Annotated in this window: 40 protein-coding genes and 2 tRNA genes; 24 read left to right on the forward strand and 18 right to left on the reverse strand. The window is 71.6% G+C overall.

The genetic code is table 11. The annotated features are described in order from the left end of the window. Window positions 1-1,035: 1,035 nt before the first annotated feature. From D450_RS0115060 to D450_RS32500, 4 genes are all read right to left on the reverse strand, one after another. Window positions 1,036-1,848, reverse strand: a complete 813-nt coding sequence (locus D450_RS0115060) for an MBL fold metallo-hydrolase (protein WP_017539490.1) — start codon at window positions 1,846-1,848, stop codon at window positions 1,036-1,038. A 13-nt stretch (window positions 1,849-1,861) separates the two neighbouring features. Beyond that, window positions 1,862-2,650, reverse strand: a complete 789-nt coding sequence (locus D450_RS0115065) for an NUDIX hydrolase (RefSeq protein ID WP_017539491.1) — start codon at window positions 2,648-2,650, stop codon at window positions 1,862-1,864. Between the two features lie 141 nt (window positions 2,651-2,791). Then, entirely contained in the window at window positions 2,792-3,253 is a 462-nt protein-coding gene (locus D450_RS0115070; RefSeq protein WP_017539492.1) for a RidA family protein, read from the reverse strand. A gap of 2 nt (window positions 3,254-3,255) precedes the next feature. Then, window positions 3,256-3,429 carry a DUF4177 domain-containing protein gene (locus D450_RS32500; RefSeq protein ID WP_017625908.1) on the reverse strand — a complete coding sequence of 58 codons (174 nt, stop codon included), beginning with the start codon at window positions 3,427-3,429 and terminating at the stop codon, window positions 3,256-3,258. A gap of 112 nt (window positions 3,430-3,541) precedes the next feature. Here D450_RS32500 and D450_RS0115080 point away from each other — a divergent pair, with 112 nt between their 5' ends. From D450_RS0115080 to D450_RS0115090, 3 genes are all read left to right on the forward strand, one after another. Then, window positions 3,542-4,513, forward strand: coding sequence for an ArsA-related P-loop ATPase (locus D450_RS0115080; protein ID WP_017539494.1), 972 nt, complete (start codon window positions 3,542-3,544; stop codon window positions 4,511-4,513). Further along, window positions 4,510-5,655 (forward strand): ArsA family ATPase, encoded by a 1,146-nt coding sequence (locus tag D450_RS0115085; protein ID WP_017539495.1) that lies wholly within the window; start codon window positions 4,510-4,512, stop codon window positions 5,653-5,655. The genes D450_RS0115080 and D450_RS0115085 overlap by 4 nt, the downstream gene beginning before the upstream one ends. Before the next feature lie 148 nt (window positions 5,656-5,803). Further along, the gene (locus tag D450_RS0115090; protein ID WP_026128568.1) at window positions 5,804-8,209 is read left to right on the forward strand and encodes a penicillin-binding protein; all 2,406 of its coding nucleotides are present in this window, start codon (window positions 5,804-5,806) and stop codon (window positions 8,207-8,209) included. Between the two features lie 75 nt (window positions 8,210-8,284). Here D450_RS0115090 and D450_RS0115095 read toward each other — a convergent pair whose 3' ends face one another. Beyond that, window positions 8,285-8,740: a GatB/YqeY domain-containing protein gene (locus tag D450_RS0115095; protein ID WP_017539496.1), complete on the reverse strand. Its 456-nt coding sequence runs from the start codon at window positions 8,738-8,740 to the stop codon at window positions 8,285-8,287. 112 nt (window positions 8,741-8,852) lie between these two features. On the opposite strand from D450_RS0115095, the gene D450_RS0115100 reads away from it, so the two are divergent. The 3 genes from D450_RS0115100 (at window position 8,853) to D450_RS0115110 (ending at window position 11,591) form a co-directional block, all read left to right on the forward strand. Next, window positions 8,853-9,746 carry a metallophosphoesterase gene (locus D450_RS0115100; protein ID WP_017539497.1) on the forward strand — a complete coding sequence of 298 codons (894 nt, stop codon included), beginning with the start codon at window positions 8,853-8,855 and terminating at the stop codon, window positions 9,744-9,746. Window positions 9,747-9,846: 100 nt separating this feature from the next. Beyond that, entirely contained in the window at window positions 9,847-10,965 is a 1,119-nt protein-coding gene (locus D450_RS0115105) for an LLM class flavin-dependent oxidoreductase (protein WP_017539498.1), read from the forward strand. Beyond that, a complete protein-coding gene (locus D450_RS0115110) occupies window positions 10,962-11,591 on the forward strand; it encodes an FMN reductase (RefSeq protein ID WP_017539499.1) in 630 nt (209 codons plus the stop codon). Before D450_RS0115105 ends, D450_RS0115110 begins: the two co-directional genes overlap by 4 nt. Window positions 11,592-11,929: 338 nt before the next feature. Here the strand turns inward: D450_RS0115110 and D450_RS0115115 are convergent, their stop codons facing one another. Together D450_RS0115115 and D450_RS0115120 are read right to left on the reverse strand one after the other, a co-directional pair. Next, complete coding sequence (locus D450_RS0115115; RefSeq protein ID WP_017539500.1) at window positions 11,930-12,643, reverse strand: Crp/Fnr family transcriptional regulator; 714 nt, start codon at window positions 12,641-12,643, stop codon at window positions 11,930-11,932. A gap of 76 nt (window positions 12,644-12,719) precedes the next feature. Next, window positions 12,720-13,046, reverse strand: coding sequence for an STAS domain-containing protein (locus D450_RS0115120; protein ID WP_017539501.1), 327 nt, complete (start codon window positions 13,044-13,046; stop codon window positions 12,720-12,722). Between the two features lie 281 nt (window positions 13,047-13,327). Between D450_RS0115120 and D450_RS0115125 the strand changes: the two genes are divergently transcribed. From D450_RS0115125 to D450_RS34720, 3 genes are read left to right on the forward strand one after another with little or no spacing between them, the layout of a single operon-like run. After that, window positions 13,328-13,975 (forward strand): GAF and ANTAR domain-containing protein, encoded by a 648-nt coding sequence (locus D450_RS0115125; RefSeq protein WP_017539502.1) that lies wholly within the window; start codon window positions 13,328-13,330, stop codon window positions 13,973-13,975. A gap of 42 nt (window positions 13,976-14,017) precedes the next feature. Continuing rightward, window positions 14,018-14,416 (forward strand): hypothetical protein, encoded by a 399-nt coding sequence (locus tag D450_RS34715; protein WP_241483167.1) that lies wholly within the window; start codon window positions 14,018-14,020, stop codon window positions 14,414-14,416. After that, a complete protein-coding gene (locus tag D450_RS34720; RefSeq protein ID WP_338037979.1) occupies window positions 14,413-14,760 on the forward strand; it encodes an ANTAR domain-containing protein in 348 nt (115 codons plus the stop codon). Before D450_RS34715 ends, D450_RS34720 begins: the two co-directional genes overlap by 4 nt. Before the next feature lie 101 nt (window positions 14,761-14,861). Here the strand turns inward: D450_RS34720 and D450_RS0115135 are convergent, their stop codons facing one another. Further along, on the reverse strand, window positions 14,862-15,587 hold the full coding sequence (locus D450_RS0115135; RefSeq protein ID WP_017539503.1) for a peptidoglycan recognition protein family protein: 726 nt from the start codon (window positions 15,585-15,587) through the stop codon (window positions 14,862-14,864). Between the two features lie 356 nt (window positions 15,588-15,943). Beyond that, window positions 15,944-17,008: a hypothetical protein gene (locus tag D450_RS0115140; protein ID WP_152520844.1), complete on the reverse strand. Its 1,065-nt coding sequence runs from the start codon at window positions 17,006-17,008 to the stop codon at window positions 15,944-15,946. A gap of 1,056 nt (window positions 17,009-18,064) precedes the next feature. Between D450_RS0115140 and D450_RS32505 the strand changes: the two genes are divergently transcribed. The 3 genes from D450_RS32505 (at window position 18,065) to D450_RS34730 (ending at window position 20,635) form a co-directional block, all read left to right on the forward strand. Continuing rightward, window positions 18,065-19,222 carry a DUF4365 domain-containing protein gene (locus D450_RS32505; RefSeq protein WP_083932649.1) on the forward strand — a complete coding sequence of 386 codons (1,158 nt, stop codon included), beginning with the start codon at window positions 18,065-18,067 and terminating at the stop codon, window positions 19,220-19,222. A gap of 241 nt (window positions 19,223-19,463) precedes the next feature. Beyond that, entirely contained in the window at window positions 19,464-19,685 is a 222-nt protein-coding gene (locus D450_RS34725; RefSeq protein WP_051063594.1) for a hypothetical protein, read from the forward strand. Between the two features lie 275 nt (window positions 19,686-19,960). Next, window positions 19,961-20,635, forward strand: a complete 675-nt coding sequence (locus D450_RS34730; RefSeq protein ID WP_241483168.1) for a tyrosine-type recombinase/integrase — start codon at window positions 19,961-19,963, stop codon at window positions 20,633-20,635. A gap of 114 nt (window positions 20,636-20,749) precedes the next feature. On the opposite strand, the gene D450_RS0115155 is transcribed toward D450_RS34730, so the two are convergent. Next, window positions 20,750-20,823, reverse strand: a tRNA-Pro gene (locus tag D450_RS0115155). A 299-nt stretch (window positions 20,824-21,122) separates the two neighbouring features. On the opposite strand from D450_RS0115155, the gene D450_RS0115160 reads away from it, so the two are divergent. From D450_RS0115160 to D450_RS0115185, 6 genes are all read left to right on the forward strand, one after another. Continuing rightward, a complete protein-coding gene (locus tag D450_RS0115160) occupies window positions 21,123-21,524 on the forward strand; it encodes a hypothetical protein (protein WP_241483169.1) in 402 nt (133 codons plus the stop codon). 114 nt (window positions 21,525-21,638) lie between these two features. Continuing rightward, window positions 21,639-22,295 carry a DUF4178 domain-containing protein gene (locus tag D450_RS0115165; RefSeq protein WP_017539507.1) on the forward strand — a complete coding sequence of 219 codons (657 nt, stop codon included), beginning with the start codon at window positions 21,639-21,641 and terminating at the stop codon, window positions 22,293-22,295. A gap of 1 nt (window position 22,296) precedes the next feature. Next, entirely contained in the window at window positions 22,297-22,863 is a 567-nt protein-coding gene (locus tag D450_RS30310; RefSeq protein WP_017539508.1) for a DUF2617 family protein, read from the forward strand. Then, the gene (locus D450_RS0115175; protein ID WP_017539509.1) at window positions 22,860-23,195 is read left to right on the forward strand and encodes a hypothetical protein; all 336 of its coding nucleotides are present in this window, start codon (window positions 22,860-22,862) and stop codon (window positions 23,193-23,195) included. The genes D450_RS30310 and D450_RS0115175 overlap by 4 nt, the downstream gene beginning before the upstream one ends. Window positions 23,196-23,271: 76 nt before the next feature. Continuing rightward, window positions 23,272-23,691, forward strand: a complete 420-nt coding sequence (locus D450_RS0115180) for a DUF350 domain-containing protein (RefSeq protein WP_017539510.1) — start codon at window positions 23,272-23,274, stop codon at window positions 23,689-23,691. After that, window positions 23,691-25,352 (forward strand): polyamine aminopropyltransferase, encoded by a 1,662-nt coding sequence (locus D450_RS0115185; protein ID WP_017539511.1) that lies wholly within the window; start codon window positions 23,691-23,693, stop codon window positions 25,350-25,352. Before D450_RS0115180 ends, D450_RS0115185 begins: the two co-directional genes overlap by 1 nt. On the opposite strand, the gene D450_RS0115190 is transcribed toward D450_RS0115185, so the two are convergent. The 3 genes from D450_RS0115190 to D450_RS0115200 all read right to left on the reverse strand — a co-directional run bounded on the left by D450_RS0115190 (window position 25,346) and on the right by D450_RS0115200 (window position 29,020). After that, window positions 25,346-28,192: an AfsR/SARP family transcriptional regulator gene (locus tag D450_RS0115190; RefSeq protein WP_017539512.1), complete on the reverse strand. Its 2,847-nt coding sequence runs from the start codon at window positions 28,190-28,192 to the stop codon at window positions 25,346-25,348. The two genes, D450_RS0115185 and D450_RS0115190, sit on opposite strands and share 7 nt — an antisense overlap. 382 nt (window positions 28,193-28,574) lie before the next feature. Then, on the reverse strand, window positions 28,575-28,760 hold the full coding sequence (locus tag D450_RS0115195) for a hypothetical protein (protein ID WP_017539513.1): 186 nt from the start codon (window positions 28,758-28,760) through the stop codon (window positions 28,575-28,577). Window positions 28,761-28,816: 56 nt separating this feature from the next. Next, window positions 28,817-29,020, reverse strand: coding sequence for a hypothetical protein (locus D450_RS0115200; protein ID WP_017539514.1), 204 nt, complete (start codon window positions 29,018-29,020; stop codon window positions 28,817-28,819). 413 nt (window positions 29,021-29,433) lie between these two features. On the opposite strand from D450_RS0115200, the gene D450_RS0115205 reads away from it, so the two are divergent. From D450_RS0115205 to D450_RS0115215, 3 genes are all read left to right on the forward strand, one after another. After that, on the forward strand, window positions 29,434-30,126 hold the full coding sequence (locus tag D450_RS0115205; protein WP_017539515.1) for a hypothetical protein: 693 nt from the start codon (window positions 29,434-29,436) through the stop codon (window positions 30,124-30,126). After that, entirely contained in the window at window positions 30,123-30,854 is a 732-nt protein-coding gene (locus D450_RS0115210; protein WP_017539516.1) for a hypothetical protein, read from the forward strand. The genes D450_RS0115205 and D450_RS0115210 overlap by 4 nt, the downstream gene beginning before the upstream one ends. Before the next feature lie 402 nt (window positions 30,855-31,256). Continuing rightward, on the forward strand, window positions 31,257-31,970 hold the full coding sequence (locus D450_RS0115215; RefSeq protein WP_017539517.1) for a hypothetical protein: 714 nt from the start codon (window positions 31,257-31,259) through the stop codon (window positions 31,968-31,970). Between the two features lie 427 nt (window positions 31,971-32,397). Here D450_RS0115215 and D450_RS0115220 read toward each other — a convergent pair whose 3' ends face one another. Beyond that, window positions 32,398-33,867, reverse strand: coding sequence for an NAD-dependent succinate-semialdehyde dehydrogenase (locus D450_RS0115220; RefSeq protein WP_017539518.1), 1,470 nt, complete (start codon window positions 33,865-33,867; stop codon window positions 32,398-32,400). Window positions 33,868-34,040: 173 nt separating this feature from the next. Here D450_RS0115220 and D450_RS0115225 point away from each other — a divergent pair, with 173 nt between their 5' ends. The 3 genes from D450_RS0115225 (at window position 34,041) to D450_RS0115240 (ending at window position 36,864) form a co-directional block, all read left to right on the forward strand. Continuing rightward, the gene (locus tag D450_RS0115225; protein ID WP_017539519.1) at window positions 34,041-35,306 is read left to right on the forward strand and encodes an aspartate aminotransferase family protein; all 1,266 of its coding nucleotides are present in this window, start codon (window positions 34,041-34,043) and stop codon (window positions 35,304-35,306) included. A 311-nt stretch (window positions 35,307-35,617) separates the two neighbouring features. Further along, window positions 35,618-36,646, forward strand: coding sequence for a pectate lyase family protein (locus D450_RS0115230; RefSeq protein ID WP_017539520.1), 1,029 nt, complete (start codon window positions 35,618-35,620; stop codon window positions 36,644-36,646). Window positions 36,647-36,791: 145 nt separating this feature from the next. Beyond that, a tRNA-Arg gene (locus tag D450_RS0115240) sits at window positions 36,792-36,864 on the forward strand. A gap of 157 nt (window positions 36,865-37,021) precedes the next feature. Here D450_RS0115240 and D450_RS0115245 read toward each other — a convergent pair. From D450_RS0115245 to D450_RS30315, 4 genes are all read right to left on the reverse strand, one after another. After that, window positions 37,022-38,779 carry an ATP-binding protein gene (locus D450_RS0115245; RefSeq protein WP_017539521.1) on the reverse strand — a complete coding sequence of 586 codons (1,758 nt, stop codon included), beginning with the start codon at window positions 38,777-38,779 and terminating at the stop codon, window positions 37,022-37,024. Between the two features lie 225 nt (window positions 38,780-39,004). Then, on the reverse strand, window positions 39,005-39,367 hold the full coding sequence (locus D450_RS32515) for a helix-turn-helix domain-containing protein (RefSeq protein WP_083932651.1): 363 nt from the start codon (window positions 39,365-39,367) through the stop codon (window positions 39,005-39,007). A 38-nt stretch (window positions 39,368-39,405) separates the two neighbouring features. Further along, the gene (locus D450_RS0115250; RefSeq protein ID WP_017539522.1) at window positions 39,406-41,379 is read right to left on the reverse strand and encodes an ABC1 kinase family protein; all 1,974 of its coding nucleotides are present in this window, start codon (window positions 41,377-41,379) and stop codon (window positions 39,406-39,408) included. 262 nt (window positions 41,380-41,641) lie between these two features. Next, window positions 41,642-41,855: MerR family transcriptional regulator (locus D450_RS30315; RefSeq protein ID WP_017539523.1), on the reverse strand; the 214-nt coding region annotated here is incomplete at its 5' end.

Raw genomic sequence — 41,855 nt, forward strand, 5'->3', positions numbered from 1 at the left:
GCCCGCACCCCCTCCGATCCGGACAGACGGGACGCCCGGCGGACCTGATCCGCCAGAGACCGCCCTGGAAGGGCCGGGTCTCCAACGAGAGTGGTGATATCGCCACGCAATTGCACATTGCGTGGCGATATCACCACTCTCGATGCCCGAGCAGCGCCTCGCGCGCCCGGTATGCCTGGGTCGTGTCCGCCGGCGTGGTGGAACCCTCCGGGCCCCGGCCGCCCCCGGGAGCACTGCCCTCCGCCCGCACCGACACCCCCGTTGATCTCGGGAAAGTCGGGGTAATACCGGCGAGTATTACCCCGACTTTCCGGAGATCAACGCCAAGGAGGGGCGCACCGGGGGCGGGGCCGCCGATCGCGCCGCAGCGGTCGCACCTCTCACAAGGACGCGGCCGAAAGCTCCACCACTCCAACGGACACGACCTGGGGAACCGCCCCGCTTCCTCGTCGCCGCCCGTTCCCCTGGCACCGAAGGGCCCCGCCGTCCGGCCGACAGGCGTGAGCGGGGCACCAGCCGTGCCGTCGCCGCCATCGCCCCGGACCACCGACCACCCGGCAGTCGGCCGGCAACACCGGGGAACCACCGCCCCGCTTCGTCGCCGCCTTCCTCCTGGCACTCCGGTGGACCACCGCCCGGCAAGCAGGCTCGAGCGGGGCACCTGCCGACCGTCGTTGCTGCTCATCGCCGGTACCACCGGGGCGCCGGCACCCGGCCGCGGCGAGTGAGCGGGGCACCGGCCGTCCCGTCGTTGCCGCCATTGCCCCGGGCCGCGAGAGGCCCGGCGGCCGACCGGCAACACCGGGGAACCGCCGCGCCTCTTCGTCGCCGCCCTCCTCCTGGCACTCCGTCGACCCGCAGCCCGGCCGGGGCCCATGAGCGGGGCACCGGCTACTCCTGCTCCGCCCGGAGGCCTCGGGAGGACAGCGCGCCCGGCACCATCGCGCACCCCGGAGTGGGAGCGGCGTGGGGCGAGGTGGGCCCGCCACGCTGGAAGGACTCCGGGCGCCGGGCTCCGGGCCCCCGGAGCCCGGTTCAGACCCCGCCCAGGTCGGCCGGGATGTCGCCGCGTTCGGCCAGGTAGCGCAGCTGGGAGCGGACCGAGGACTCGGCCGCGTCCTGCACCGAGGGGTCGATGCCGGCGTACACCCGCGCGACGATCTCCCCCGGCGTGCGGTCGCCCTTGCGCACCGCGTCGGCCACCTGCTCCATGCGCTGCTCGCGGTGGGCGATGTACTCGGCGACGGCGGCGCGCGCATCGGTGAGGATCGGGCCGTGCCCGGGCAGCAGCGCCCGCACGTTCTCCCGCTCTACCAGCTCCCGCAGCCGGTACAGGGTGTCCATGTAGGCCGACAGCCCGCCGTCGCCGTCGATGATCACCGGGGTGCCCCGCCCCAGCACGGTGTCGCCGGTCAGCAGCACCCCGTCGGCCGGCAGGTGCAGGCAGACCGAGTCGGCCGTGTGGCCCGGCGCGGCCACCACGCGCACCTCCAGGTCACCGGCCTCGATCACGGCGCCGTCGTCCAGCCCGTGCCCGCCGACGCGAAAGGCCGGGGTGACCGCGTGCACCGGGGCGCCGGTCAGCTCGGAGAAGTAGCGCGCCCCGCCGGTGTGGTCGTCGTGGTGGTGGGTGACCAACGCGCACACCACCCGCGCTCCCTGCTCCTGCACGGTGCGCGCCACACGCTCCAGGTGGCGCTCGTCGTGCGGCCCGGGGTCGACCACGACGACGTCGCGCGAGCCGGGCTCGCGCAGCATCCAGGTGTTGGTGCCGTCCAGCGTCATCGGACCCGGATTGGGGCACAGCACGCAGCCCGCACGCAGGGTCCCGGAACCGTCGATCCTCATCGCACCTCGCCCCTCATCGAACGTCGCCCCGCGGGTAGACGACCCCGTCGGGGACGACGATGCGCGGCTCACCGTCGACCTCCTCCAGCACCGGCTCGATCGGCGCGATCTCGCGCTCCGCGGCCATGACCGCCGCGACCGACCCGCACGCCTGGAGGTCCATGCAGGTCGAGACGGTCGGCGGCAGCATCGCGATCTCCCCGTCGCGCCACCTGCGCACCGCCTCGCCGGCGGCCATCCACGCCCGGCGGTCGGCCTCGCCGCCGACGTCGCGGGCCTGCTGGCCGTCGGGGATCCGCGCGGCGAAGAAGCGGGTGTCGTAGCGGCGCGGCTCAGGTGCCGGGGTGATCCACTGCGACCAGGCGGTGAGCAGGTCCGAGCGGAGCACCAGGCCGCGCCGGTCGAGCATCGCGGCGAAGGGGAGCGTGCGGTCGACCAGGGCGGCGCGGTCAGCCTCCCAGTCGTCCCCGCGGGTGTCCTGCACCACCGCGTCCGGGGAGGGCCCCGCGAGCAGCACCCCCGACTCCTCGAAGGTCTCCCGGACCGCCGCGCACACCAGGGCCCGGGCCTGCGGCTCGCCGGTGCCCAGGACGCGCGCCCAGGCGGCCGGGGGCGGCCCGGCCCAGCGCACGTCCCGGTCGGCGTCGCGCTCGTCGACCCTGCCGCCGGGGAAGGCGTAGGCGCCGGGGGCGAACGGCATGGACGGGGCCCGGCGCAGCATGTAGACCTCGACGCCGCCGGGAGCGTCGCGGACCAGCATCACCGTGGCGGCGTCGCGGGGACGCACCGGCCGTGTCGTCATGTTCGTCCTCCTCGGCGGAACGGTACCCCGCGCCCCTGCCGGGCCGCGCCCCCGGGGCGGCCGGGAGCGGACGCCCCGGAGGGGCCGCCCGCACGTCGGGCGCGGACCCCGCAGGGTCCGCGCCCGACCGGGCTGCGTCCCTCAGCCGACCTCGGCGATCATCTCCACCTCGACCGGGACGTCCAGCGGCAGCGCCGCCACGCCGACCGCGCTGCGGGCGTGCACGCCCGCCTCGCCGAAGACCTCGCCGATCAGGTCGCTGGCGCCGTTGAGCACCTTCGGCTGGCCGGTGAACGACGGGTCGCTGGCCACGAACCCGGTGATCTTGACGATCCGCCGGACCGACGCCAGCTCGCCCACCTCCGACTTGAGCGCGGCGATGGCGTTCAGCGCGCAGATGCGGGCCAGCTCGGCAGCGCGCTCGAGGGTGACCCCTGCGCCGACCTTGCCGGTGCCGGCGGGCGCGCCGTCCACCATGGGCACCTGGCCGGAGATGTAGACGTGGTCGCCGGTGCGGACCGCGGGCGTATAGGACGCCAGCGGCGCGACCACCTCAGGCAGGGCCAGGCCCAGCTCGGCCAGCCTCTCCTCGGGCGCGGCCATGCCTACTGCTTCTCCCGCTTCATGTAGGCGACCAGCTGCTGGTTGCGCGGGTCGCCGTCCACGGAGGGGCCCGGGATGACGGAGACCAGCTCCCAGCCGTCCTCGCCCCAGTTGTCCAGAATCTGCTTGGTCGCGTGCGACAGCAGCGGCACCGTCGCGTATTCCCACTTCGTCATGGGCGCAACCCTAACCGGCCGCGCGGGGGCGCACCGGCCCGGCGGTCCGCTCGGACATAGACTCGCAGGGGTGAGCGCACCTGATCAGGACCCGCCCGGGGTCCGCCTGCACGTGGTCTCCGGCAAGGGGGGCACCGGTAAGACGACCGCGGCCGGCGCGCTCGCGCTGGCCCTGGCCTCGGACGGCGGCCGGGTGCTGCTGGTGGAGGTCGAGGGGCGGCAGGGCATCGCCGAGCTGTTCGGCACCGGCCCGCTGCCCTACGCCGAGCGGAAGGTGGTCGGGGCCCGCGGCGGCGGCGAAGTGTTCGCCCTGGCGGTGGACGCCGAGGCCGCGCTGATGGAGTACCTGGAGATGTTCTACGGGATCCGCCGCGCCGGCCAGGTGCTCACCCGCTTCGGCGCGGTGGACTTCGCCACCACCATCGCCCCCGGCGTGCGCGACGTGCTGCTCACCGGCAAGGCCACCGAGGCGGTGCGGCGCCGCGAGGGCGGCCGCCGCTCGCGCGTGCAGGGGCCGCACGTCTACGACGCGGTCGTGCTGGACGCCCCGCCGACCGGGCGCATCGCCCAGTTCCTGTGCGTCAACGCCGAGGTTGCGGGGCTGGCCCGGATGGGGCCCATCCGCAACCACGCCGACAAGGCGATGGCGACCATCCGTTCCTCGGCCACAGCCGTGCACTTCGTCGCGCTGCCCGAGGAGATGCCCGCCCAGGAGGCGGCCGACGGGCTGGCCGAGATCCGCGAGGCCGGGCTGCACCCGGGGTTCGTGCTGCTCAACATGGCGCACGAGCCGCTGCTGGCGCCGGAGGCGCTGGAGGACGCCGAACGCGGGGAGGTGGACACCGACGCGTTGGCGCAGGGCCTCAAGGCGGTGCGGCTCGACGCCCCGAAGGAGACGGCGGCCGCGCTCGCCCGGGAGGTCACCGAGCACGCCCGGCGGGTGGGCGCCGAGTCGGCGGTCCGCGAGCGCCTGCGCGCGCTGGGGCCGCCGCTGCTGGAGCTGCCCTTTCTCGGCGGAGGCATCGACACCGACGCCTTGTTCAGGATCGCCGACCGGTTGACGGCTCAGGGGGTGGGACGGTGAGCGGAGGCACCGACCGGCTGGACGTGGACGCCCTGCTGTCCGACGGCGCCGTGCGCACGGTGGTGTGCTGCGGCTCGGGGGGCGTCGGCAAGACGACGACCGCGGCCGCCCTGGGGCTGCGGGCCGCCGCACTGGGACGGCAGGCGGTGGTGATCACGGTGGACCCCGCGCGCCGCCTCGCGCAGTCGATGGGCCTGAGCGAGCTGGACAACACCCCGCGCCCGGTGGAGCTGCCCGGTTCCTTCGCCGCCCCGGGCGGATCGCTGCACGCGATGATGCTCGACATGAAGCGCACCTTCGACGAGATCGTCGAGGCGCACGCCGCCCCCGAGCGGGCCCGGGAGATCCTGGCCAACCCCTTCTACCGGTCGCTGTCGTCCAGCTTCACCGGCACCCAGGAGTACATGGCCATGGAGAAGCTGGGCCAGCTCCGTGAGGACGGCGACTGGGACCTGATCATCGTGGACACCCCGCCCAGCCGGTCGGCGCTGGACTTCCTGGACGCCCCGGAGCGGCTGGGGCGGTTCCTGGACGGCCGGCTGATCCGGGTGCTGGGCGCCCCCGCCCGCACGGGCGCCTTCCGACTCCTGGGGGCCGGGGTCGGGATGCTCACCGGGATGCTGTCCAAGATCGTGGGCGCCCAGGCGCTCAAGGACGTGCAGTCGTTCGTCGCCTCTTTCGACGCGGTGTTCGGCGGCTTCCAGGAGCGGGCCGAGCGCACCTACCGGCGCCTGCAGGACCCAGGCACGGCGTTCCTGGTGGTGGCGGTGCCCGAGAGCGACGCGGTCCGCGAGGCCGCCTACTTCGTGGAGCGGCTGGCCGCCGACAGCATGCCCCTGGCCGGCATGGTGATGAACCGCACACATCGGACCCCGGTCGATGGCCTGTCCGCCGAGCAGGCCATGGCGGCCTGCACGGAGCTGGAGCGGCAGGGCGGGCACCCGCTGGCCGCGGCCGCGCTGCGGCTGCACGCGCGCGCCGCCGGCCTGCGCGATCGCGAGGCGGAGCTGCGGGGGCGGCTGTCGGCCGCGCACCCCGGGGTGCCCGTGGCCGAGGTCCCGGCCCGCACGCGGGACGTGCACGACCTGGCGGCGCTGCGTGAGGTCGGGGACGCCCTCGGCGGGGGACCCCTGACCGTATGACAGGATGTTGAACGGTCATCTTCGTCAGCCGAATCCGGCCGGTCCGTATCTCGGCCGCCACTCCGGCCGCACCGGCCATCCCCCGTCTCGCCCGGCCTCTCCGGCCGGTGGCGTACGCACGTAGTCTGTTGGGGTGGGTCAGGGGACAATGGTTCAGAGAATCGCTCAGCTGATCGGTGTCGGCGCCATCGCCGGGGTGCTGGTCGCGGCGCTCGCGCTGCCGGCCGTCGGCGGCATCGGCATCACCGCACGCAACGTCGCGACCGGCTTCATGAACATGCCGAGCGACCTGGAGACGCCGCCTCCTCCACAACGGTCCACCATCTACGACCGCGACGGCGGTGTGATCGCCGAGATCTACGACAAGAACCGGGAGCTGGTCGACCTCGACGACATGGCCCCGGTGATGCAGGACGCCCTCATCTCCATCGAGGACTCGCGCTTCTACGAGCACGGCGGCATCGACATCTCCGGGACCTTCCGGGCGGCGCTGCGCACGCTGAGCGGTTCCACCCAGGGCGGCTCCTCGGTGACCCAGCAGTACGTCAAGAACGTGCTGGTGGAGAGCGCCGACACCCAGGCCGAGCAGGAGGAGGCCACCGAGACCAGCATCGCCCGCAAGCTGCGCGAGCTGCGCTATGCGCTGGCCATCGAGAAGCGGATGAGCAAGGACGAGATCCTGGAGGGCTACCTCAACATCGCCTACTTCGGCGACGGGGCCTACGGGGTCGAGTCGGCGGCCCAGCACTTCTTCGGCAAGCCCGCCTCGGAGCTGGAGCTGGCCGAGGCCGCCACCCTGGCCGGAGCGGTCCGCTACCCCTACCTGTACAACATGCGGCTCAACACCGACGACGCCCAGGACCGGCGGGACGTGGTGCTCGACCGGATGGTGGAGGTCGGCAAGGTCACCGCCGAGGAGGCCGAGGAGGCCAAGGCGATCGACCTGGAGGACGAGCTGGACGTGTCCAACCCCTCCAACGGGTGCGTCCCCAGCGACCAGCCCTTCTTCTGCGACTACGTGGTGCAGGAGATCGAGAAGAGCGACCGGTTCGGCGAGAACGAGACCGAGCGCGCCCGCTGGCTGCGCACCGCCGGCCTGGAGATCCACACCACCCTGGACGCCGACATGCAGGAGGCGGCCCAGGACGCGGTCGACAAATGGGTGCCGCGCAAGAACGAGTCCAAGAAGGTGGCCGCCGAGATCCTGATCGAGCCGGGTTCGGGCGAGATCCGGTCCATGGCGCAGAGCCGGGACTACGGCCCAGACGAGTCCCAGCTCGGCATGACCTCGATCAACTTCACCACCGACGCGAACCGCGGCGGCAGCACCGGGTTCCAAGCCGGGTCCACCTTCAAGGCCTTCGCCCTGGCGGCCGCGCTGGAGCAGGGCAAGGGCTTCGGCACCTCCTACTCGGGCGCCAACGGCTCCAGCACCACCATCACCGGCCAGCGCAACTGCGAGGGCGGGCGGCTCGCGCCGTGGACGGTGAAGAACGCCGGCGACACCAAGGGCGGCGGCAGCAGCATGATCGCCGGCACCAAGGGGTCGGTGAACACCTACTTCGCGCACCTGCAGAAGGACGTCGGGCTGTGCAACGTCATCGAGATGGCCGAGAACCTGGGCGTGAAGCGCGCTGACGGCCAGTCCTTCGACAACCCCCGCACCCAGGGCAACAACTCCTTCGTGCTGGGCAGCGAGGAGGTCTCCCCGCTGCGGGTGGCCAACGCCTACGCGACCTTCGCCTCCGGCGGCACCTACTGCGAGCCGCAGGCCATCACCTCCATCAAGGACCGGCAGGCGGGCCGGACCATCGAGATCGAGCCCGAATGCGAGCGCCGCCTCGACAAGGACGTCGCCGCCGGGGTGAGCTACCTGCTGCAGCAGACCTTCAAGAACGGCACGACCGACGGCATGCAGATCGGCCGCCCGGCGGCCGCCAAGACCGGGACCACCGACGGGTCGGCGGCGGCCTGGTTCGCCGGGTTCACGCCGAACCTGGCCGGCTCGGTCTTCGTCGGCGACCCGCGCGGCCCGCAGAACCACCCGCTGCGCGGGATCACCCTGGGCGGCCGGTACTACGGGACGGTCTACGGCGCGACCATCCCCGGGCCCATCTGGAGGGACACGATGTCCAAGGCCGTCGAGGAGCTGCCCGAGGAGGACTTCCCCTCGGCGCCCTCGAAGTACCGCGGCGGCGGTTCCCCCGACGCCCAGCAGACCTCCGGCCAGGCCATGGTCGAGGGCGGTGTGCCCGACGTGGTCGGCCAGAGCCGGGGCGAGGCGGTGGCCGCCCTGGAGGGGGCCGGGTACCGGGTGAGCGTCTCCGACACCCGGGTCCGCTCCGAGCGGGCCGAGGGCACGGTGGCCGCGGTCAACCCCGACCCGGGCACCCTCCTGCCGGAGGGGGCGACGGTGAACATCTTCCTCAGCAACGGCTCCGGGCGGGCCGCGCCCTCCGGTGGCGGCGAAGAACAGCCCACCGGGCCCGGACCGGAGGACACCGGGACGCCCGCGTTCGTCCCCGTCTCCGAGATGCCCCGCCGGCAGGACTGACCGCCCCGGCGGGACCACGACGCGCGACGGCCCGCGCCCCGGATCGGGGCGCGGGCCGTCGCGCGTCCGCGGCGCTCAGCCGGCGAGGCGGCGCTTGACCTCGGCGGCCACCCGGGACCCCTCGGCCCGGCCGGCCACCTTCGGGTTGACGATCTTCATGACGGCGCCCATCTGCCTGGGGCCGCTCGCGCCGGCCTCGGCGATGGCCGCCTCCACCAGGGAGCCCAGCTCCTCGTCGGTGAGCTGGGCGGGCAGGTACTCGGCCAGGACCTCGCCCTCGGCCCGCTCGTCGGCGGCGCTGTCCGCACGGCCGCCCGCCTCGAAGGCCTCGGCGGCCTCGCGGCGCTTCTTGGCCTCCCGGGTGAGCAGGGCGACGAGGTCCTCGTCGGAGAGCTCGCGGGCGGAGCCGCCGGCCACCTCCTCCTTGGACACGGCGGTGAGCACCATGCGCAGCGTTCGGGTGCGCACGTCGTCGCGCGCCTTCATCGCGGTGGTGAGGTCGGCCTTGAGGCGGTCTTTGAGTTCGGACATGCCAACGATCATAGGGTGGTCGCGGACGGCTTCCCCAGGGTTTTTCCGGGCGGGCGTCCGGACGTTCGAGGTCAGTGGAGAGGTGCGGCACGTGAACGGACAGCGAGCGGGAATGCGCAGGCTCGGCCGGTCGGCGGCGGCGGTCGCCGCGGTCGGGGCCGCCGGCCTCGCCTACGCCTCGGTCGTCGAGCGCAACTGGTTCCGGCTGCGCCGCTACGAACTGCCGGTCCTCGCCCCCGGCTCGGCCCCGATGCGGATGCTGCACCTGTCCGACGCGCATCTGACCCCCGGCCGCCGGATGCTCGTCGACTGGGTGCGCGGCCTGGAGCGCTACGAGCCGGACCTGGTGGTCAACACCGGGGACTCGCTGGCCCACCCCGACGCCGTGGGGCCCTTCCTGGAGGCTCTGGAGCCGCTGCTGGACCGCCCGGGGGCGTTCGTCTTCGGGTCCAACGACATGTACTCGCCGCGCTTCAAGAACCCCGCGCGCTACCTGTGGCGCAGCAGCAAGGCCGACTACCGGGAGCGCCAGGAGCCGGACCTGCCGTGGCGCGAGCTCGGCGCGGCGATGGAGAAGGCCGGCTGGGCCGACCTGAACAACCGCCGGGGCACGCTCGCCGCGGGCGGGCAGACCGTGGCGGCGGCCGGGGTGCACGACTCGCACATCGGGCTGGACCGCTACGACGACGTGGCCGGGCCCGCCCCCTCCGGGGCGGCGCTCCGGCTGGGGGTGCTGCACTCCCCCGAGCCCGCCAACCTCGACCGGTTCGAGGCCGACGGCTACGACCTGCTGCTGGCCGGGCACACCCACGGCGGGCAGCTGTGCCTGCCGCTCTACGGGACGCTGGTCACCAACTGCGGCATCGACCGCCGCCGGGCCTGGGGGCTCAGCCGCTACGGCCGCGCGCTCCTGCACGTGTCCGGCGGGCTGGGCACCTCGCCGTACGCGCCGGTGCGGTTCTGCTGCCGCCCGGAGGCCGCACTGCTGGACCTGGTCCCGGCCTGAGCGGGGCGCGGGGCGGCCGCCGGGAATGCGCGGCCGCCCCATCGTGTTCCCGGGAAGTAGTTGAATGCGGAACGATTTCTTGCCGGGGGCTGGAGGAGCCATGCAGTTCGGGATCTTCTCGGTCGGGGACGTCACCCCCGACCCGACCACGGGTCGCACGCCGACCGAGGCGGAGCGGATCACGGCGATGATGCGCATCGCCGAGAAGGCCGAGGAGGTCGGCCTGGACGTGTTCGCCACCGGCGAGCACCACAACCCGCCGTTCGTGCCGTCCTCGCCCACCACCATGCTCGGCTACCTGGCCGGGCGCACCGAGCGCCTGGTGCTGTCCACCGCGACCACGCTGATCACCACCAACGACCCGGTGAAGATCGCCGAGGACTTCGCCATGCTCCAGCACCTGGCCGGCGGCCGCGCCGACCTGATGCTCGGGCGCGGCAACACCGGCCCGGTCTACCCGTGGTTCGGCCAGGACATCCGCCAGGGGATCCCGCTGGCGGTGGAGAACTACGCGCTCCTCCACCGGCTGTGGAGGGAGGACGTGGTGGACTGGCAGGGGCGGTTCCGCACGCCGCTGCAGGGCTTCACCGCCACCCCGCGGCCGCTGGACGGGGTCCCGCCGTTCGTGTGGCACGGCTCCATCCGCAGCCCGGAGATCGCCGAGCAGGCCGCCTACTACGGCGACGGGTTCTTCGCCAACAACATCTTCTGGCCCAAGGAGCACTTCCAGCGCCTGATCGACCTGTACCGCAGGCGGTACGAGCACTACGGCCACGGCCGCGCCGACCAGGCGATCGTCGGCCTGGGCGGCCAGGTGTTCATGCGCCGCAACTCCCAGGACGCGGTGCGCGAGTTCCGCCCCTACTTCGACAACGCCCCCGTCTACGGCGGCGGGCCCACACTGGAGGAGTTCAGCCGGGAGACGCCGCTGACCGTGGGCAGCCCGGAGCAGGTGATCGAGCGCACCCTGGAGTTCCGCGAGCACTTCGGCGACTACCAGCGCCAGCTCTTCCTCATCGACCACGCCGGCCTGCCGCTGAAGACCGTGCTGGAGCAGCTGGACCTGCTCGGCGAAGAGGTCGTCCCGGTGCTGCGGCGCGAATTCGCCGCCCGGCGCCCCGCGGGCGTGCCCGACGGGCCGCCCGACCACGAGGAGCGCAAGCGCGCGCTCGCCCAGGAGAAGGACGGGCGGCAGGAGACCGCAGAGGAGGCCAAGTGAGCGAGCAGCGCATCGTCGCCGTCACAGCGGGACTGAGCACGCCGTCGTCGTCGCGCCTGCTGTCCGACCGGCTGGCCGGGGCGGCCGAGGAGGCCCTGCGCAAGGCGGGCGGCACACCTGCGGTGGAGACCGTCGAACTGCGCGACCACGCGCGCGGGATCGGCGAGGCGATGGCGGCCGGCTTCCCCACCGGGGACCTGAAGCGGGCCGTGGACGCGGTCGCCGGCGCCGACGGCCTCATCGCCGTCACGCCGGTGTTCAACGCCTCCTACAGCGGCCTGTTCAAGAGCTTCTTCGACCTCGTCGCCGCGGACGACCTGGAGGGCGTCCCAGTGCTCGCCGGCGCCACCGGCGGCTCGCCGCGCCACTCGCTGGTGCTGGAGCACGCGGTGCGGCCGATGTTCGCCTACCTGCGCGCCGTGGTCGCGCCCACCGCGGTCTACGCCGCCTCCGAGGACTGGGGCGCCGGCGCCGCGGACGGCGGCCGGGCGCACGCGGCGCTCGCCGACCGGATCGCCCGGGCCGGCGGGGAGTTCGCCGCCCTGGTGTCCGGGGGCCCGCGGCGGCGCCGGCCCGACCCCTACGAGGATCCGGTGCCCTTCGAGCGCCTGCTCCGGGGCGAGTGAGCCCGGGCCGCGGGGACACGGCGGTCCGGGCGGGCCCGGCCCCTCCCGCAGAGGGTCCGGGCCATGCGCGGGGCGCCGCCCCGTCCTAGCGCCGCCCCGCCGCCGCCCGCCGCCGATGCTGCGGCCGACCTCCGGCTCTTCTCCGGGAAGGGGCCTCGCCCCGTTCACCGCCCCAGTCTCTCGCCGGGGCCGCACCGGAATCCCGGACCAGTCGGCATTCCGCGCACCCGCGGACGGCACGGGGCGACGCTAGCGGCCCCGGATGCGGACGCGCCCGCGGATATTCGCAGCCCGCATACGGGCGGGCCCGCCGGCCAGGCCCCGCCCCGCACCGGCCCTCAGTCCTCGTCGGCGAAGGACTGCAGCCCCTCGCCGTCCAGGATGGCGACCTTGCGGTACCCGGCCTCGACGCAGCCGGCCTCGCGCATCCGGCGCAGCGCCTCGCCCACCGCGTCCTCCCGGGCGCCGATGAGCATCCCCAGCTCCGCCTGGGAGAGCTGCACCCCGATGTCGACCGCGCCGTCGCCGTTCACCACCCCGTGCCGGGCGGCGAGCTGGAGCAGGGCACGCGCCAGGCGCGCCGGGACGCGGTAGGCGGTGTACTCGCTGCGCTGCCGGTCCGACCACTCCAGGCGGTCGCCCAGGACCGAGGCCACCGCCTCCCAGGTGCCGGGGACGCGGTCCAGGAAGTCCTTGAAGGCACGGGCGCTGAAGGAGTGCACGAGGGTCGGGGTGCAGGTGGTCACGGTCGCCGTGCGCGGGCGGTCCCGCACGATGCCCATCTCCCCCACCAGGTCGCCGTCGACGCGCACGCCCAGCAGCGTCTCGGTGCCGTTCGGCAGCACCGAGGTGACCTTCACGCACGCCGAGGCCGACCGGCCGGGCGCACGCAGCAGCAGGACGCCGTCGCCGGGCCCGCCCTGGCTCATCAGCACCCGGCCCGCCGGGACGCGCCGCGGCACCGCGAGGTCGGTCAGGACGTCGCGGGCCTCGGGGCCGATCCGGGCCATGAACGTGCCCTCCGGCCACTCCTCGCTGCCAGACGGGACCATCGGCAGGGCTCCTCTCCTTCGCCCCCTCCTGCCTATCGGAGTCCCGACCCGGACGGGAAGGCCCGAACCGGGCCGCTCAGGAAGCGGTGAGGCGGACATCGAACACCTGGTCCAATCCGGAGTACCCCAGGACTTTGGCCACCGCTCCCGCCTCGACGACCAGCACCGCCAGCCGCACTCCGTGGATGCTCTGTCCCCGATGCATCGTCACCAGCATCCCCAGCCCGCTGGAGTCGATGAAGCGCAGCCCCGTCAGGTCGACCAGCAGCCGCGGCCCCGCGCGCCGTTCCGCCGCGCAGGCCCGCGCCCGGACCAGGGTCACCCCCGCGACATCCAGATCACCCGTGATGCGCACCCGCGTCCGGTCCCGCTCGACACGCACATCCAATCCGGCTCCGGTCACTGCGATTCCTCCCCGGTGTCCCTGCCGTTGCGCCCACCGATCAAGGTCCGGAACCGGAGCGGGCTCTTATTCCCGAACCACCCAAGCTACGCGGCCGCCGATCGGCGTATCCCCTTTTTCCATCAGACGCATCGCAATGCGGGCTCCCCCCGCCTCCCCCTCGGGGGCGTAGGATCGGAAGGACCCCGCCGAACGCCGAGGAGCGCCCACTGGCCACTGCATCGCGGACCATCCGCGCACGGGTCATCGAGCGCGCGCGAGCACGGAACACGCCACCGGAGGTGGGCGATGTGTGCGAGGCCTGCGCCGAGGTGGTGCACTCCCACGGCGTCGGGGTCATCGTCTCCTCCTCGACCGGGACCAGCACCGGCTCCTACTACGCCACCTCGGATCTCGGCCGCATCTCGGACGAGCTCCAGACCGCCCTGGGCCAGGGGCCGAGCATTTCGGCGGCCGCCGAGGGCACCCCGGTGCTCGTGCCCGACCTGTCCCAGCCCCAGGCCCGCCGGCGCTGGCCGGTCTTCGCCGAATCGGCCTCGGCCCAAGGGCTGCGGAGCCTGTTCGCCTTCCCCATCGGTACCGGTGTCGCGATGCTCGGCGCCCTGACGGTCCACCGCTCGGACACCGGCCCGCTCGGCGAGGAGGGGCTCGCCTGCGGCCTCGCCTCGGCCGAGGCGGCGCTCGACCTGATGCTGCACCGCGGCCCCGAGACGACCGTCCCCTGGGCGAACGGGAGCGATCTCGGCTCGCACCAGGTGGAAGTGCACCAGGCCGCGGGAATGGTGTCCGTACAACTCGATGTGGCCATGGACGAGGCCTATGCCCGCCTTCGGGCCCATGCCTTCCGGCACGACCTGACTCTGGCGGACGTGGCGACCGAGGTCGTCCGCCGGCGGCTCAGATTCTCCCCTGACCCGGCGACCGGCTGATTCCGACGCCCCCGCGCCCCATTCCCGAAGGAGGAACCCCGAGTGTCGCGAGAGCTCGAACTGGTCGATGCGTTCGTCGGGTTGGCCGACACGCTCGTCGCCGGTTTCGACGTCGCCGACTTCCTGCACGACCTGCTGGAACGCTCGGTGGAGCTGGTCGATGCCGACGCCGGAGGCCTGCTGCTGAACAACGCCGCCGACGGGCGCCTGCACTTCGTCGCCGCCTCCAGCGAGCAGGCACGCCTGCTCGAACTGCTCCAGCTCCAGGACGAGGAGGGCCCTGCCCTGGAGGCCTACCGCACGGGGGGCTCAGGTCTCCGTACCCGATCTGGACGGAGAGCCCTCCCCCTGGCCGACGTTCCTGGACGCCGCGCGCGGCCGGCTTCGGCTCGGTGTGCGCACTGCCGCTACGCCTGCGCGAACGGACGTTGGGGGCGATGAACCTGTTCCGCGCCTCCCCCGGCGCACTGAGCGCTGCCGACGCCTCGATCGCACAGGGACTGGCCGATATCGCCACCATCGGCATCCTCAACTCGCGCGCCCTGGAGGAGCAGGAGCGCCTCGCCGAGCAGCTCCAGTCCGCGCTCAACAGCAGGATCGCCATCGAGCAGGCCAAGGGGGTGCTCGCGGAGTACCACCAGGTGGACATGGGGCGGGCGTTCGAGATGCTGCGCGGGTTCTCCCGGAGCAACAACCTTCGGCTGTCCAAAACGGCCGAGGCCGTGGTGCGCCGGGAACCAGCGGTGGAGGGCCTGATCCCGCCGAGGAGGCGCACCGCCCGCTGACCGCAAGGGGCAGGGCCCAGGCCGCCGGAATCCCACTCCGGGAACGGGCGGAGCCCCGCCCCGGCGCGGCCGGGAGGGGCGGGGCTCCGGAGCGGGGCCGGTCAGACGAGCTGGTTCCTGGTGAAGGCCGCCATGATCTGGGCGGCGGCCCAGCCGGTGACGCGGTCGCCGAAGTCCTGCTCGGACCCCTGGGACTTGCGGGCGGCCAGCACCGCCTTCTCGGTCTCGGCGCCGTAGTGGCCGTCGGCGCCGAACTCGGGCAGGTCGAACCCGGCCTTCATCAGGATGACCTGCAGGTATTTGACGCGCTCTCCGGTGTCGCCCTTGCTCAGTCCGACCATGTCGTCCTCTCCTATCGCGGCTGCGTCGGCGGGCATCCCGGCATGGACCCAGGCGGCGAGGTCGTCGCCGGGGCACGAGGTGCTGTTCAGGTCGCGGTGCCCGGTCTTGTCGAGGGTGCGCCCGGCGCGGCGGTTGGCCTCGTCGTACAGGGCGCGGATGGCGGCCTTGGCGGCGGCGGTGGCGTCGCCGTCCTGGCCGATGAAGCACACCCCGATGTGCGAGGCGTTGTAGGGGTAGGCGTGGGCGCCCACGACCGTCCATCCCCGCCCCTCGTAGGCGGTTCCGGAGCGGTCGACCAGGAAGTTGTAACCGATGTCGGACCAGCCGTTGCCGTCCATGTGGAAGTCCTGGATCGACCTCACGGACTGGCTGGCGGGGCCGGCCGAGTAGTGGACGGTGACCCCGCGCCGCTGCGACCACGATGTGGTCGACCTGTCGCGGGGCGCCCGCGCGCCCCATTCGGAGCGCGGGACGATCGAGACCATGCATGCCTCCTGGGAAACGGGATGGGCTCCGGCACGGGCCGGGGCCTGCGGGGGGGTGCGAACAGAGGGGCCGGTGGGGGCCGGGGCGCCCGCACCGGTGGCGGGACACGGACCGGTCGCGCCGCCGGTCCACCTCCTCGCCGTGCCCCTCACATTTCGCATCGTAGGGATCGCACGCGGTCACTAGGCGGGAAACGGGAGAATCCATCCCCCCTGACCGGCGGCGCAACCCCACGTCAAGGGCCGCAGGGCGGCGCCGAAACCGCCGAACGTCCTTCTCGGAGAAGCCCCGCGCGCCCCACGGTGCGCAGCGCTTCCGGTTCGCGCACACGATGCGCACGAATACCGGCCGGACCTCACTCGTCCGCCGACCGGCCCGCGCCGGTCGTGGGCGGACGCAGGCCGCCCGGGACGTCGTACCAGACGGCTTGGCGCACCCCCTCGCTCCGCACGGCCTCCCATTCGGCCCGTGACGGCCGGCGCAGGTGCTCCCCGGCATCGACCAGGTCCGGCACCTGCGCCTTCGGTTCCCACGCGGGCGCGGCGATCATGACGTAGGTGCCGTCGTACCGGGTGATCAGCTCCGGACCGGTCCCGGTACGGCGGATGATTCCGACGTCCCGCTCATCACAGGCGGCCTGGTCCCTGTTCTCGCAGGGATCATCGAAGTCCATGTAGTCAGGGTTCGCGCCCTTCGAGTACCCGGAGACCACCAGCGCGCGCGGCTCAGGCCCGGTCGAGTGATAAGTGATCTCCACGTAGTGGTAAGCGGCGCCAACGTGCTCGGGGGAAGCCCGGACGCCTACGCGCACCCAGCCATCGTCGTCCAGGAGCACCATCGTGTCGAAGGAGCCCTCGAACTGTCGGAGGGCCACTTCCCTGCTTGAGGCCACGAACTGCGTCACGGCCAGCACGAGGACGGCGACGAGGGCGGCGGCGCCCGCGGACATGGCGCCGCGCAGCCACTTCGTGCGCTTGGAGAGACGCACCATCAGCGGGAACAGCGCCGCGCTGCTGAGCAGGGCGAGCACGAAAGTCACCGCCTCGCTGCCCAGAAGGTCTCCGACGGGACCGGCCATGGCACAGGTCGACGCCGGTGAGGCGAACAACAGCCCGGCCATCGCGGTCTTCCACGGGTGCGGCACGCGCAGCAGCCGCAGGAGCGGGACCACCGGCAGCACGGGAACAGCAGCGACGAGGAACGCGACGAGGAAGACGGCGAGGGTCTCGCCGGTCTCCCAGCCGGCACTCTTGTGGAACGGGGCGGCGAAGACGGTCGCGGACACGATCGTCACACCCGGCCACAGAAGCCCGATGACCGCCGCCACGGGCCACACCCACCGGATCGGCACGGCCGACGACACTTCGATGGACGCGCCCGCGTAGCGTCCGCCTTCCTCCTCTGAGGGATCCTGCACCAAGGGATTTCGCTCCCAGCACGTCCGACGTTCCATCCGGCCCTGTCGGATGCCCGTCAGAGAGCGGCGGTTCGGTCCGGACCCCGCCGCGCGATAGCCCCGGCCCCAAGAGCGAGTCCCGGCGGGTCGGCCCGGCGACCGCCGGAACGAATCTCTCGAATCGAAACCAAGCGCCCTTCGGGCCCATTGCTCCACCCCCGCGCGTGCTCCAGCGCGCGTTCCCATCCCGGCCTCCGCGGACCTGCGCTCCTTCGCGAACACCCGACGCAGACGTTCCTGCCCGTCCACCGCATCCGCCGCGGAAAGCCGAAGCACCCGGACGAGGTGATCGGCCGCAAGACGGAGGAGATCTGGACCACGCTGCACTCCAGCCGCCCGCCTGTACGGGTGCGTGTCTCCCACCTGGAGAGAATCGCGACCCGCATGGCCCGGAACAAGCACCCGTGAGGGGCGCGGGGGACGCCCCGAGACACGAAAAAGGGCCGTTCGGTGCTCGACGACCACCGAACGGCCACTTCCGACCTGGAGCCGAACTCCGGATCACCTGTCGGGGTGGCGGGATTTGAACCCACGACCTCTTTCCGTGCCGGGGGCCTCCTCTGACCGGTGGATGAACCTCGGAAACCTGTCCTGAGCTCGGTCTTCGCCCCGGCCGCTTCTCACTGCTTCCGGGCCTCTCCCGGAGCCATGTGCACTGAATGTGCATTGCTCTTGGCCCAAACCACAGGACGCCCGCCCCAAGTGAGCTGGCTTGTCCCGCATACCTGAACCATGCTCCTCAGCTCCGGTCTTCGGCAACCATCATCTTCGGTCCGGGGTGCCCGATGGCGCCGGGACCGGCCACCCCAGACAGGCCGTGTCGCGCCATCGGGTGCCCCGGGACCTGAACACGTCATCAACTTGAGAAGCCAAGGCCATGGAATCCACCAGGAAAAGCAGATCGAACACACAGAGGGCGTCAAAATATACCAAAACAGACAAGCGGTGTTTCTATGCACGAAAACACGCCTTGTCGCCGCCCACCTATACCTTATGAGCAACATACAAAAGGAGGATCAAATGCCCAGAATCCCAAAGGGGCGTCGCGTAGGACGAGCTGCCGTCAATGAAGTCACTAGAATTCTAGAAAACAACGATCATATCGTTCAAGAGATCGACGGTCAGAACGATTTTGGGGAAGATCTTTATGCGACTTTCAGCAAAGAAGGTGAAGTGAGTGGAGACGTAATCCGAATCCAAGTAAAGGGTGGAGTGTCCTGGAGGCGCGCCAACGGCTACGCAGTTCCTGTTGGAAGTCACTCCAATACTTGGATGGAGGGAAATATTCCAGTGATCTGCATTGTTTACGACCCTGAACACGAGGAGCTCTACTGGGCAAATGCCACAGAGCAATTGCGTTCTGCCATAACTAGCGGCCAGGAACTTAAGCACATCGGAATTAGTTCCAACTCGAAGCTAAATGAAGACACCGTAGAAAGATTTGTCGCAGAAGCTCGAGAGTATGTGGGCAGATTTCGGGGTATTCATGCCGTCCACACCTACCTAAGTGAGATGTCTGGCGCAACCTTCCGAGAAACGGACGCGGTGCTCTACTTTGTTAACAACAGCGATGATGTTCTCATTTTTCAGCAAGGCCTCGGAGAGGGCTTTGCAACACTCCTCCACAGCGACTTGGAGTGGGAACCTCAGACAATAACACCAGATTCGTTCACCCTCGATAGCCTAAATATCAACATGGGCTTCACATTGCTGGACGATTCCCTTCTAGGCTTTGCTGAGTTTCTGTGGCTGGTCGCCTGTTTTTCTGAAACCGAGTGGCTTCGAGAGTATCGCTTTAATTCACCAGGGTTCAACCAGGAAGAGCACGACCCCGGGGAACACGCAGATATCGAAGTTGAAGTCGCAGATAAATACGTCATGGAGCAGATACTCGACCGACTGGAAGTCGAGCCTGAACTGCTAGATAAGTCGATTTCTGTCTTCCGCAACACAAGAGACATCGATCGTGAGATCCTAAAGGATCTAGAAGTTATGGAGTCTGACCCGCAAATTGTAGAGGAGTTGATTAACCTCAGTAGAAACAGTCAAGAAAGTGCCTCCTACGAAGCCTGGCGATTGGCCATAATTTACCTCATTGACCAGGTACGAATTGGTGCACCCTACCTGCCTCTTGAAGAGCAAATCAAGATCGTTTGGCGCGTACCTGAGCAAGAGTAACAGCGCTCACCTAGAATAAGGCAATCGTGATATAGGCAAGTCAGAATCCACTAGAATAAATCGCAAAATAACGATTATGTGACGTCTCATAACGACAAGTAGCACAGCTTCTGGCCACCGCTCACGACCGGGCATAAGCCCGCAGCCTGAGCGGTGGCCAGAAGCTGCTGCGACGGCGCTCGCGCCGTCGCCTTGATCCCATACAGCGCAGTTCGACGACCGCACCAAGGACAAGGCATACGTGGAGGCGGTGAAGAAGGCCAAGGCGACCAAGCGCACGCCTCCCGCGCGCTGGATGGTCCGCTATTACGACCCCTCCGGCCGAATCAAGAGCGGGGGCACGTTCAAGAAGAAGCCGGACGCGGAGAAGAAGCAAACCGAGATCGAGAACAGCCTGCACGAGGGCAGCTATCGCAACCCCCACGCCGCCAAGGTTACCGTGGCCGAGATGGCTGAGAAGTAGCTGAGCACGCGCACGGATATCAAGCGCTCGACCTGGTGGAAGTACCGGGGTCTCCTGGACGCGCACGTGCTGCCTCGCTGGGGAGAGCTTCCGGTCTCGGCGGTGTACTCCGAGGACGTCGCCGTGTGGGTGGCCGAACTCCAGAAGCCGCGGGATGAGGGCGGAGCCAACCTGGGAGCCTCCCAGACTCGGCACGCCTACGGCGTTCTCTCCATGGTCCTGGAATGGTGTGTGCCGCGTCGCCTCCCGGCCTCCCCGCCAATCCCGCACGCGGGATGCCGCTTCCGAAGCCGAGTGAGGCTGAACACGTCTACCTCGATCACCTCCAGGTGGAGGCGCTGGCGGACGCGGCGGGATCACTGCGCACCAGGTACGGCCAGATCGCCGCAGCCGCGAACATCAACCGGCCCCTCATCCTCCTGGCCTACACAGGGCTCCTCTTCAACGAAGCCGCCGCGCTGCGAGTCGGCAGGGTGGATCTGGAGACACGGCGCATCCGGATCGTCACGGCCTTCGCCGAGGTGGAGGGCAAGCTTGTCGAACAGGCGCCCAAGACGGGCAAGAGCCGGACCGTGCCCATTCCCAGGTCCCTCGTCGCCGAGTTGCTTCCGCTCGTGCAGGGTCGGCCGGACTCGGCGCTGGTGTTCACCACCAAGCGGGGGACTGAGGTGCGCTTGCGCAATTGGCGCAACCGAGAGTTCGGCAAGGCACTCAAGGCAGCCGGGCTCGACGGGATGGGCCTGACGCCGCACAAACTGCCGCACAAACTTCGGCACACGGCCGCGTCACTCGCCATCGCGGCCGGCGCGGACGTCAAGGTCGTGCAAGCGATGCTCGGCCACGCCACCGCCACGATGACCCTGGACCGGTACGGGCATCTCTTCCCCGACCGACTGGACGAGGTCGCCGAGGCGATGGACGCCGCTCGGCTGCGGGTGCTCGCCGCCTGAGGGGGCAGGGACATGACCCCCACCATGTGCAATGAATGTGCATTGCGGTTCTGAGGGCTCCATGCCTGGAAAACGAAGAACGGGTGCCCACCTGCGTGGACACCCGTTCCTCTGTCGGGGTGGCGGGATTTGAACCCACGACCTCTTCGTCCCGAACGAAGCGCGCTGCCAAGCTGCGCTACACCCCGTGGCAACGCTGATCAGTCTAGCGGACGTGGAGGGGTGCTCGCACACGCGGAAGGGAAGTCGAAGGGAGAGGATGCGGGGCCCGGGTGAAGCGGGAGGCCGCGGGCTTCCGGGCCGTCCCGGCGCGGGGTTCGGTCCTGGACGCAATGCGGGGAGGCCACGCCTGAGGGCGCGGCCTCCCCGGTCCTCGCGCATGGGGGGTGTCTATCCCGTGGGCAGGACCCCAAACCTCTCTAGAGAAGAACGGCCGAGGGCGGTCCCTTCCCTTGTCTGGGTCCCCCGACCGTCGCACCGTCGGGGCATGGGTGCCGCGACCACCGTCCCCGACCCCGATGATGCGCGGCCCTTTCCCTGGTGGGTCCGCCTGTCCCGCCGACTCAACGGGGAGCGGGTGTGCGCCGTGCCCGGCTGTATCGGGATGACCGATCCCGACCGGCCGTACTGCACGGCGCACACCGACGCGGTCCGCGCGCTCCGCTCCCGGCTCGGCGACCGGTGCTGCGCCGAAGAGGGCTGCCCCGACCCGCGCGAGGGCGGCGACGTCCACGGCGACCTGTGCCGGGCCCACGGCGACGCCGCACTGCTGCGCGCGGCCGTCGCCCGCACCGCGCCCGGACGGTGGAACGTCTCCGCCGGCGGCACGGGCTCTGCGGGGCCGGGACCGGAGCCCCGGGCCCGGCGCGCGTCCGCCTCCGGCTTCTGAGGAACCGCCCGTTCCCGCAACCGTGACGGGGTCGTGACCTCGCAGGTGGAACCCTGTGCGCCTGTCCGCACGTCCGATAGGGCCGGACCTCATCCCCGAGCCCGGAGGCGCGCTGTGGACCCCGTCTTGACCGTGGTGCTGATCCTGCTCGGTGCGCTGGTGGTGCTGGGCGCGGCGATCCTCATCGTCCAAATGCGCCGCCGCCCCGCCCGCACCGCGCCCGCACCGCCCGCTCCCCCGCGCGACCCCTTCGCCGACGTCGGCGAGATCAACGGCGACCCGCGCCGGCTGCGCGCGGGCGACATGGTCGAGATGGGCGCCGAGCGGCTCTGGGTGCGCGGCACCCTGCGGCTGTCCGAGGGCGGCGCGCAGTGGGCCGAGCACTTCGTGGACGCCGGGGACGCGGGCGGCACCGGTGCCCGCCGCTGGCTCTCCGTCGAGGAGGACCCCGACCTGCAGCTGGCACTGTGGACCGGCCGCCCCGAGCTGGACCTGGTCCCCGGCGCCTCGTCCCTGGAGCTGGAGGGGACGCGCTACCGGCTCAGCGAGCGCGGCAGTGCCTCCTACCGCTCGGAGGGCACCACCGGTCTGCGCGCCTCGGGCGGCATGGACTACGCCGACTACGAGGCCGACGACGGCTCGCTGCTCTCCTTCGAGCGCTTCGACCACGGCGGCTGGGAGGCCGCGACCGGCGCCCCCGTCTCCCCGGGGACCCTGACCGTCTACCCCACCTCCGACGGGTCCGGCGGCTCCGACGGCGGGAGAGGCTGACGTGCGCACCGCACCCGCACCCGCACCCGCCGCCGTACCGGTCCGCGTCCCCTTCGCCGACACCCGCGCCCGCGACCTGGCCTGGAGCCTGGAGCGGCCGCCGCTGCCCGCCCTCGCCGCGCGCTCCGTCCTGCTGGGCGGGACCGAGGTCGAACTGCGCGTCCTGGGCGCCTCCCACCAGGTCGTCCTCCCGGGGGCCGCGGGCACCGTGGAGACCGTCGCCTGCCTGCCGGACCGGGACGGGGACCTGCCCGCCTCGGCGGCCCCCGACGTCCCCGGCCTGGCCTCCTACGCCTTCACCAGCACGGTCGAGCGCCTCACCGGGACCGAGCTGGAGCGGCGCGTGCGCGCCCTGGTCGACCGGCTCGACGGCCGCCCCGCCGCCCTCGCCGCCGCGTTCCCCGGGTCGCCGTCGGCCGTGACCGCGCTCGACGCCGCCTCCCCCGCCCCCGGGCACCTGCACTGGCGCACCTGGCACGCCTACCCCCAGGCCGGGGAGCTGGTGTGCACCCGGACGCGGATCCGGACCGCCGCCGACGCCCCTGTTGAAAGGAGTCCCGCACAGTGAACCTCGAAGGGAACCTGGGCAAGGTCCTGCTGATCGCCGGCCTCGGGGGCATCGTCCTCGTCATCGCCCTGGCCTCGTGCGGCAGCGCCTCGGCCCGGCCGGACTGCGGCGACTACGACCTCGTCAACGGCGAGTACGTGTACAACGACGACCGCGGCGACTACGAGCGCGAGGACGGCCGCTACATCTACGTCGGCTGCGACACCTCCCGCTCCCACGGGTCCAGCGGTTCGAGCAGCGGATCCGGTGGCGGCGGGTTCTTCTCCTTCTGGGGCGGCGGATCCCGCGACGGCTCCGGATTCCGGGGCGGCGGCCCCGGATGGGGCAAGTGACGCCGGCCCCGCAACCGCCGGCGGCACAGCCGGCACCCGTGACGGAACGAGACAGACAAGGAACCCCCGAGACGCGATGTTCATCCTCTATGAAGCCCTGGCCGTTCTCGCCTACGGGGCCCTCGGCCTCGTCCTGATGCTCGCCGGATACCTGCTCGTGGACCTGCTCACGCCCGGCAGGCTGCACGTGCTCATCTGGGAGCAGCGCAACCCCAACGCCACGCTCGTACTGGCCGCCAACACCCTGGGGGTGGCCATGGTGGTGGCCATGGCGATCTACGCCTCCGGCGGGACCGTGGCCGACGGGCTGCTGCGCACCGCCGTCTACGGGGTGGTGGGCCTGGTGCTGATGACCCTGTCCTTCGTCGCCATCGACCTGCTCACCCCGGGCCGCCTCGGCGACGTGGTCAACCACACCGAGCTGCGCCCCGCCGCGTGGATCAACGCGACCGCCCACGTGTCCGTCGCCCTGGTCGTGGCGGCGGCGATCTCCTGATGTCCGGCTCCGAAGGGGCCGCGCGGACGGGGGAGGCGCCCGCCTCGGGCGCCTCCCCCGTCCGCCTTCCGGTCGGACCGCGCGCCGCCCGCTTCCTGGTGCTGCTGGGCGTGTTCATCTGCGCGGCCTGCGGGCTGGTGTACGAACTCGCGCTGGTGGCGCTGGGCAGCTACCTGCTCGGCGACAGCGTCACCCAGGCCTCGATCGTGCTCAGCGTCATGGTCTTCGCCATGGGGGTGGGCTCGCTGGCCTCCAAGCGGCTGACCGACCGGCCCGCGTTCTGGTTCATCGTGATCGAGGGCGCCCTGTCGCTGGTCGGCGGCCTGTCGGTGCTGCTCCTGTACGGGGCCTACGCCTACCTGTCGATGTACCAGCCCGCGCTGGTGCTGTGCGCGTTCGCGGTGGGGGCGCTCATCGGCGCCGAGATCCCGCTGCTGATGAAGCTCATCCAGCGGATCCGGCGCCAGGACGCCGCCGACGCGGTCGCCGACCTGTTCGCCGCCGACTACGTGGGCGGGCTCGTCGGCGGCCTGGCCTTCCCGTTCCTGCTGCTGCCGCTCCTGGGCCTGGTCGAGGGCGCCCTCGCGGTGGGGGCGCTGAACGCCCTGGTCGGCATGTGGGTGGTGCTGTGGATCTTCCGCGCGACCCTGCGCCCGCGCGCCCGGATCGGGGCGGCGCTGGGGATGGCGGTGGTGCTCGCGGTGCTCGCCGCCGCGTTCGTCTACTCCGGCCGCTTCGAGGTGACCGCGCGCCAGGCGCTCTACCGCGACCCGATCGTGCACGCCGAGCGCTCGGCCTACCAGGAGGTCGTGCTCACCCGCACGACCGACGGCCGGGACACCCGGCTCTTCCTCAACGGCGACCTGCAGTTCAGCTCGCTGGACGAATACCGCTACCACGAGTCGCTGGTGCACCCCGCGATGGCCGGGCCGCGCGGGGAGGTGCTGATGCTGGGCGGCGGGGACGGGCTGGCCGCCCGCGAGGTGCTGGAGTACCCCGACGTCGAGCACGTGACCCTGGTCGACCTGGACCCGGCCGTCACCCGGCTGGCCCGCACCGACCCGGTGCTCTCGGACCTCAACGAGGGCGCCCTGGACGACCCGCGCATGGAGGTCGTCAACACCGACGCCTTCACGTGGCTGCGCGAGCAGCGGAGCCGCTTCGACGCCGTCGTCGTCGACATGCCCGACGCCGACGACGTCGCCACGGCCAAGCTGTACTCGGTGGAGTTCTACGGGCTGGTCCGCGGGGCGCTGCGGGACGGCGGACTGATGTCGGTGCAGGCGGGGTCGCCCTACTTCGCGGCGGACGCCTACTGGAGCGTGGCCGAGTCGCTGGAGGACTCCGGCTGGAGCGCGGTGCCCTACAACGTGGACGTGCCCAGCTTCGGCAACTGGGGGTTCTACCTGGCACGGCCGACCGAGGGCGGCCCCGGGGAGGGCGCCCCGGAGCTCACACTGCCGGAGGACGCGCCCGAGCTGAGGTTCCTCGACGAGCGGGTCCTCGAAGCGGCGAAGGTGTTCCCCAAGGACCGCGAGCGCACGACCGGCGACGGCGGAGAGGCAGGCCCCGGGGAGGAGCGGGACGTGCGCGCCTCGACGCTGCTCGACCCGGCCGTCCTCGGCTACCAGCAGGAGCAGGAGGCTTGGGAGGGCTACTGATCCCGCCACGGCGCGTCCAGGTCGTCGGGCAGGCCCTCGGCCTCCGGGAGATCGTGATCGGCGTCGCCGTCCGGGACGCTCTCGCTCCGGGGAGCAGGCACGCGGCCTCCCAAGCGCTGTAGCGCGCTGCGCGCCTCGCCGGCCTCGGGTACCCCCATCTCGGTGAAGATCGCCGTCGCCGCGGAGAGCCGGTCGCGCGCGGTCTCGGCCTCCCGGGAGTCCTTGGGCTGCTGCAGCGTTCCGAGCCCGAGCAGCGCTTTCCCCTCCGCGAAACGCTCCTTGCGCTCTCGGGCGACGCGCAGCGCCTTCTCGTACGTCTCCCGCGCCTCGTCGATCCGGCCCGCGCGGTGGTAGGTGAGGCCGAGACCGTTGAGGATCTCGGAGTCGGCACTGCCCAAAGACGCTTCCTTACCGAGGTCCAGGGCCTCCAGATGGAGCTGCTCCGCTCGTTCGCTCTCGCCTCGCCCGCCCAGTGCGATCGCCAAGCCGTTCAGTGCGTAGAGTTCGCTGGACCGGTCGCCGCACTCCCGCGCCGTCGTGACGCCCTGCTCGAGGTAGTGCACGGCCCGGTCGTGGTCTCCGAGGCCGGTGTGGGAATCCCCGATCAGCCGGAATGCCGCGGCGCGCGTGTCCGGGGAGACGACGTCGGCAGGGGCGTCGAGCACGGCTCTTCCGGCGACGACGGCCTCCTCGTATTCGCCGATCATCTGCCGCATGATGCCGATGTTGAGGATCTGCAAGAACTCCAGGCGGCGGTTGCCCGTCCTGCGGGCGTGCTCCAGAACGTTGGTCAGGGAGACCACGGCGTCGCGGAACCGGCCCAGCCGCTCGTAGACCATCCCGATGTTGGCCTCGACACGCATCAGCCCGAGATCGTCGTCGAGCTTGGCGAGCAGCTCCCTGGCCTCCTGGAACAGGTCGAGCGCCAGCTCGTACCGCCCCGCCAGCCCTCGGGCGATGCCGAGCCCGATCAAGGTGACGGAGCTGCCGCGCTCGCTTCCCTGCTCGCGGCTCGCCGCCAGCGCCTTCTCCTGGGTGGCCAGCAGAAGTTCGGTACGTCCGTGCACGGCGTAGAAGCGCCACACCGCATCGGCGATCTGCCAGGTGTGCTCACTCGCCTGACGCTCAGCGAAGTAGTCCACCACGGACACCAGGTTGTTCTGGTGCCGCTCGAACCAGGCGACGGCCTCGTCCCGGCTCCCGATGCCGCCCTCGTACCGGGAACGCCGGGTCACCGCCAGGTCGTACTCGTGCGCTCGGGGTCCCAGGTGGCCGGCGGCCTCGTTGGCCCGCTGCAGGTAGTGTTCGGCGAGCCGCCACCGGGCGTCGTCGGCCTCCTTGCCCTCCGGCTCCGCGGCGGCCTTGTGCCGCGCGTAATCGCCGATGAGGTCGTGGAAGCGGTAGACGTCCGCGCTCGGCTCGTCCAGCAGGCAGACGGTGACCAGGTCTTGGAGGAGGTCGTCGGCGTCGGGCGGGTCCGCGTCGAGCAGGTCCGCTGCGCCCATCAGGTCGACACTGCCGCCGATCATGGTTCCGAGCAGGCAGAAGGCGCGCCGCTGCTCATCGGTGAGGCTCTGGTAGGATAGCTCGAAGACCGCCTCGACGCTCTGCCCGTCGACGCGCAGTTCGAGGAAGCGCCGCCGCTCCTCCGCCAACCGCTGGCGCACGTGCGCGAACGTCCAGCGCCTCCGGTGCAGCATGCGTCCGGCGATGATGCGCAGGGCCAGTGGGAGGCCCCCGCACAACTGCACGACCGCCCCGGCGTCCTCGGGCTCGGCGGCGACACGGTCCTCGCCCAGGACCATCTCCAGCAACCGGAGGGAGTCGTCCCTGCCGAGCATGTCGAGCGAGAGGTGCCCTACCCCGCTCAGCCCGGGCAGGTCGTGGCGCGAGGTGATGAGGGTGAACGACCCGGCCCCCGCCAGCAGGGGGTGGACCTGGGCGTACCCGGCGGCGTTGTCGAGGACGACCAGGACCCGGCGCCCGGACAGCCGGGCCCTCCACATGGCGGACCGCTCTTCGAGTGTGTCCGGGATGGACTCGGGGGCCACGCCCACGGCGCGCAACAGCGTCCCGAGGGCGGCCTCGGGGGAGGCGGGCCCCTGCTCGGGGCTGAAACCGTTGAGGTCGATGAAGAAGGCGCCGTCCGGATAGCGGTGCTCCAGCAGGTGCGCCGCGCGGACCGCGAGCGAGGTCTTGCCGACCCCGCCCGGGCCGGTGACCACGTACACCGAGGCGGTGTCCTCGCCGCGCTCGGCCGCCTCCAGCAGTACGCGCACGTCCTCCTGGCGTCCGGTGAAGTCGGGCAGGTCCCGCGGCAGGTCGTTGCGGGCGGCCGACGTCGGCCACGGGGCCTGTGGGGGCTCCCCCGCGGCGGGCTCGGCGACCGCCTCGCGCCCCTCGGTCTCGGTCAGGATGCGCTCGTGCAGGTCGACCAGCTCCGGGCTGGGGTCGACCCCCAGCTCCTCGGCCAGGTAGCGCCGGTTCTCCTGGTAGGCGCTGAGCGCCGCGGCCCGCTGGCCGCTGCGGTTCAGGGCGGCGATGAGCAGGTACTGCAGGCGCTCACGCAACGGGTCCTCGCGCACCAGCGGGGTCAGCCGGGTGACCACGTCGCTGTAGCGGCCGAGGGCGAAGGCCGCGTCGGCCCAGGCGGTCACCGTCGCCCAGCGCTCCTCGACGAGCGGCTGGCCCAGTGCGTACCAGAGGCGGTCGGTCCCGGTACCGGAGAAGGGGCGCCCCTTCCAGCATTCGAGTGCGCGCTCCCAAAGGGCGACGGCCTCCTCGGTACTCGCCGCCGCGTGGCCGCGCGCGACGAGGCCGCGGAAGCGGTGGAGGTCCACTTTCTGTTGATCGATATCGGCGAGATATCCACCCGGAGTAGTCACGATCAACCCGGGAAAAGAACGCCGGAGGTGGGAAACCTGTACTTGGATCACGGAGCGTGCCGTCCGGGGCGGATCGTCGTCCCACAGATACTCGATCAGCCGGTCGATCGGGACCTCTTTACCCGCTTCGACCAGGAGCGCTCCCAGCACACAGCGCTGCCTCGGCCCGCCGACAGGCATCGGCTCACCATCGTCCCGCCACGCCGAAACAGGTCCGAGAACGCCAAAATCCACAAATGGCACTGTATCAAGGCCATTTGTGGATCCGGCGCGCTCCTCGGACCGAGGATTTGCGGGACCGACCTCCGCCGGTCTCCCTGTTGAGCTACTGCGAGGGTCAGCCGTCCGACTTCGCCGGCGTCTCCTCGGAGTCCGCCGGAGCGTCGCCCCCGTCGGCTTCGCGCTCCTTCTCCTGCCCGCCACCCGGGATGGGATCCTCGTAGGGCTTCAACTTCACGAAGACGTCCCCGAGCCCGGCCACGATGGCGTCGAACTCCTCCTGCAGCGTCTTGTACCCCGTCATGCCACACTTCCCTGTTCCGTGAGACCGCAGGTGCGCCTCACTTTCGGAGGTGCGCCCTACGGCAGCTCGATGTCCACTCCGACCAGGTCGTCCTCGTCCTCCCAGGGCTCCATCTCCTCCTGGCGGGAGTCTCCGCCGTCGTCGTCGCTCGCGGGCCGCAACTTGGCGACCGGCGAGGCACCGACGGCGTCAGGAGCGTCGAGGCCTTCGACGATCCGGAAGAACTCTTCGTCAACCCGGCTCGGCTCAGTCAGCAGCATCGAATCCCATCCCATCTCATCTATGAACGGGCACCCCCCGGATGCGGCTCAACCACCGCATCGAACGCCGTGGGCGTGCCGGACCGGACCCGCGGGCCGTCCTCCCGCGGGGTCCCGGTCTGGCCGAACGTGCTCCACGTTAGAGACGCCGTCTTCTGGGGCGCTTTCAGACCGCTTTCAGTCGCCGTCACCGCCACCCGAAACCGGCCGCGCGGCCGTGGTCGCCCGCGGTTGGGCCCAGGTCCGGCAGCGGGCGAGCGCCGACCGGTCGTCCGGTGGGCGTCGGTGAGCCGTCGCGAGTGTGACCGGAAGGCCTCGTCTTCCCCCGGGCAGGGGCTTCACACCCAGGCCCGCTGTCCTCTTTCGGCCGCTTGCCCCCCTTCAGTCACCCATCGCCTCTAAACTTCCCTGTCGTGGCCCACCACGCGCCCGACCCCGAAGAAGCTCCGCTGGTCCGTCTGCCCCGGAGCACCCGGGCACGCCTGGCCGCCGTCACCGTGGGTGTCCTCGCGGTCGCGGCCGCCGTCGCCGGCCTCTGGGCGGGGGGCGGCCTGGAGTCCGCCACCGCGACCGAGCACCGCACCGTCGAGCCCGGCGACGAGATCCGCAACTCCCTGATCGAGCTGCGGCTGCACGAGGCGGCCTTCGGCCGGAACCCCGACACCGGGCAGTTCACCCTCGACATCCGCGCCGACATCGAGTCGCGGTTCAACGAGCCGGTCTCGGTCTCGGAGATCGGCGGGCTGTTCAAGCCCCGGTTCGGCCGCAAGGACCTGGCCCCCGGCCCGATGCGGATGGCGCTCACCCGCCACCCCGAGGTCACCGCCTCCGACCTGCAGCCGGGGATGCCCGAGGAGGTGGTCCTGAGCTGGCCGCTGTCCGAGGAGGACCCCGACGACACCACGCCCAAGACCGGCGAGGAGATCTTCGGCGAGGACCTGCTCGCCGAACCGGACGACGTCTCCGGGCAGATCGCCCAGGTGGACGAGGTCGAGGTGACCGTCACCGGGGCCAAGTACGAGGCCGGTTTCACCGACGAGACCAAGCGGTGGTGGACCGACAACCGCCCCCGCGCCGTGGTCGACCTGCCCGTCGACGAGGAGTGATCACCGTCAGCGCTCCCCTTCCCCCGCCGCCGCCCCCGCAGCCGCCCGTCCCCGCCGCCGGGCCGCCGGCCTCACCGCCGCCCCCGGACGAGGGCGGCCGCCGGCGCTGGCCCACCGTGCTCGCCTCGCTGGTGCTGCTGGCGCTGCTCATGGGCGCCCAGTCGCTGCGGTTCTCCTCATCGGTGGACGCGACCCTGCCGATGGTGGCCTCCGGCGACGCGTCCTCGGCGGTGGACGCGCGCTCCTTCACCGTGCGGGTGGACGAGGTGCGCTTCGCCCGGGCCGTGGCGGACGGCTCCGGGGACGCGGGGGACTCCGCGCTCTCCGACTTCGGGCCGGAGCCCGAGTACTTCGAGGCCGAGGGGGTGTGGATGGTGGTCTTCCTGGAGGTCACCGCCCGGGAGGACCACCTCACCCGGTTGGAGGCCCGCCTCGACAGCGGGGACAAGAACGTCTACGGCGCGACGTCGTGGCTGTACAACACCTTCGGCGGCGTCGGCGACGGGTTCCCGCCCGGCATCCCGATGCGCGGGGCGACCGCGTTCGAGGTGCCGGAGGACGCCCTGAAGGACCCGGTGCTGGAGGTCAACGTTTCCACCGGCATCGACCGGCGGCTGTCCGGCGAGGCCCACGTGAAGCTGGGGCTGAGCGGGGACGAGCTGAAGAAGGCGATCGCCGGCGCCGAAGAGGCCATCGACGTGCCCGAACCCCGGATGCAGAAGGTGTGACGGCCCGTGCCCGCCCCTCACGATCCCCAGGACCGCGACCCGCAGGGCCCCGCCCCGCAGGGGCGTGAGCCGTACGGTCGGCCCAGCGCGCCGAACCCCCCGAAGGCGCCGAACGCGCCGGCCGGGCAGGAGCCGGGGCCGCAGCACCCGCAGTTCGGCCCGCCTCGGGGAACCCCGCAGGGGCCCTCGCAAGGACCTCCCCCCGGCCGCCCGCCGCACCCCGCCGGGCCCCCGAACGCGCAGCGGCCACCACAGCCGCAGGGCCCGCCGCAGCCGGGACACCCGTCGTACGCACCCCTGGGGCCCGCTCCGACCGGCCCCCCGCCGGGTGCACGGCCCGCCGCACCGCCCCCGCAAGGACAGCCCCCGCAAGGACAGCCGCCCGGCGTCCCGGTCCACGGGATGGGCCCCGGACCGAACACCGGCCCCTACGCCGGTCCGCCCGCTGTCGGCCCCTCCGGGCCTCAGGGGCCGGGCGCCGGGGGCCGGCGCCGGGGAGCGCCCCGGACGGACCGCGCACCGCTGTGGAAGCGGCTGCACCTGCCCTGGATCGCGGGCATCGCCGTCCTCCTGCCCGTCTCGCTCGTCGGCCCGTGGTGGCTGGAGACCGAGAAGTGGGAGGAGACCGGAGCGGTCCCGCCCGAGCCGGTCCCCGCCCAGGACGCCACGGCCTCCCTCGCCGGGAGCGACTGGGAGCTCGCCGGGGTGGTGGTCGACGAGTACATCGGCGCCGAGCCGCCCCCGGCGGGGATCACGCTGGTCGACGCGGTGTTCAAGGCGACGCCGTCCGACGAGCGCTCGGCGGAGATGCTGGAGACCTGCAGCTTCCAGGCCACCGACGACCGCGGGCGCACCTGGGAGACGACCAACGAGTACGCGAACCGCGCCGGCCTGGAGGACGTGGTCTTCCCCGGCTTCCTCGGGTGCACCGACACCGAGGGCGAACCGCTGCGGCCGGGGGACACGGGCGGATTCGTGGCGAGCTTCCTCGTCCCGGAGGACGCGGCGGATTCGCTGCGCTTCCGCGTGGACGTGGACACCGGGACCGGCGAGGACGAGGACCACCCCCGCGCCCCTGTGGCGGCGGAGTTCGAGAACCCCGAAGAGGACGACTGACATCGCGCGTGGACGCAATGTCCGAAGGGGACGGGACAGCGCTCAGCAGGTGTTCGGCCGCCGGTCTCGATAGGGGGCCGGTGGTGGGACGTCCCGGTCCAGGAAGGCCCGCGAACGCCCTGGCGCTCGGCCTCTGGGGCGTAGGGCCGTGGCCGGGCCCGCTCCGCTTCCAACCGCCGGTTCATGCGCCTCGTGCGGGGGCCGCCCGTACCGATAGTGGTGAGGTCACCACTTTCGGCGGCCTGAAGTGGTGAGATCACCACTACCGATGACTCACTCGCCCCCCTCTACGGACCCATCGCAGAGCGACGGCCGCCCCACGGAACCAGCGGGAACCTCTTTCAGGAGGACCGGGGCGAGCGGCTCAGGGCCGGGAGGTGGGAGTCTCCGCCTCCCGGCCCTGTTCGCCGTTTCTCCGACTCCTGCTCTAGATGCCGCCGATGCCCACGTACTTGGTGTCCAGGAACTCCTCGATGCCGACGGTTCCGCCCTCGCGGCCCAGGCCGGAGTGCTTCACCCCGCCGAACGGGGCCGCGGGGTTGGAGACGATGCCCTGGTTCAGGCCCACCATCCCGGTCTCCAGCGCCTCCGAGACGCGCAGCGCGCGCTTCACGTCGCTGGTGTAGACGTAGCTGACGAGTCCGTACTCGGTGTCGTTGGCCGCGCTCAGGGCCTCTTCGTCGGTGCTGAAGACGCTCACGGGCGCCACGGGGCCGAAGATCTCCGTCGAGTACATGTCGCTGTCCTGGGAGACGTTCTCCAGGACCGTGGGCCGGTAGAAGTACCCGGGCCCTTCGGCCTCCTCGCCGCCGACGACCACGCGCGCGCCGCGGTCCACCGCGTCGTCCACCAGGCGCTGCACCTTCTCCCGCGCGCGCGAGTCGATGAGCGGCCCCACCTGGACCCCGTCCTCGGTGCCCCGGCCGACCGTCAGGGCGCCCATGCGCTCCCCCAGGCGGCGGGAGAACTCGGCGGCCACCGACTCGTGCACGTAGAACCGGTTGGCGGCGGTGCAGGCCTCGCCGATGTTGCGCATCTTGGCCTGCATGGCGCCCTCGACCGCGGCGTCCAGGTCGGCGTCGCCGAACACCAGGAAGGGGGCGTTCCCGCCGAGCTCCATGGAGGTGCGCAGCACCTGCTCGGCGCTCTGCTCCAGCAGGGCGCGGCCGACCCCGGTGGAGCCGGTAAAGGACACCTTGCGGATGCGGCCGTCGCGCAGCAGCGGCTCGGTCACCCCGCCCGGGTCGGTGGTGGGCAGCACGCTCAGCACGCCCTCGGGCAGGCCGGCCTCCTCCAGGATCCCGGCCAGGGCCAGGGCGCACAGCGGGGTCTGCTGGGCGGGCTTGAGGACCATCGTGCACCCGGCCGCCACCGCCGGGCCGATCTTGCGGGTGCCCATCGCCATGGGGAAGTTCCACGGCGTGATGAGCATGGACGGGCCCACGGGGCGCTTCATGATCAAAAAGCGCGACTTGCCGTCGGGGGAGGTGGCGTAGCCGCCGGAGACGCGCACCGCCTCCTCGGAGAACCAGCGCAGGAACTCGGCGGCGTAGGCGATCTCGCCGCGCGCCTCGGCCAGGGGCTTGCCCATCTCCAGGGTCATCAGCAACGCCAGCTCCTCCTGGCGCTCCATGAGGATCTCGAAGGCCCGGCGCAGGACCTCCCCGCGCTCGCGCGGGGCGACGGCGGCCCACGAGGCCTGGGCTCCGGCCGCGGCGTCGAGGGCGGCGAAGGCGTCGTCCCGTCCGGCGTCGGCCACCCGGCACAGGGCCTCGCCCGTCGAGGGGTCCTCGACGGCGAACGTCGCGCCGCCGCTCGCGTCGCGCCACCGGCCGCCGACCATGAGCCGCTTGTCCACCTGCTCGACGGCCTTCACTTCGTCGCTGTGCTGCGCCATCGGTCTGCCGCTCCCTCTCGCTCGTCCCTGCCCGGCCCCCTTCCCGCCGGTCCTGGTTGGCTAACGGGGGTGCGGGTAGGGACCCGGAGGAGCGCGGTCTGGACACCGCTCCAGGCGGATGATTCCATAGCGCCGTCGATTGTCAACAATCCTACGGAATGAGGTTCGCGCGCATGGTCGAGCAGTCGGCCCGGCTGTCCCCGGTCCTGAAGCAGGCCACACCGGTCCTCGCCGCACGCGGCGAGGGCGTGCACATCTACGACGAGGACGGCCGCCGCTACCTGGACTTCACCGCCGGAATCGGGGTCACGAGCACGGGCCACTGCCACCCCAAGGTGGTGGAGGCGGCGCAGCGGCAGGTCGCCACCCTCATCCACGGGCAGTACACCACGGTCATGCACCGTCCGCTGCTGCGCCTCACCGAGGAGCTGGGCACGGTCCTGCCCGAGGGGCTGGACCGGCTCTTCTACGTCAACTCCGGCAGCGAGGCGGTCGAGGCCGCGCTGCGGCTGGCCCGGCAGGCCACCGGCCGGCAGAACGCGGTCGTCTTCGACGGCTCCTTCCACGGGCGCACGATGGGCGCCGCCTCCCTCACCACCTCCGGGACCAAGATCCGCGCGGGGATCGGGCCGCTGATGCCCGGCGTCGCGGTCTCCGCCTTCCCCTACGCCTACCGCCTGGGGATGACCGAGGACCAGGCGGTCGAGTACGCCCTCGCCGAGCTGGACTACCTGTTCGCCACGGTCACCTCGCCCCGGGACACGGCGGCGTTCTTCATCGAGCCCGTGCTGGGCGAGGGCGGGTACGTGCCGGTCCCGCCCGCGTTCCTGGAGGGGCTGCGGCGGCGCGCCGACGAGCACGGCATCCTGCTGGTCGCCGACGAGGTGCAGACCGGCTTCGGTCGGACCGGCCGGTTCTGGGGGCACGAGCACACCGCGGTGCGCCCGGACGTGGTGGTCACCGCGAAGGGGCTGGCGAGCGGCTTCCCGCTGTCGGCGATCGCGGCGCCGGAGAGCATCATGGAGCGCGCCTGGCCCGGGTCGCAGGGCGGCACCTACGGCGGCAACGCGGTGGCGTGCGCGGCGGCGCTGGCCACACTGGAGGTCATCCGCGAGGAAGGGCTGGTGGAGAACGCGGCCCGGAACGGGGAGCGGCTGCTGGCCGGGATGCGCAAGGCGGCCGAGGGACACGGGCGCGTGGGCGACGTGCGCGGGCTCGGGCTGATGGCGGCGAGCGAGTTCACCGCGCCGGACGGCTCCCCCGACGCCGAGACGGCGGCCAAGGCGCACAAGGCGGCGACCGACCGCGGGCTGCTCCTGCTGACCTGCGGGCCGCACGGGAACGTGGTCCGGATGATCCCGCCGCTGGTCGTGGACGCCGACCAGATCGACGAGGCGCTGGCGCTCTGGTCGGAGGCACTGACGGACGCCTCTGCCTGACCCGGACCGATCGGGGGTGTGCCGGCCGACGGGCCGGTACACCCCCTTTTTCCATTCTTCGCCGGATCAGGACTTCCGGTCCGGAACAGGAAAGCGCTTTACTAATTAAATACGGATGACCATGCGGCGGAATCGCCCACTTTCCCGCCCTTGACACGATTCTCTCGCCGCCGTAGCGTCCTCCGCACCGGGAAAGCGATTTCCTTACCGTGTCGGAACGCGGCCGCCGATCCGGCCGCCACGCACCCCCACTGCGCACCGGCAGGGCGCGCTTCCCGGGTTCTGTCCCCGATTCACGAGGAGACTCCTCGATGCAGTCTGCACGCACCCATTCCCGGCACGGCCGCGGTCGCCTCGTCCTCGGCGCGGGCGCGGCCGCCCTGGGCGTCGGCGCGGCCGCGGCGGTGGCCCTGGCCCTCCCCTCCAACACGGGCACCGCGGCGTCCCCCGCCGGCGCCCAGGACACCGCCCAGGACGTCGGCTCCCCGCTCGCCGACGGCCCGGTCGGCTGGGCCGCCGAGAACGGCGGCACCACCGGCGGCGACGGCGGGGAGACCGTCCGGGTCTCCGACGCCGGGGCGCTGCTGGACGCGGTCTCCGGCGACGAGGCCCGCGTGGTCGAGGTGACCGGCGACATCGACCTGTCGGGCATGAACGACGTCGGGTCCAACACCACGATCGTCGGCGACGGTTCGGCGGCGATCACCGGCGGCGGATTCGACCTGAGCGGCGTCGAGAACGTCGTCATCCGGAACCTGCACTTCGCCGACTGGGACGACGACGCGGTGAACGTCCAGGAGGGGTCGACCAATGTCTGGATCGACCACAACTCCTTCACCGGGGGAGACGACGGGACGGTCGACATCAAGCGCGAGTCGGACTTCGTGACCGTCTCGTGGAACCACGTGTTCGAGCACGACAAGTCGATGCTGCTCGGCCACAGCGACGACCACACCGAGGACGCCGGCCACCTGCGGGTGTCCTACCACCACAACTTCTTCGACGGCTCGGACACCCGCCACCCGCGGGTGCGCTTCTCCGCGAGCGCGCACGTGTTCAACAACTACTACGTGGACAACGCCGAGTACGGGGTCGCCTCCACGATGGGCGCCCAGGTCCTGGTCGAGGGCAACTACTTCCGGGGCGTGGACACCCCGACCGAGGTCGGCTACGGCAGCTCCGGCCCGGGCGAGCTGGTCGAGCGGGGCAACGTCTACGACGACTCCGGCGCCCCCGCGACCGCGGGCGACGTCGAGGACCCGCCGTACGCCTACACGCTGGACCCGGCCGAGGACATCCCCTCCCTGGTCTCCGGCGGGGCGGGCCCGCAGGCCCGCTAGCCCCGGCGGCGCCCGGGGCCGTCCCCGGGCGCCGCCCCGCCCCGCCCCGCACGCAATGCGGTCAAAGCCCTCCGCGGACTCTGGTAGAGTCTTAGACGTCGCCCGGGAGGACAGGGACCACCTGGGAGGACACAACAGAAAACAGGCACTCGTAGCTCAATGGATAGAGCATCTGACTACGGATCAGAAGGTTGGGGGTTCGAATCCTCCCGAGTGCGCAGGAGCCGAGAGGCCCTGGTCCGCGAAAGCGGGCCAGGGCCTATTGCTTTGCCGGGCGCCGGAAGGCCCTCCAGGGGACCCGGTTCCCGGTGGGACCGGCCGATCTCCCCTCGGAACAGCAACGACGCTGGTGCGTAAGCGGCGTGTCGGGGCACGTCAGATCGGCTCGTACAAGCGCTGCTGGCCCGTCCGGCGGTAGCGGATGTCGTTCCGGCTCTCCCCGACACTCTCCACAAGGCCCTGTCTCTTCAGCCTGTCCAGCCACCGCAGGACCGTCGGCCTGGGCAGGCCCGTGGCAGCCTCGATCTGGACGCGGCTGAGGGTCCGGTCCCCCAGAGCAGCGAGGATCTCTTCCGTTCGGTCCTTGCGGCGTTGGGGCTTGGACTCAGCAGGGACGGCGGCCCGGTCCGTTTCGGGATCGAGCGCGGGATGCAGTCTGTAGCGGGACGACCGGCGCTCCCCCTCTTGTACAGCAAGCTCGCGAGCGACCAGATCTTGAAGCTCGGTCGTGGCCACGCGGGAGTCCACACCCGTTGCGGCTCGGTATCGCGGGTTGGTCAGCGATTCTCCCGAGCGGAGCAGAGCCAGGCCTATGCACTGGCTGTTCGTGAGTCCGTTCTCGCGCAGAGAGTTGATCCACGCGACGGTGTCCTCGTCCAAGAGGGTGTGGTTGGGGAAGACGACCTTGAAGGACGCCAACCGGTCCGTGAAGGCCGGAGGACCCATGTGGGCCGCACGAAGAGCCTGCAGCATGTCCTGGATCCCGGACCCACGCTTCTCGCAGACGCTCTGGCCCGTTCCGGGGACCGGAACGTCTTGCAGGATGTCCATCAGCACGGCGTTCCGCGCCGAGGAGGGGGGATTGTCCTCAAGGTTGTCGATCGTCACAGCGCCGAAGAGCCCACCGGGGTTCTGGATGACGAGCCGGTCCGGGTACATCGACACCTGGACCTGTGCGCCGCGCGCGTGGCCGGCCAGGTCACGGTGGACCAGGGCGTTGACGAGGGCTTCTCGCAGAGCGACCTCCGGGTACTCCCACACGTCCGTTCGACCGACGCCCTGAATGACGGCCCGCCGCTTCATGTTCCGCTTGAGCGCCTGCATGGCGTCTCGGACCATGACGGGGACGGGGCCTTCGAGGGCGACATTGTCAAGGAAGCGCTCGCCGCTCTGGAGCGACCCGCCTCCGGCCTCCGGGTAGTGGACGAAGCTCATCATGAGCTGGGGGAAGTGCTCCTGCGGGTACTCTCCGAGCGCGAGCAGGCCGCCCAGCGACAGCCTTTCCCCGCCTTCCTCGTCCTTGATCAGGACCCGCATCCTGCAAAGGGCCTCATGATCCTCCATGTCGGCGTACCGATAGGGCCGACGGGCACGCAGCTGTTCGAGGAACGCTCCGACCAGCTGGCCGTCCAGATCGTCGACCGACGTTCCTGGAACCGGTTCGAGATCCTCCTTGGGCTGCCCTTTCGAGGCCATCAACGCGAGGATCTCGTACTGGGTCATGCGCCGGTCGCCGTCGCCGACACGGATGAAGCTGCCCTGGTAGGCGCCCATCGACTTGAGGTGGCAGGGCTTGTCCGCAGGCAGGGTCTCTGGGATCTCGGCGACGATGAGGTCGACCGACTCGAACGTGCGGGCGGTGATGACGGCTCTGATCGGAGGTTCGAACTCCGAGCAGTAGGAGCCCAGGTCCGCGACGAGCTTGCCCGCGTTCTTCACCCCGATGGCGTGGAAACCGCTCTTCTCGTCCAAGCCGAGGATGAGCACCCCGCCTCGGGTGTTGGCGAAGGCCGACAGCGTCTCATGCGTGCTCTTCGGGAGCTTCTCGTGCGCTCTCTTGACCTCGACGTCGGCAAGGTCGCCCCCGAATCGCCTGAGGTCTTGGACCAGGCCGAGGAAGTCGTCATCATGCACGCACCGACCCTACTGGGAGAGGCCTTCAGTTGCTCACTAGGTTGCTCACTAGGTTGCTCACTAAGCCAGAGTGAGCAACCTAGTGAGCAACCTTCGAACGCATGAGGAGACCGTGTCGCCCGACCGCACACGAGAGGAAGAGCTCGCAGCCTGGGACATGGAGAACGACCAGGACTAAGGCGTTCCAGCCCTCGGCCCCAGCACCATCTGATCTGCGTCCGACGCTCACACGGCATATGTCCTTGCCTTAGTGGGACGGCGCGGGGACGGAAGAGTTCCCGACACGGCGCGGGGCCTCGGATTCGCCGCCTCATCCGTCGAGACGGCGTGGGCCCGGTCGGACCGCGTCTCTGGACACGGCTCCGCGTCGGCATTCGAGCGCAGAACGAGGGTGAGATCCAGAACGACCGTCAGTCGGAGCAAGGACTCCAGTTCGACACCACGATGGCCGGCCTCGACGCGCGCCAGCCAGGAGCGGGCCACACCCGCCCGGTCGGCCAGTGCCGCTTGGGTGAGGCCTTGAGAAAGCCTGGTGTCACGGACGAGCCCGCCGAGCTTCGACCACCCGGTCAGAGTGAACTCTTCCAGCTTTGCCTATTTCTCCGTCCTCGTGCGAGGACGGCGCCTCAGGGGGTGTCGTCGCGGAAGACCAGGACCAGGGCGCGGAGGGCGAGGACGAAACCGACGAAGAGCAGGCCTGCGCCGAGGAAGGTGTAGAGCGGCATGTCGGGGGCCAGCATCGGGCCCTGGTCGCTGGTGATCAGCATGATCGCGGCGAGGACCGCGGTGGCCGCCAGGGCCGCGAGCACCCCCTGGCGCACCAGGTCGGTGAGGAACCGCCGGCCCTCCCGGTCGGCGAACGGGCGGACGGTCACGGTGAACCGGCCCTGTTCCAGGTCCTCGGTGATCTTGTCGACGCGCCGGGGCAGCCGCTGCAGGGCCGGGAGCAGCGACATCAGACGCGCCTCCAGGGACTCCCGCAGGGCCGCGCCGGACATCGCCTCGTCGGCGATCAGCCGCCCCTGCTGCCGGGCCGCCTGGATCAGGTCCAGGTCGGGGCTGATGGCCGCCGCCGTGCCCTGGAGGGCCGTGAGCGCCCGGAAGGCGGCGGCGATCTGCGGCGGGATCGAGAAGCCGTGGCCCAGGACGACCGGGAAGAGCTCGGCGAACATGTCCGAGGTCCCCCGACCGCCCAGACCGGAACCGTAGCGCACCATGAGCTGGCCCACCTCCCGCTCCAGGCGCCGCTCGTCCAGCTCCTCGGGGCGGTCCAGCAGGTCGACCAGGGCGTCGGTGGCGCCGATGGAGTCGTCCCGGTCCACCGCCGCCAGCATCAGCCCCAACGAGCTGCGGGCACCGCTGTCCAATCGGCCGACCGAACCGAAGTCGAGCATCGACAGTTCCCCGCCCGGGCCGACCAGGATGTTGCCCATGTGCAGGTCGGCGTGGAAGACACCGCTCACCGTGATCTGCCGCAGCACCTCCCCGACCAGGCGCTCGGCGATCTCCCGGCGCTCCTGGGCGGTGAAGCAGGCGAGCAGCTCGGCCGCGTCGCCGACCGGGGTGCCCTCGACCCGGTCCATCACCAGCAGGGTGCGCGAGGAGTACTCGGGGTGGACCCGCGGGACCCGCAGGCGGTCTCCGCCGACCTCCGCCGCCACGGCCTGCATGTTGGCCAGCTCCACGCGGTAGTCCAGCTCCTCCTCCAGGGAGGCCGCGAACCCCTCGGCGAGCCGCTGCACCCCCAGCGCCGCACCCCAGGCGGTGGCGCGCTGCAGCCGGCGGCCCAGCCGCAGCAGGATGTCCACGTCCGCCTCGACCTGGCGCTGCGCCCCCGGCCGCTGCACCTTGAGCACCACGCGGGTGCCGTCGCGCAGCTCGGCGGCGTGCACCTGGGCGACGGAGGCCGCGGCGAGCGGTGCGGGGTCCACCGACGCGAACACCTCCGCCGCCGGGCGCCCCAGGGCCCCGGTGATCGCGCCCTCGATGCCCGGCCACGGCTCGGGGGCGGCGCGGGTCTGCAGCGTGGACAGTTCCCGGGTGAAGACCTCGGGGACCAGGTCGGGCCGGGTGGAGAGCATCTGCCCGAACTTGATATAGGCGACGCCCGCCTCGTTCAGCGCCGCGGTGAGGGCCCGCGCCGTCTTGGCCATGCCCTGCACCGGTGCGGTGCGCCGGCGCCCGCGCAGGTAGCCGCCCAGGCCGTGCTTGACCGCGATCGCGGTGATCCGGGCGTAGCGGCGGGCCCGCCTGCGGCGGTCCCTCCACCCGGTGAACAGGGAGCGCACCGGCGGCAGGGCGCCGGTGGGCACGAACAGCTCCAGCAGCACCAACGCGACCAGGCCGAACAGGAAGACCCAGACGAGGGCCAGACCGGCGAGCGCCACGTAGGGGAGCGGGGACTCCCGGAGCGCCTCCTCGGTGAAGGGAAGCCCGGCGGCCTGCACCACGGCCACCGCCGCACCGTAGGCGGAGGTGAGCACGACCAACGCCACCGCGATCGAGCGCGGCCACCCGATCGGGGCGCCGAGCGTCCGGCGCGCCAGCGCGCTGACCAGGATCACGTAGAGGGTGAAGAAGAGCAGGCCGAGCAGGTCCATCCGTGTCCTTCCTAGCGCCGGGCCCGTGCGGGGACCGGGACCCGGCAAGCCTTGCACACGGCGGACCGGCGGTCGCGGAGGACTCGGTACGCGCCGTTCGGCGCTTCCATGGGGGCCGGACACCTCCGGCGCCGGTTGGCGCGCGCCCCTCTCGATGCTCTGCACCAGACCGTCGACACATGCGGGTCCACCGGTCCGGCAAGGGATCGAGGGGAGCCGTGTGCTCCTGGTCCCGTGATCGCGGACCCGCGGCGGACAGCGATCACGAGGACGGTGAGCGGCGGCCCGGTGCAGGCGGCCGCTCGGCCCCCTGCTCCCCGTCGGCGGACCGGCGCAGACGGGCGTTCTCCTCCTGCAGGACGAGGATCCGGGCGATGCCGGCGAGGTTCACCCCCTCGCCGCTGAGCTCGGCGATCCGCCGCAGGAGCGCGATGTCGTCGTCGCTGTACAGGCGGGGGGGCCCCCGGGGCCCCGCC

This window comes from Nocardiopsis halophila DSM 44494 (assembly GCF_000341245.1).
Classification (GTDB): domain Bacteria; phylum Actinomycetota; class Actinomycetes; order Streptosporangiales; family Streptosporangiaceae; genus Nocardiopsis_A; species Nocardiopsis_A halophila.

Bases quoted from the DNA above. Each gene is read 5' to 3' on its own strand.
- D450_RS0115230 (WP_017539520.1), top strand. From the start codon at position 35,618: ATGCAGTCTGCACGCACCCATTCCCGGCACGGCCGCGGTCGCCTCGTC.
- D450_RS0115195 (WP_017539513.1), bottom strand. From the start codon at position 28,760: ATGACGGGGTACAAGACGCTGCAGGAGGAGTTCGACGCCATCGTGGCC.
- D450_RS0115200 (WP_017539514.1), bottom strand. From the start codon at position 29,020: ATGCTGCTGACTGAGCCGAGCCGGGTTGACGAAGAGTTCTTCCGGATC.
- D450_RS32500 (WP_017625908.1), bottom strand. From the start codon at position 3,429: ATGACGAAGTGGGAATACGCGACGGTGCCGCTGCTGTCGCACGCGACC.
- D450_RS0115185 (WP_017539511.1), top strand. From the start codon at position 23,691: ATGTCCGGCTCCGAAGGGGCCGCGCGGACGGGGGAGGCGCCCGCCTCG.
- D450_RS34720 (WP_338037979.1), top strand. From the start codon at position 14,413: ATGAACCTGTTCCGCGCCTCCCCCGGCGCACTGAGCGCTGCCGACGCC.
- D450_RS0115250 (WP_017539522.1), bottom strand. From the start codon at position 41,379: ATGGACCTGCTCGGCCTGCTCTTCTTCACCCTCTACGTGATCCTGGTC.
- D450_RS0115135 (WP_017539503.1), bottom strand. From the start codon at position 15,587: ATGGTCTCGATCGTCCCGCGCTCCGAATGGGGCGCGCGGGCGCCCCGC.
- D450_RS0115070 (WP_017539492.1), bottom strand. From the start codon at position 3,253: ATGGCCGCGCCCGAGGAGAGGCTGGCCGAGCTGGGCCTGGCCCTGCCT.
- D450_RS0115220 (WP_017539518.1), bottom strand. From the start codon at position 33,867: ATGGCGCAGCACAGCGACGAAGTGAAGGCCGTCGAGCAGGTGGACAAG.
- D450_RS0115225 (WP_017539519.1), top strand. From the start codon at position 34,041: ATGGTCGAGCAGTCGGCCCGGCTGTCCCCGGTCCTGAAGCAGGCCACA.
- D450_RS0115090 (WP_026128568.1), top strand. From the start codon at position 5,804: ATGGTTCAGAGAATCGCTCAGCTGATCGGTGTCGGCGCCATCGCCGGG.
- D450_RS0115100 (WP_017539497.1), top strand. From the start codon at position 8,853: ATGCGCAGGCTCGGCCGGTCGGCGGCGGCGGTCGCCGCGGTCGGGGCC.
- D450_RS0115180 (WP_017539510.1), top strand. From the start codon at position 23,272: ATGTTCATCCTCTATGAAGCCCTGGCCGTTCTCGCCTACGGGGCCCTC.
- D450_RS34730 (WP_241483168.1), top strand. From the start codon at position 19,961: ATGCCGCTTCCGAAGCCGAGTGAGGCTGAACACGTCTACCTCGATCAC.
- D450_RS0115060 (WP_017539490.1), bottom strand. From the start codon at position 1,848: ATGAGGATCGACGGTTCCGGGACCCTGCGTGCGGGCTGCGTGCTGTGC.
- D450_RS0115215 (WP_017539517.1), top strand. From the start codon at position 31,257: ATGGGCCCCGGACCGAACACCGGCCCCTACGCCGGTCCGCCCGCTGTC.
- D450_RS0115115 (WP_017539500.1), bottom strand. From the start codon at position 12,643: ATGGTCCCGTCTGGCAGCGAGGAGTGGCCGGAGGGCACGTTCATGGCC.
- D450_RS32505 (WP_083932649.1), top strand. From the start codon at position 18,065: ATGCCCAGAATCCCAAAGGGGCGTCGCGTAGGACGAGCTGCCGTCAAT.
- D450_RS0115095 (WP_017539496.1), bottom strand. From the start codon at position 8,740: ATGTCCGAACTCAAAGACCGCCTCAAGGCCGACCTCACCACCGCGATG.
- D450_RS0115105 (WP_017539498.1), top strand. From the start codon at position 9,847: ATGCAGTTCGGGATCTTCTCGGTCGGGGACGTCACCCCCGACCCGACC.
- D450_RS0115160 (WP_241483169.1), top strand. From the start codon at position 21,123: ATGGGTGCCGCGACCACCGTCCCCGACCCCGATGATGCGCGGCCCTTT.
- D450_RS0115065 (WP_017539491.1), bottom strand. From the start codon at position 2,650: ATGACGACACGGCCGGTGCGTCCCCGCGACGCCGCCACGGTGATGCTG.